Origin of the sequence: Thalassospira sp. MIT1004, from assembly GCF_001858545.1 — a bacterium.
GTDB classification, from domain to species: Bacteria; Pseudomonadota; Alphaproteobacteria; order Rhodospirillales; family Thalassospiraceae; genus Thalassospira; species Thalassospira xiamenensis.
Map to the genome: position 1 here is coordinate 115344 of NZ_MCAO01000042.1, position 56037 is coordinate 171380.

At 55.5% G+C, this 56037-nt stretch carries 57 protein-coding genes and 1 riboswitch (2 of these 58 running past the window's edge); of the genes, 35 read left to right on the plus strand and 22 right to left on the minus strand.

Annotated elements, in window-relative coordinates; genetic code table 11:
• The 4 genes from BC440_RS14555 to BC440_RS14570 form a co-directional block, all read left to right on the plus strand.
• Positions 1-17, plus strand: partial view of a metalloregulator ArsR/SmtB family transcription factor gene (locus BC440_RS14555; RefSeq protein WP_071240358.1) — the final stretch only. 445 nt of this gene lie to the left of the window's left edge; the window shows 17 of its 462 coding nt (coding positions 446-462); its start codon lies off the left edge, out of view; the stop codon is at positions 15-17.
• A 106-nt stretch (positions 18-123) separates the two neighbouring features.
• Positions 124-338: riboswitch (cobalamin riboswitch) on the plus strand.
• Between the two features lie 31 nt (positions 339-369).
• Positions 370-543, plus strand: coding sequence for a CbtB domain-containing protein (locus BC440_RS14560; protein ID WP_071240359.1), 174 nt, complete (start codon positions 370-372; stop codon positions 541-543).
• Positions 544-546: 3 nt separating this feature from the next.
• Positions 547-1230, plus strand: coding sequence for a CbtA family protein (locus BC440_RS14565; RefSeq protein WP_071240360.1), 684 nt, complete (start codon positions 547-549; stop codon positions 1228-1230).
• A gap of 67 nt (positions 1231-1297) precedes the next feature.
• A complete protein-coding gene (locus BC440_RS14570; RefSeq protein ID WP_071240361.1) occupies positions 1298-1822 on the plus strand; it encodes a hypothetical protein in 525 nt (174 codons plus the stop codon).
• Here the strand turns inward: BC440_RS14570 and BC440_RS14575 are convergent, their stop codons facing one another.
• Positions 1823-2194 carry a DUF1636 domain-containing protein gene (locus tag BC440_RS14575; protein WP_247643577.1) on the minus strand — a complete coding sequence of 124 codons (372 nt, stop codon included), beginning with the start codon at positions 2192-2194 and terminating at the stop codon, positions 1823-1825.
• Between the two features lie 199 nt (positions 2195-2393).
• Here BC440_RS14575 and BC440_RS14580 point away from each other — a divergent pair, with 199 nt between their 5' ends.
• The 7 genes from BC440_RS14580 to BC440_RS14610 all read left to right on the plus strand — a co-directional run bounded on the left by BC440_RS14580 (position 2394) and on the right by BC440_RS14610 (position 9398).
• The gene (locus tag BC440_RS14580; RefSeq protein ID WP_071240362.1) at positions 2394-4817 is read left to right on the plus strand and encodes a heavy metal translocating P-type ATPase; all 2424 of its coding nucleotides are present in this window, start codon (positions 2394-2396) and stop codon (positions 4815-4817) included.
• Positions 4818-5216: 399 nt separating this feature from the next.
• Entirely contained in the window at positions 5217-6053 is an 837-nt protein-coding gene (locus BC440_RS14585; protein WP_071240363.1) for a transporter substrate-binding domain-containing protein, read from the plus strand.
• Positions 6054-6079: 26 nt separating this feature from the next.
• A complete protein-coding gene (locus BC440_RS14590) occupies positions 6080-6742 on the plus strand; it encodes an amino acid ABC transporter permease (RefSeq protein ID WP_007090812.1) in 663 nt (220 codons plus the stop codon).
• Positions 6743-6753: 11 nt separating this feature from the next.
• Positions 6754-7413 carry an amino acid ABC transporter permease gene (locus BC440_RS14595; protein ID WP_071240364.1) on the plus strand — a complete coding sequence of 220 codons (660 nt, stop codon included), beginning with the start codon at positions 6754-6756 and terminating at the stop codon, positions 7411-7413.
• Between the two features lie 10 nt (positions 7414-7423).
• Positions 7424-8188: an amino acid ABC transporter ATP-binding protein gene (locus tag BC440_RS14600; RefSeq protein ID WP_071240365.1), complete on the plus strand. Its 765-nt coding sequence runs from the start codon at positions 7424-7426 to the stop codon at positions 8186-8188.
• Between the two features lie 21 nt (positions 8189-8209).
• On the plus strand, positions 8210-8596 hold the full coding sequence (locus tag BC440_RS14605; protein ID WP_082824806.1) for a RidA family protein: 387 nt from the start codon (positions 8210-8212) through the stop codon (positions 8594-8596).
• 43 nt (positions 8597-8639) lie between these two features.
• Positions 8640-9398 carry an IclR family transcriptional regulator gene (locus BC440_RS14610; RefSeq protein ID WP_007090816.1) on the plus strand — a complete coding sequence of 253 codons (759 nt, stop codon included), beginning with the start codon at positions 8640-8642 and terminating at the stop codon, positions 9396-9398.
• Between the two features lie 407 nt (positions 9399-9805).
• Here the strand turns inward: BC440_RS14610 and BC440_RS14615 are convergent, their stop codons facing one another.
• The 4 genes from BC440_RS14615 to BC440_RS14630 form a co-directional block, all read right to left on the minus strand.
• Positions 9806-10945, minus strand: a complete 1140-nt coding sequence (locus BC440_RS14615) for a DUF1513 domain-containing protein (RefSeq protein WP_071240366.1) — start codon at positions 10943-10945, stop codon at positions 9806-9808.
• Positions 10946-10964: 19 nt separating this feature from the next.
• The gene (locus BC440_RS14620; RefSeq protein ID WP_071240367.1) at positions 10965-12095 is read right to left on the minus strand and encodes an imelysin family protein; all 1131 of its coding nucleotides are present in this window, start codon (positions 12093-12095) and stop codon (positions 10965-10967) included.
• Positions 12096-12133: 38 nt separating this feature from the next.
• Entirely contained in the window at positions 12134-13591 is a 1458-nt protein-coding gene (locus tag BC440_RS14625) for a di-heme oxidoredictase family protein (protein ID WP_071240368.1), read from the minus strand.
• A 96-nt stretch (positions 13592-13687) separates the two neighbouring features.
• Positions 13688-14956 carry an imelysin family protein gene (locus tag BC440_RS14630; protein ID WP_071240369.1) on the minus strand — a complete coding sequence of 423 codons (1269 nt, stop codon included), beginning with the start codon at positions 14954-14956 and terminating at the stop codon, positions 13688-13690.
• A 230-nt stretch (positions 14957-15186) separates the two neighbouring features.
• Between BC440_RS14630 and BC440_RS14635 the strand changes: the two genes are divergently transcribed.
• On the plus strand, positions 15187-15900 hold the full coding sequence (locus tag BC440_RS14635) for a cytochrome b/b6 domain-containing protein (protein ID WP_071240370.1): 714 nt from the start codon (positions 15187-15189) through the stop codon (positions 15898-15900).
• A gap of 115 nt (positions 15901-16015) precedes the next feature.
• On the opposite strand, the gene BC440_RS14640 is transcribed toward BC440_RS14635, so the two are convergent.
• Entirely contained in the window at positions 16016-16480 is a 465-nt protein-coding gene (locus BC440_RS14640) for a cytochrome c (protein WP_071240371.1), read from the minus strand.
• A 218-nt stretch (positions 16481-16698) separates the two neighbouring features.
• On the opposite strand from BC440_RS14640, the gene BC440_RS14645 reads away from it, so the two are divergent.
• From BC440_RS14645 to BC440_RS14655, 4 genes are all read left to right on the plus strand, one after another.
• Positions 16699-18213, plus strand: a complete 1515-nt coding sequence (locus BC440_RS14645; RefSeq protein ID WP_247643578.1) for an NAD-dependent succinate-semialdehyde dehydrogenase — start codon at positions 16699-16701, stop codon at positions 18211-18213.
• Positions 18214-18737: 524 nt separating this feature from the next.
• Positions 18738-18896 (plus strand): hypothetical protein, encoded by a 159-nt coding sequence (locus BC440_RS23190; RefSeq protein WP_156484639.1) that lies wholly within the window; start codon positions 18738-18740, stop codon positions 18894-18896.
• A 166-nt stretch (positions 18897-19062) separates the two neighbouring features.
• Positions 19063-19848, plus strand: coding sequence for an alpha/beta fold hydrolase (locus BC440_RS14650; protein WP_071240372.1), 786 nt, complete (start codon positions 19063-19065; stop codon positions 19846-19848).
• A gap of 13 nt (positions 19849-19861) precedes the next feature.
• Positions 19862-20476, plus strand: a complete 615-nt coding sequence (locus tag BC440_RS14655) for an NUDIX domain-containing protein (RefSeq protein WP_071240373.1) — start codon at positions 19862-19864, stop codon at positions 20474-20476.
• Between the two features lie 13 nt (positions 20477-20489).
• Here BC440_RS14655 and BC440_RS14660 read toward each other — a convergent pair whose 3' ends face one another.
• Complete coding sequence (locus BC440_RS14660; protein WP_071240374.1) at positions 20490-21230, minus strand: SDR family NAD(P)-dependent oxidoreductase; 741 nt, start codon at positions 21228-21230, stop codon at positions 20490-20492.
• 143 nt (positions 21231-21373) lie between these two features.
• On the opposite strand from BC440_RS14660, the gene BC440_RS14665 reads away from it, so the two are divergent.
• On the plus strand, positions 21374-21754 hold the full coding sequence (locus BC440_RS14665; protein WP_071240375.1) for a hypothetical protein: 381 nt from the start codon (positions 21374-21376) through the stop codon (positions 21752-21754).
• Between the two features lie 129 nt (positions 21755-21883).
• Here the strand turns inward: BC440_RS14665 and phaZ are convergent, their stop codons facing one another.
• The 3 genes from phaZ to BC440_RS14675 all read right to left on the minus strand — a co-directional run bounded on the left by phaZ (position 21884) and on the right by BC440_RS14675 (position 25257).
• Positions 21884-23173 (minus strand): polyhydroxyalkanoate depolymerase, encoded by a 1290-nt coding sequence (gene phaZ / locus BC440_RS14670; protein ID WP_037992408.1) that lies wholly within the window; start codon positions 23171-23173, stop codon positions 21884-21886.
• 665 nt (positions 23174-23838) lie between these two features.
• Positions 23839-23970 (minus strand): hypothetical protein, encoded by a 132-nt coding sequence (locus tag BC440_RS23645; RefSeq protein ID WP_255356831.1) that lies wholly within the window; start codon positions 23968-23970, stop codon positions 23839-23841.
• A 303-nt stretch (positions 23971-24273) separates the two neighbouring features.
• Positions 24274-25257, minus strand: a complete 984-nt coding sequence (locus BC440_RS14675; protein WP_063093475.1) for an AraC family transcriptional regulator — start codon at positions 25255-25257, stop codon at positions 24274-24276.
• A gap of 274 nt (positions 25258-25531) precedes the next feature.
• Between BC440_RS14675 and BC440_RS14680 the strand changes: the two genes are divergently transcribed.
• The 10 genes from BC440_RS14680 (at position 25532) to BC440_RS14725 (ending at position 37428) form a co-directional block, all read left to right on the plus strand.
• Positions 25532-26806 carry an ABC transporter substrate-binding protein gene (locus BC440_RS14680; protein WP_210766360.1) on the plus strand — a complete coding sequence of 425 codons (1275 nt, stop codon included), beginning with the start codon at positions 25532-25534 and terminating at the stop codon, positions 26804-26806.
• Between the two features lie 137 nt (positions 26807-26943).
• Positions 26944-27867 carry a sugar ABC transporter permease gene (locus tag BC440_RS14685; protein WP_007090837.1) on the plus strand — a complete coding sequence of 308 codons (924 nt, stop codon included), beginning with the start codon at positions 26944-26946 and terminating at the stop codon, positions 27865-27867.
• A gap of 1 nt (position 27868) precedes the next feature.
• Positions 27869-28708 carry a carbohydrate ABC transporter permease gene (locus BC440_RS14690; RefSeq protein ID WP_062952569.1) on the plus strand — a complete coding sequence of 280 codons (840 nt, stop codon included), beginning with the start codon at positions 27869-27871 and terminating at the stop codon, positions 28706-28708.
• Positions 28709-28745: 37 nt separating this feature from the next.
• Entirely contained in the window at positions 28746-30374 is a 1629-nt protein-coding gene (locus BC440_RS14695; RefSeq protein ID WP_071240376.1) for an alpha-glucosidase, read from the plus strand.
• A gap of 26 nt (positions 30375-30400) precedes the next feature.
• Positions 30401-31531, plus strand: a complete 1131-nt coding sequence (gene ugpC, locus BC440_RS14700) for a sn-glycerol-3-phosphate ABC transporter ATP-binding protein UgpC (RefSeq protein ID WP_071240377.1) — start codon at positions 30401-30403, stop codon at positions 31529-31531.
• Positions 31532-31677: 146 nt separating this feature from the next.
• The gene (gene zwf, locus BC440_RS14705) at positions 31678-33183 is read left to right on the plus strand and encodes a glucose-6-phosphate dehydrogenase (protein ID WP_007090841.1); all 1506 of its coding nucleotides are present in this window, start codon (positions 31678-31680) and stop codon (positions 33181-33183) included.
• Between the two features lie 4 nt (positions 33184-33187).
• On the plus strand, positions 33188-33982 hold the full coding sequence (gene pgl / locus BC440_RS14710; protein ID WP_083379381.1) for a 6-phosphogluconolactonase: 795 nt from the start codon (positions 33188-33190) through the stop codon (positions 33980-33982).
• 5 nt (positions 33983-33987) lie between these two features.
• Positions 33988-35826: a phosphogluconate dehydratase gene (gene edd, locus BC440_RS14715; RefSeq protein WP_071240378.1), complete on the plus strand. Its 1839-nt coding sequence runs from the start codon at positions 33988-33990 to the stop codon at positions 35824-35826.
• Complete coding sequence (glk, locus tag BC440_RS14720; protein ID WP_071240379.1) at positions 35826-36764, plus strand: glucokinase; 939 nt, start codon at positions 35826-35828, stop codon at positions 36762-36764. The genes edd and glk overlap by 1 nt, the downstream gene beginning before the upstream one ends.
• Before the next feature lie 22 nt (positions 36765-36786).
• Positions 36787-37428 (plus strand): bifunctional 4-hydroxy-2-oxoglutarate aldolase/2-dehydro-3-deoxy-phosphogluconate aldolase, encoded by a 642-nt coding sequence (locus BC440_RS14725; RefSeq protein WP_007090845.1) that lies wholly within the window; start codon positions 36787-36789, stop codon positions 37426-37428.
• Positions 37429-38816: 1388 nt separating this feature from the next.
• Here the strand turns inward: BC440_RS14725 and BC440_RS14735 are convergent.
• On the minus strand, positions 38817-39050 hold the full coding sequence (locus BC440_RS14735; RefSeq protein ID WP_071240381.1) for a hypothetical protein: 234 nt from the start codon (positions 39048-39050) through the stop codon (positions 38817-38819).
• 151 nt (positions 39051-39201) lie between these two features.
• On the opposite strand from BC440_RS14735, the gene BC440_RS14740 reads away from it, so the two are divergent.
• Positions 39202-40071, plus strand: a complete 870-nt coding sequence (locus tag BC440_RS14740; protein WP_037992416.1) for a LysR family transcriptional regulator — start codon at positions 39202-39204, stop codon at positions 40069-40071.
• Positions 40072-40214: 143 nt separating this feature from the next.
• Here the strand turns inward: BC440_RS14740 and BC440_RS14745 are convergent, their stop codons facing one another.
• Positions 40215-40463 (minus strand): hypothetical protein, encoded by a 249-nt coding sequence (locus BC440_RS14745; protein ID WP_139192129.1) that lies wholly within the window; start codon positions 40461-40463, stop codon positions 40215-40217.
• A gap of 124 nt (positions 40464-40587) precedes the next feature.
• Here BC440_RS14745 and BC440_RS14750 point away from each other — a divergent pair, with 124 nt between their 5' ends.
• The 4 genes from BC440_RS14750 (at position 40588) to BC440_RS14765 (ending at position 43427) form a co-directional block, all read left to right on the plus strand.
• Positions 40588-41463 carry a LysR family transcriptional regulator gene (locus BC440_RS14750; RefSeq protein WP_071240383.1) on the plus strand — a complete coding sequence of 292 codons (876 nt, stop codon included), beginning with the start codon at positions 40588-40590 and terminating at the stop codon, positions 41461-41463.
• 113 nt (positions 41464-41576) lie between these two features.
• Positions 41577-42131 carry a sigma-70 family RNA polymerase sigma factor gene (locus tag BC440_RS14755; RefSeq protein WP_071240384.1) on the plus strand — a complete coding sequence of 185 codons (555 nt, stop codon included), beginning with the start codon at positions 41577-41579 and terminating at the stop codon, positions 42129-42131.
• Positions 42128-42859 carry an anti-sigma factor gene (locus BC440_RS14760; protein ID WP_071240385.1) on the plus strand — a complete coding sequence of 244 codons (732 nt, stop codon included), beginning with the start codon at positions 42128-42130 and terminating at the stop codon, positions 42857-42859. The genes BC440_RS14755 and BC440_RS14760 overlap by 4 nt, the downstream gene beginning before the upstream one ends.
• 133 nt (positions 42860-42992) lie before the next feature.
• Positions 42993-43427: a hypothetical protein gene (locus BC440_RS14765; protein ID WP_139192130.1), complete on the plus strand. Its 435-nt coding sequence runs from the start codon at positions 42993-42995 to the stop codon at positions 43425-43427.
• A gap of 56 nt (positions 43428-43483) precedes the next feature.
• Here BC440_RS14765 and BC440_RS14770 read toward each other — a convergent pair whose 3' ends face one another.
• The 8 genes from BC440_RS14770 to BC440_RS14805 all read right to left on the minus strand — a co-directional run bounded on the left by BC440_RS14770 (position 43484) and on the right by BC440_RS14805 (position 51322).
• Complete coding sequence (locus BC440_RS14770) at positions 43484-44560, minus strand: high frequency lysogenization protein HflD (protein WP_247643579.1); 1077 nt, start codon at positions 44558-44560, stop codon at positions 43484-43486.
• Positions 44484-45146 carry a DUF1007 family protein gene (locus BC440_RS14775; RefSeq protein WP_071240538.1) on the minus strand — a complete coding sequence of 221 codons (663 nt, stop codon included), beginning with the start codon at positions 45144-45146 and terminating at the stop codon, positions 44484-44486. Before BC440_RS14775 ends, BC440_RS14770 begins: the two co-directional genes overlap by 77 nt.
• A gap of 16 nt (positions 45147-45162) precedes the next feature.
• Positions 45163-46242, minus strand: a complete 1080-nt coding sequence (locus BC440_RS14780) for a zinc ABC transporter substrate-binding protein (RefSeq protein WP_071240386.1) — start codon at positions 46240-46242, stop codon at positions 45163-45165.
• 340 nt (positions 46243-46582) lie between these two features.
• Positions 46583-47464 (minus strand): hypothetical protein, encoded by an 882-nt coding sequence (locus BC440_RS14785; protein WP_247643580.1) that lies wholly within the window; start codon positions 47462-47464, stop codon positions 46583-46585.
• Positions 47465-47608: 144 nt separating this feature from the next.
• On the minus strand, positions 47609-47803 hold the full coding sequence (locus BC440_RS14790; protein WP_071240387.1) for a hypothetical protein: 195 nt from the start codon (positions 47801-47803) through the stop codon (positions 47609-47611).
• A gap of 464 nt (positions 47804-48267) precedes the next feature.
• The gene (locus BC440_RS14795) at positions 48268-49797 is read right to left on the minus strand and encodes a tripartite tricarboxylate transporter permease (protein WP_071240388.1); all 1530 of its coding nucleotides are present in this window, start codon (positions 49795-49797) and stop codon (positions 48268-48270) included.
• A gap of 1 nt (position 49798) precedes the next feature.
• Positions 49799-50269, minus strand: a complete 471-nt coding sequence (locus tag BC440_RS14800) for a tripartite tricarboxylate transporter TctB family protein (protein WP_071240389.1) — start codon at positions 50267-50269, stop codon at positions 49799-49801.
• A gap of 63 nt (positions 50270-50332) precedes the next feature.
• Entirely contained in the window at positions 50333-51322 is a 990-nt protein-coding gene (locus BC440_RS14805) for a tripartite tricarboxylate transporter substrate binding protein (RefSeq protein ID WP_083379382.1), read from the minus strand.
• 209 nt (positions 51323-51531) lie between these two features.
• On the opposite strand from BC440_RS14805, the gene BC440_RS14810 reads away from it, so the two are divergent.
• The 3 genes from BC440_RS14810 to prpB are packed head-to-tail and all read left to right on the plus strand — an operon-like array spanning position 51532 to position 54324.
• The gene (locus BC440_RS14810; RefSeq protein ID WP_071240390.1) at positions 51532-52206 is read left to right on the plus strand and encodes a GntR family transcriptional regulator; all 675 of its coding nucleotides are present in this window, start codon (positions 51532-51534) and stop codon (positions 52204-52206) included.
• Positions 52203-53375 (plus strand): PrpF domain-containing protein, encoded by a 1173-nt coding sequence (locus tag BC440_RS14815; protein ID WP_071240391.1) that lies wholly within the window; start codon positions 52203-52205, stop codon positions 53373-53375. The genes BC440_RS14810 and BC440_RS14815 overlap by 4 nt, the downstream gene beginning before the upstream one ends.
• 28 nt (positions 53376-53403) lie before the next feature.
• A complete protein-coding gene (gene prpB, locus BC440_RS14820; protein WP_071240542.1) occupies positions 53404-54324 on the plus strand; it encodes a methylisocitrate lyase in 921 nt (306 codons plus the stop codon).
• A 97-nt stretch (positions 54325-54421) separates the two neighbouring features.
• Here the strand turns inward: prpB and BC440_RS14825 are convergent, their stop codons facing one another.
• Positions 54422-55999: a SpoVR family protein gene (locus tag BC440_RS14825; RefSeq protein WP_071240392.1), complete on the minus strand. Its 1578-nt coding sequence runs from the start codon at positions 55997-55999 to the stop codon at positions 54422-54424.
• Positions 55996-56037: the 3' end of a YeaH/YhbH family protein gene (locus BC440_RS14830; protein WP_063096180.1), read on the minus strand. 1308 nt of this gene lie beyond the right edge of the window; the window shows 42 of its 1350 coding nt (coding positions 1309-1350); the start codon falls outside the window, past its right edge — the gene reads right to left on this strand; it ends in the stop codon at positions 55996-55998. Before BC440_RS14830 ends, BC440_RS14825 begins: the two co-directional genes overlap by 4 nt.

The following is a 56037-nucleotide window of genomic DNA, read 5'->3' on the forward strand; positions in this document are numbered from 1 at the left end:
ACGTCACGCACGATTAGGCCTTCTGCCCCGGGGTTTGGGGGCGGATCGACAATCGGGCGAATATGTTCGACGAATGATCACCCGGCCTGCGTGGTTTTCACATTGCACTTGCGCCAAATTACCGTCATAAACGAATGGCTTGGTTTTTCCCGCTCTGCTCGGGGTTGGGAAACGAAGAGGGAATTTGGAAAGCCGTCTGTTTTACGGCCAAAGCCAAAGCCGCCCCCGCGACTGTATGCGACGAGTGCCCGCCATCATACCACTTGCGAAAGCAGGGAAGGTCGGCGACGCATGATGACCCGCAAGCCAGGAGACCTGCCAGGCATGGACCCGAACCGACTGTCGGGTGTGACAGCAAAGGAGATTTCTATGACCACGCAGACCGCGGCATTTGCCGCTTCGAAAAAATCCGTTCTTCTGCCGATCCTTGCCTGCGCCGTTTTTGGCCTTGCCGTTGTATTTGTCACCGGCCACGTTCAGGCGGACCTGCTTCATGACGCGGCACACGATGTGCGCCACGCGACCGGCTTCCCCTGCCACTAAGTCATGTTCACACGCATAGTAACCAGCGCGTTGTTCGCTGGTGCTGCAGCGGGGCTTATTGCGGCCCTGCTACAGCTGTATTTTGTGCAGCCCGTTTTGCTGCATGCGGAGCTGTATGAAACCGGTGCCCTTGTGCATTTCGGCGGTGACGCGGTTAGCGCGCATCAGGATGTCGGTGGCATTGATCCGCTACGTGACGGGCTAAGCGTCCTGTTCACGATGCTGGTCTATACCGGGTATGCACTTATACTGGTGGCGGCCATGGCCTTTGCCGAAAACCGTGGTCATGTGGTGGCGGCGCGCAATGGCATCATCTGGGGCATTGCCGGTTTTGTCATCGTGCATTTTGCACCGGGTTTCACCTTGGCGCCAGAGGTGCCCGGTGTTGCCGCGGCCGATGTCTATGAACGGCAAATCTGGTGGTTTGCGACGGTGGCAACCGCGGCACTTGCGGTTTGGCTGATCGCCTTTGGTCGGAACTGGCTCGCGTGGGCGGCGGCGGTTGTTCTGCTTTTGGCGCCGCATGTTATCGGTGCACCTGAACCCGATCAGTTCACCGGTCCTGTGCCGACCGAACTTGGCGCGCTGTTTGCTGCGCGTGCCTTTGGTATCGGGGCGGTGGCCTGGGTATTGACCGGCTTGTTTGCCGGGCATTTCTGGCGGCGTGAAGCCGACCGGGAAGCGTAAACGCAATCGATCAGGCGCGGTATATTCCGCGCCTGTTTTCTTTCATTGATTTGTCTGGATAAACGAAATGTCACGTTCACTTGCCCTTTTTGGGATCGGGCTTGTTTTTGGCGGCGGGATTGGCTTTCTGGTCGCGGCGGGAAATGGCATCACCCTTGACGGTCATGATCATTCTGATCCGCAGGCGCACGGCGGAAGTACGCATGATGACACACATGGCGCGATGAATTTGACCGGTGCCCATGCCAGCCATGATGCCACCATTTCCCTGCCCGATGCCGTTGATGTGCCAAGATTTGATGTTGCCATTGCGCCCGATCCGGTCAGTGGCTGGAACCTGCATCTTTTGGTGCAGAATTTCCGTTTTGCCCCCGAACATGCCAGCAGTCCCCATATCCCGGGCGAGGGGCATGCCCATGTCTATGTTAACGGCACCAAGATTGCCCGCCTGTATGGCCCGTGGCTTCATATCGCAGATCTTCCGGCGGGCGATAACGAGGTCACGGTCACGCTGACGGCCAATGATCACAGCCAGCTTGCTGTTGGCGATAAACCGTTGCGTAAGACCATGAGAGTTTCGGTTAAACCTTAATCAAAGTGCTGGAATACGGGCCTTAAGGCAAAATCGAAGACGTCCGCAGCCGCGTGCGTCTTCGATCCATCCATCCGGGGCGTTCAGATATTCCCGGCAGGTGGCAATGATATCGTCAATGTCGTGACGCGCCGATAATCCGGCAAAAAGATAACTTGCCCGTCCGGCTCCCTGAAGCGCAACCGATGTCGGGTCGCTGCATGATCCCATGCAGTCAACCTGCGTGATTTCAAACGTTTCGGGCAATTCCGCCTGATCAAGTGCCGTGCCTAACTGCCGCGCAAAACCATCCGCATCGACAAAATCCACCTTTGAGGCCGGATCAGCATCGGGTGCTGGCTGGCAGGTTTTGCAAATGACAATACGGGGCATAGGGCGGTTGGCCTTGGTTCTTAAATCGGGTGGTCACTATGGCCGCAGTGCTGGCGTAATTCATCAACTTTTTCGGGGCGTCGGGCATTGTGTGTGATAACATTCAAATCATGATTTGAATGTTCTTGACTCCACAACATATGAATTGTTATTTGAATATAACGCATGAATATAAATTTGAATGTTGGCGAGGTCCAGAATGTCCGTCATCGCAAAATGGGATCAGTTCCCGGCCATTGGAAATTGTGAAAGCTGCAAGTCATCGCTGATTGCGGCTCTGAACGACGCCGTGCCGGGGCAAAGCTTTATTGCTGCCGCCGATGGCCTGCACGCGCAATCCGAACTGAGTGGCAGGGAACAGGGCACGGTTGACGATGTGCTGGCTCGTCATCGCGACGGCATTTCGCATCGTCATTGGGCTGTATCGGGCATGGATTGCGGGTCCTGTGTGGCGAAAATTGAAACCGCGCTTTCCAAACGTGATGGCGTGCAATGTGTTGATGTATCGATGATGCGCGAAATGGTGACGCTGGGTCTTCGCGACGACAGTGCCGAAACGCGTTCCGATATCAGCACGATGCTGACCAAACTGGGTTATCCGGCAAAGGAAAAGGTAATTCCGGGGGCGGCGAAATCATCCGAAGCCGCTTGCTGCGCTGGTGGTTCCTGTGGCTCTGCCAATCCGGCTGCGACGGATAATGCCGCGTCGCAAGATACCGATGCCAGTGACAAATCCCTGCTGCGCAAACTGGCCCCCTGGCCGGAAGCCGGGGACGAAATTGCATGGGCGGCGGCCTGGCTTATGCTGGGCGGGCTGGTTGGCTGGCTGGTTCCGGTCACCGATGCTTATGCAATGTCCATTGCCTCGATCATCGCAGCATTTCCGGTTATGAAAACGGCGTTCCGTCTGGCGGCAAGCGGCGCATTCTTTTCCATCGAACTGTTGATGAGTGTCGCGGTTCTTGGCGCGGTTGCGATCGGCGAAAGTCTTGAAGCCGGTATGGTCGTCCTGCTGTTTGCCATCGGCGAAAGCCTTGAAGGCATTGCCGCTGGTCGGGCACGCAGCGGTGTTAAATCGCTGATGAAACTGGCCCCGGAAACCGCAAGGCGGGTTTCGGCATCGGGTAATGTGTTTGAAACGGTCGCCCCGTCCGCGCTTGCACTGAATGATATTGTCGAAGTCCGTCCAGGCGAACGTATTCCGGCCGACGGTGTCCTGACCGACGGGGCCGCCGAAATTGACAACAGCCACCTGACCGGTGAATCCGTGCCCGTCCCGTCTGAACCGGGGGACGAGGTTTTTGCCGGTGCCATTGTCACCGATCGGCCCGTACGCCTGCGCGTAACCCGTGCGGCAGGGCAAACCATGCTGGATCGTGTGATCGATCTGGTTGAACAAAGCGAAAAGCACAAGGCACCGGTCGAGCGTTTCGTTACCAAATTTGCCCGTATCTATACGCCAATCATCATGGCGCTTGCCGCCCTGACGGTTGTCATTCCGCCGGTCCTGTTCGGGCAGGGCTGGGAAGAATGGATCTATCGCGGGCTGGCCCTGCTTCTGATCGGTTGCCCCTGTGCGCTGGTAATCTCCACCCCGGCGGCGGTCACGTCGGCCTTGGCTCGTGCGGCCAGAATTGGTCTGCTGGTTAAAGGCGGTGCCGCGCTTGAGGCCATCGGGGCGGTTCGTACCATGGCGTTTGACAAAACCGGCACATTGACCGAAGGCAAGCCAAAGCTGACGGCAATGATGTCGGTGGGCGATATGGACGAGGACCGGCTGCTTGCGATTGCTGCCGCGCTTGAAACCGTGACCTCCCACCCGCTGGCAAAGGCGGTGGTTCATGCCGCGACGGAACAGAAACTTGATCTGCCGGAAATCACCGATGCGCGTACGATCGCCGGCGCCGGGGTCGAAGCCCGAATTGATGGCACGCTTTATCGCGTCGGGGCGGCCAAACGCCTTGATATCGAACCGGCTGCCAAAGTTGCCGATTGGCTTGCCGCACAGGAAGACGCCGGCAGCACGGCCGTTGTCATCCTGCGTGATGGCGATGTCATTGGCGCACTTGCGCTGCGGGATACCGCGCGTGCGGATGCCCGGGATGCGCTTGCCAAACTGAACGCCTTGGGCATCAGCCCGGTGATGCTGACGGGTGATGCCGAACGCGTTGCCAAACGCATGGCGGGTGAACTTGGTATGGACTACCGGGCGCAGCTTCTGCCCGAAGACAAGCTGAACGTGCTGGCCGAATTGCGCAATGATCCGGTGCGGAAGGGATCGATTGCCATGGTTGGTGATGGCATCAACGACGCCCCGGCGCTGAAATCGGCCGATGTCGGCATCGCAATTGGCGGGGGCACCGACATCGCCCTTGAGGCCGCCGATGCGGTGGCGGTCAAGGACCGGCTGTCGGATGTCGTTAATCTGGTAAAGCTGTCCCGCACCACGCGCCGCGTGATCCGCGAAAACATCGGGTTGGCACTGGGGCTTAAGGCTGTCTTTCTGGTCACCAGCATCACCGGTCTGACGGGACTTTGGCTGGCGGTGATGGCCGATACCGGTGCAACCGTTCTGGTGACGCTTAACAGCCTTCGTCTGCTGATCGCGCTGCGCAACCGCTGATCCCTCAGCCGCGCAAGCTACTCCAGAAAATTATCGAAAGTCGGCCGCTATTGCATCTCGTGATAGCGGCCGAATTCTTTTTTGCTACCTCGCGCGCTGCGACTCCCGATCTTCTCCATGTTCTTGTTCGCCGTTTCGCGCAGAAATACTCGGAAAACGCCCTGCTCTGACAGGATGCACAGGTCATCACTTCCATAAAAGTCCTCACATCAGATCGTCCGGGTGCCGAGGTCACTACATTTCGAAAGCCAAGGAAAACTGCGGGTTTCGCAAAAGCGAATTGACATGGCTAGATTTTGGTTTCAAGTTAAATCCGTAACAACGATATTAATTCCGGTATAACGGAATTAACCGGGACTCATCAAAAACGGTTGGCTCTTTTCATCAGCGGAGACAAACATGACCTTCTTAAAAACAATCGCAGTCGCGGCGCTTATGACCGCAACTGCCGGATCGGCCATTGCACAGGAAGCCAGCAAGCTTCAGCAGGTCCTTGATCGTGGTCACCTGATCTTGGGGACCGGCTCGACCAACCCGCCATGGCACTTCATTGACTCGGATAACAAGCTCAAGGGCTTTGACGTTGATATGGGCCGCCTTGTCGCCAAGGCCCTGTTTGGCGATCCCGATAAAATCGAATATGTCCAGCAATCCGGCGATGCCCGTATCCCGAACCTTGTGACCGACAAGGTCGATCTGGCCTGCCAGTTCATGACGGTGACCGCCGAACGCGCCCAGCAGATCGAATTCACGATCCCCTATTACCGTGAAGGCGTTGGTCTGTTGCAGATGGAAGGCGGCGACTACGCCGATTACGAGGCGCTCAAAGCTGCTGGATCGGACGTTACCGTTGCCGTTCTTCAGAACGTCTACGCCGAAGAAATGGTTCACGCTGCCCTGCCAGAGGCAGAAGTCGATCAGTATGACAGTGTGGATCTGATGTATCAGGCGCTGAATTCCGGGCGTGCCGATGCCGCCGCAACTGATCAGTCGGCACTGCGCTGGTTCATGGTCAAAAACCCGGGCCGTTACCATGACGCCGGATATGGCTGGAACCCGCAAAGCTATTCCTGTGGCGTGAAGCCGGGCGATCAGCGTTGGCTGAACTTTGTAAACACGGTTCTGCACGAAGGTATGACCGGTGTTGAATTCCCGTTCTACGCCGACAGCTTCAAAACCTGGTTCGGCACGGAACTGTCGGTGCCGCAGATCGGCTTCCCCGTCGAATACAAATAACCTAGCAGCATCCGGGAAGAACCGTTTTGAACTACGATTTCAATTTCAGCGTCATCTGGCGCAATTGGGAGCTGCTGGCGCAGGGCCTTGGCCTTGGCTTGTTCCTTGCCCTTGTTTCGATTGCGATTGGTTGCGGGATCGGACTTCTGGCGGCTTTCGGGATGCTGTCCCGTCACCGGGTTTTACGCTGGATCGCAGTGGCTTATGTCTCTGCGATCCGCAATACCCCGATCCTTGTCCTGATCCTGTTCTGTTATTTCGCATTACCCCAGCTTGGCATTGCACTCGACAAGATACCGTCCTTCATTTTTACCCTGTCGATCTATGCCGGTGCCTATCTGGCGGAAGTTTTCCGTTCGGGCCTCGTCGCCTTGCCCAAGGGCCTGCGTGAAGCCGGGCTTGCCATCGGACTGACGGAACTGAAAATCAAAATCCACATCATCATTCCGGTGATGTTGCGCAATGTGTTGCCGTCGCTTTCGAACAATTTCATTTCGCTGTTCAAGGACACGTCGCTTGCGGCCGCCATCGCGGTTCCCGAACTGACGTTTTATGCACGCAAGATCAATGTCGAAAGCTTCCGTGTGATTGAAACATGGATGGTTGCGTCACTGATTTACGTGGTGGCCTGCTATGTCATCGCGTGGTTCCTGCGCCAGCTTGAACAACGTCTTGCGGTTCCGCGCTGAAAGGCTTTCACATGAATTTTTCTCTTTTCCTGAACGAATTGTGGAATGCCCGGATGAACCTGCTGGCCGGGCTTGGCGATACGGTTCTGATTTCCGTCGCGTCCGTGCTGCTTGGAACGTTCCTTGGCGTTTTCGTTGGTCTGGCGATGACATATGGCAATAAGCCGACCCGGTTTGGGGTGCGGCTTTATATCGACTTCCTGCGTGGCACGCCGGTTTTCGTTCTGATCCTTGCCTGTTTTTATATTCTTTCGGTTGTGGGGCTGGATCTTAGCGCGTTTCAGGCTGGTGTGCTTGCGCTGACGATGTTCTGTTCGTCCCATGTCGGGGAAATTGTCCGTGGTGCGTTAAAGGCAATCCCGGCCGGTCAAACCGAAGCCGCCAAGTCAATCGGGCTGACTTTCGGGCAAACCTTTGCCTATGTCCTGCTGCCCCAGGCCCTGCGCCAGATACTGCCGACCTGGGTCAATACCGCGACCGAAATCGTCAAGGCATCGACGCTGCTGTCGATCATTGGTGTGGTTGAATTGCTGCTGGCAACCCAGCAGGTCATTTCACGGACCTATCTTAGCCTCGAATTCTATCTCTTCGTTGGTTTCGTCTATTTCATTCTGAACTTCCTGATCGAACAGGCCGGCCGTGCTGTCGAACGCCGCATCTCGATCCCATAATGAGGCAGCCATGTCCCCCATTCTGACAATTACCGATCTTCACAAAAGTTTTGGTGATCTCGAAGTCCTCAAGGGCATCGATATGACCATGCAAAAGGGTGATGTCGTCTCGCTGATCGGATCATCGGGTTCGGGCAAGACAACCCTGTTGCGCTGTGTGAACCTGCTTGAAGATTTCGAACGTGGTTCCATCGAACTCGACGGCGAAGCCATCGGCTACAGACACGACGGTGGTGAACGCCGCCGTCTTTCCGAACGTCATATTGCGCGTCAACGCGCCATGACCGGCATGGCGTTTCAGCAATTCAACCTGTTTCCGCATATGACCGCCATTCGCAATGTCATGCTGGGTTTGACCAAGACCAAGAAAATGGCAAAGGACGAAGCCTATGCCATTGCCGAAAAATGGCTTGAACGGGTTGGCATGATTGAACGACGTGATCATTTCCCCGGTCAGTTGTCTGGCGGACAGCAGCAGCGTGTCGCGATTGCGCGCGCGATTGCGATGAACCCGCGCATCATGCTGTTTGACGAAGTGACATCCGCCCTTGATCCGGAACTGGTCAAGGAAGTTCTAGCCGTTGTCCGCGATCTTGCCGATGACGGAATGACCATGCTGCTTGTCACCCATGAAATGCGCTTTGCCCGCGATGTTTCAAGCAAGGTCGTGTTCATGCATCACGGCCGTATCCACGAAGAAGGTCCCCCCGAACAGATTTTCGGCGCACCGGAAACAGACCGGTTGCGGGGCTTTCTTGCAAATTCTGAAATGTGATTGAAGACCAGGAGATATTGAATGACCATCAAAAGACACGGTGTCGGTGAAGCAAAAGGAAACGGTCAGAAGGCACTGCCTTTTGCAAAGGCTACGGAAGCCGATGGATGGCTTTACGTGTCCGGACAAACGCCGATGCGTGATGGCGAAGTCGTTGGAAACGGGATTGTCGAACAGTCCCGTATTGCTATCGAAAACATGCTGAAAATCGTCGAGGATGCCGGATATAGCGCAAGCGATATCATGCGCATTGGCGTCTGGCTTGATGATGCCCGCGATTTCTGGAGCTTCAACGGAGTCTTTCAGGAATATTTCGGCGATCATCCGCCTGCGCGTGCTTGCGTTCAGTCTTCAATGGTGGTGGATTGCAAGGTCGAGGTCGACTGCATTGCCTTTCGCAAGGCATAAGAACCTCTATCCAAAGAACTGATCACCAGCGAAGAGGGGACTTATGAAAGAAGGGCAAATACGGAAACGGGCGCGCGGCATTGATCGGGCGTTTGATATTCTTGATCATTTGCGCTCTGTCAAAGTCTCGCAACGGCCTGCCGAGATCGCCCAGGCGCTCGGCGCGCCGACCTCTACGATCTATGATCTGATCAGCGTTCTGCTGGAACATGGCATGCTCGAGGTCACCGATGCCAACGGATCGGTGTTCCTTGGGCGTCGTGTCTATTTCCTTGGGCTGGCCTATCGCGAATATTTCGATCTGACCCGCGAAGCTGGTGTCGTGTTAGATGAAATCACCGCCACCACCAAGGAAACATCGCAGTTCTGCATGCTGGACGGCAACAAATACACTGTCGCCCTGCAACGCGAAGGCAGCCGTCCGTTCCGCATCAGCGCCAATGTCGGGGAACGCACTCCGATCCCGTGGACGGCATCGGGGCGGCTGTTGCTGGGCCATTTTTCCGATGATGAAATCCGCGATCTGATTCCGGCAAACGATTTTGTTCTGCCCGATGGCAGCCATACCGATTTTGATGCCTATATCGCCGAAATCCGGCAGGCGGCAAAAGACGGGTTCTTTTCCTTTGATAGCATCGTTGACACCTTCACCCATTGCTTCGCCGCCCCGATCCGCGATCAGAACGGCGTCTGTGTTGCAACGGTATGTATTGTCGCGCCAAAGGATGATGCCCGCAAAAACTATGCGCAGTATCGCGACGCACTGAAATCCGCTGGCGATAAACTATCTCACAGCGTCTGATTACTTATCCGTCCGCACACAATATCTTTGCGTGGAAGAATGCCGGTTTCTTTGTGCTGAAAAGAGAAAGCGGCGGTTATCGTTTCCCGCATCGATAACCACCGCTGTTCCACCTTGAGAGGCCTGCGGGGAGAGAGACCCGCAGGTGAGAGACAAGCCTTTTGGGGACAAGTGCGAATGGGTTGCATTCGCGGGCTGTGTCGAGACCCGTTATAGGTCAGGAAAAAATACTGCGCAAGTGAAAATCGTTCGCATTTGCATAAAATTTTTGGTTGAGAGTTTGATGGTGTTTCTATCCCGACTAAAATGGTTGGTTAATGCCGCGGTTTTCTGCGGATTTCAGGCCGAAAATGTCAAAAAGGCCGCACGATCAGTGCGGCCTTTCAGGTCGGGTTAAATGACGATATCTAGATGGAAATACGCCGCAGATGATTGTCCCAATGAAGCGATTTAAGCGAATCGTCGGGTAATTCGACGCGTTTTCGGCGAATCGCATCCATGCGCCATCCGGTACCAAGGCCGCTGGTGCCAACGAACTGACCCGCAACATCTGTCGCGGCAAGCCCGCAGCCATCCGGGGCGGCGATATGAGTCAGGAAGCCCGATGTTTTGACATCCCAGAATGTGATCAATCCGCCGCGTGGGCAGGAAATGCCAAATACCTGTCCCGATGCGTCAAAGCGCACCGATCCGCAATATTGCCGCATGCGTAGCTGGACATTGTCCGGGGCCTCGATCGGGCGGATTTCGCTACCCGGCTGCCACAACCCGACCAGCGGCACCTGATCGGTCAGTTCCCCCTGATACTGGAAGCCCGCCGCAATTGTCCCATTGGATGCGACATCAAGATGGCGGATGGATAATTGATGCCAGTCGGCTTTAAGTGCCGCCTGATGGATCAGCTTGCCGGTATGCCGATCAATGATCGACAGGTTCGGTTCCATACTGTCGATATTAAGGGCCGTGCGTCCGTCAAAGTCCGGATGGGTGTGCAAGCCACCATTGGCGATCACAAGGCTTTCACCGTCCGGCATCAGGTGCAATTCGTGCGGGCCGGTGCCAAAACTGTCAAATTCGGCAATGCGGCGATACCCGTCTTCTGCATCCCAGACGGAAACAACCCCGCGGGCATGATCAAAATCATTCTCGGTGATATAAAGGAACCGGCCATCATTGGAATAAACCGCGTGGCCATAAAACCGGCGGTCTTCCGGGCAATGCAGTTTGGCGCGGACCTCGCCGCTATGGCGATCAAGGATCAGGCCATAAAGACCCGGCCTGCGTTCAACTGCGGCCACATCGACATGGCCGGGACGCAGACCAAGGTCGTGACCCCGGCCGGGCAGGGCCTGTTCGAACAGGATTTTGCCATTGGCGTTGAACGCGCTGACGTAAAAGTCATCATGATCCCCGGCACTTGCGGAAATATAATGTGCCCGGTCTTCCACCGCGGGGGCGCTCGCCGCACGCCCAATGCCAACCGGCAACAGGGTAAAGGCCCCGCCAACACCCATGAGTTTCAAAAACTCGCGTCGTTGATGTTTCACTTTTTGAACTCCTGTTCGCCTAGTCGCCATCAAGCGCGTTAAAACCGCCGCCCAATTGCGTCGTACCGCCAACGTCGCCCTCAACCAGCGTATTCACAAAACTGACCTGATCGGCGAAATCTGATAGTTTCTGATAGCCATCGGGCTGATCAAGCAACTCGACAATCGAGGCAGGCAACTGATCAAGTCCGTCTGACATGGTCTGCCAGTTCAGCCGGAAGGATCGATCCAGAAGGCTGCTATCAATCAGGGCCGAAAGGCCTTTGCCTTCTTCGCCGGTATCGCCCCACTTGCCGTCATAAATCGCAAACAGCCCGGTCAGGTTATGTTCGATATTGCGCAGGGATCGTTCGGAAGTCGGGCTTTCGGCGCGGTTGGCTTTGCCATCCTTCGGTCCGTCGCCAAGCGGTCGGCCAAGTTTCTGACTGACAATGATCAGAAGTCCTTCGTGAAGCGCACGATAAAGGTCGGTCGCGGCAAATTTGGCATCCGGGTAATCCATGCTGTCAGGACCGGCTTCGATCATGCCTTGGGCAAATGCCGGCCATTCATCAACCAGTTCACCGGCCATGCGTGCCAGATTGGCGCCGACGGCCCCGCCATACCCACACAGGAATACGCCATCCTCGTCATCGTCCAGAAGCTTGGGTGACAGCTTATCGTCAAACAGGACCTGCTCAAGCGCAGGAAAACCCTGCAAGGCGGCACTGGTATCAGCGATTTTTTCCCGGTCGGTATAGATCGCGGGCTTGTCAAACATCAGTTTGCGGAACTGCCTTGTCGCCGTACCATGTTTGTCAGGCCAGTATTCGATATGCTGATCACGGCCATTGGCAATCAGCGGTCCCATGCGCCACGGCTGCACTTCCTGCCAGATATCCATGGCTGCGTGGAAATCTTCGCGCACCTCGTCCAAGCCATCCTGATCGGGCTCGGCACAGAAATCATTCATTTCATCGGACAGGTTTGTTGTGGCGTCATGCAGCGCATCAAGCTTGGGCGGCATGACCTCACCCAGAAGATGTTCAAGCACCGGGCGGTAATTTTCATCGGGGATATCGGCGCGCGCGCCGGGCGGTGCCAGTCCCACCATCAGCAAGGCAGATACCCCCAAAAGGGCGGCTTTGCGAGTGCGAAACAGGAAAGGCATGATATCCCCCGAACAGTAAGGCTTTTATAAAATAACGCTTATAAAGAATTCAAAAACGCGATCAACTTGCTGCGATCCGATGATGGCAAGAATGTGACGGCGTCACGCGCGGGTTTTGCCTCTCCCCCGTGCCACAATATTGCTTCCAGAATGTTGCGCGCCCGCCCGTCATGCAGGTATCCGGCACGTGGATCAATTTCCTTCGCGCGGCCCAATCCCCAAAGGGGCGGGGTGCGCCATTCCGTTCCGCTGGCCTCGGCTTCAGGCCGGTTGTCGGCAAGCCCGGCACCCATATCGTGCAATAACAGGTCGCTATACGGCCAGATCACTTGCCCGGATTGTTCCGCCAGATCAGTCCGTTCGGGCAATTGATAGCTTGGCGTGTGGCAGGCTCCGCAACCGATTGAATTGAAAATCTCACGCCCTGCGATCACCTCCGGATCGGATACGTTTTGTCGCATCGGCGGGGCTATGTTACGGGTGTAATAAAGCACAAGGTCGGTGATCTGCCCGTGCGCTTCCAGATTGTCAAATTCCGGATCATTACCATCCGGCGCACCACGGCACAGTGTCTGGGCTTCGGTGCAGTCACCGTATCCGTTGGGATATTGTGGGGTTGAAAGGCCGATATCGAACTGGAATGCATTCTGGTTCTGCTGATCAAGGCTTGGCATTCCGGCCTTCCAGCCAAACCGCCCGATGGCAAGCTCATCCTTTGCAATATCCCAAACCCGGTTGACCCGGCCCGATATGCCATCGTCGTCATGATCTTCCGGATCAGCGCTCGCAAGCAGTACTTCATCGGGAATGGCTTCCAGAAGCCCAAGCCCGATCATTGGCGGGGCAATGCGCGGTGAAATCATCACATCGTCGTGCAATGGCCCATAAGCCAGATCGCGCATGCCATAGGTCGGATGGCGCAATTCGACTTTGGTGCCATCGGCTAGTTCGACGGTTTGCATGTCATAACTGACGGTGACCTTGCCTTCGGCTTGAACGGTCGGGATCGAAAAATCCTGAAACTGGCCGCCATAAACCGGATCGGGCAGGGTGGATGCATGGCCTGACGCCAGTAATTCCCGATCCGCATCATTTTGTGGCGGGATCGACAGGCGCAACAACATCGACGTCGCCCCGGCAGACGGATCATCTTCATCAACCGGATGGCCGCGGCCATTTCTGATATGGCACCCGTTGCAGGCCCGTGAATTAAACAGCGGCCCCAAACCGTCTGCTGCCTTGGTGCGCGTTGGGGCGGTTACCCAAAGCCTTTGAAAAAGGGCCTCGCCAAGCTTGAAATCAAGCCGCTTTTCAAAGGTCATATTGGCCGAATGATGGGTGAATGCCATTCGTCCGGTTTTCTTTTGCCAGGTGGTCGCCCCGCCCGGCAGGGCATCGGCGGGTATGGTTTCATCGGCAAATGCCGGTGTCATGGCCCCGAAGACAAGGGCGGTCGCGATCATGAAACGGGAAAGGCGCATGGCGGGAAACTGCATGGAATTTTTCTAATCGTAAAAGCGAAACGGCGGGAGAAAAATTCCCCCGCCGTCGGACTCATTTGGGGCATGACCCCGAATGCGGATCGTATCTGATCAATTGATCGAGGTCGGATTGTCAAGGCTGTCCGAACCTTCGAACTCGATCCCGTCAACGCCAATCGCGGCAACGATCTGTTCGATCGATTTGGTCTGATCAACAAGCGCATCGACAAAGGTCTGAACAACGGCATTGCCGTCTTCATTGTCCATTGCGATCAGCTGGTCGAAATGCTCGCCTGCCTGTGCGCGGCTGACCATGGCCTTACCGGCCAGAACCGATGCTGCCAGTTTGGCACGCAGTTCGGTATCAAGGCCTTCATCCTTGGCGGCAACCATATCCGAAAGCGATGCGCCTTCGACGACCGACCCGTCAACACGGGTATAACGGCCAAGATAAACGTTCTGGATGCCCAACGCGTCATAGTAGTGCGAGTTGTGGGTGTTGTCCGAGAAGCAGTCATGCTCTTCTTCCGGATCATGCAGCAGCAGGCCAAGCTTGGTGCGCTCACCCGCGAGTTCGCCATAAGACAGCGAGCCCATGCCGGTCACAATCGCGGTCAGGCCCGGAACGCCGTCACCTTCAAGAACGGTTGCACGTGCTTCGCCACCATCCGTCCACTGTGCGGTCATCCATTCAAGGTCCGAAACCATAAGGTCGGTTGCGGCCTGAAGATACGCACCGCGACGGTCGCAATTGCCATTGGTGCAGGCATCGCCCTTGGCATAGTCGGTCCATGCGCGTGCACCGGCACCGGCTTCGGTTCCGTTCAGATCCTGACCCCACAGAAGGAATTCAATGGCGTGGTAGCCGGTTGCAACGTTGCTTTCAACGTCGTCAATCTCATGCAGGCTTTCGATCAGTGCGGCATCGATGGTTGATGCATCGATGGTTTCACCGGAAATGCTCAGGCTCGGATTGGCAACGACATTGGCGGTATAAGCCGGGTTTTCTTCGTTTTCTTCGCCGTAAAGGTCGGTTTCGACATAGTCGATCAGACCTTCGTCAAGCGGCCATGCGTTAACCTTGCCTTCCCAGTCATCAACAATCGCATTGCCGAAACGGTAAACTTCGGTCTGCTGATACGGCACGCGTGAGGCCAGCCATGCGGATTTCGCAGCATCAAAAGTCGCCTGCGACGGATTGGACACCAGCGCATCAACAGCGGTCTGGAGCTGTTTTGCGGTGATGAGCGAATCTTCGTAACCGGCATGTGCAATATCGGCATAGGTGGTCAGGACGTCTTTTGCGCTTGGCGCGGCATATGCCTGTGCGCCAAGGGTGGTTGCCAGTGCAGCCATCCCGAGAATTTTAACGAATTTCATAGGAGTTCCCATCTGTCCCTGAAGGTGAGCCAAGGGCATAGCCCGTTATGCTTCCGGGTAATTGTTACTGCTTGTGATAATGATTTGCAAACTTGAAATATCTCAACAAGCAGATTTTCCACATTTTTTGCTGTGATAAACGGAATTTGACCTGCACTTTTGTCCGGATCGGGGCATCATCCTTTACAGGTATGATATGACCGCTAAAAGCAGAAAGAGGGGACCTGCCAATGAGCGCCGAAACCGAATCGCAAAACTCAGAACCACAAAAGACCGTCCGGCTTTGGGATTTTCCCGTTCGCCTGTTTCACTGGGCACTGGTGATCGCGATTGTGACATCCTGGTGGTCCAATCAGGAAGTCATGATCGATATCCACGCTCTTTCCGGATACAGCGTATTGGCGCTGGTGCTGTTTCGCATCATCTGGGGCTTTGTCGGCAGTTCCAATGCCCGGTTTTCAGGTTTCCTTGCCGGTCCTGCCAGGGTGATCGGCTATATGCGCAAACTGCCCAACGGGTCGGTGCATGATCTTACCTATCCGGGGCATAATCCGGCCGGGGGCTGGATGGTTGTGGTGCTGATCCTGCTCGTGGCGATACAGGCAATAAGCGGCCTTTTCACCAGCGAGGATACCTTCCTGTTCTTTGACGGTCCGCTGGTTGCCTATGTCAGTTCCGATGTCGCCAGCACGATGAATTTCATTCACCACACCAATATCAATCTGATTTACGCCGCGGTGGCACTGCATGTTCTGGCAGCGATCTTCTATCTGATGATCAAGCGCGAAAACCTGATCGGTGCAATGATCACGGGTGTACGCAAAGTCCCCGAAAGCATGGCCACCGGCTTCATGCAAATCCGCTTTGCCTCCCCGGTCCTCGGGATTGCGATTCTCGTGGTTTGTGGTCTGGCGGTGTGGGGGATGGTCACGCTGGCGCGCTGATAAAGAAATCCCCGAAAGGTTTTTCCTGTCGTGCCGCCGGGGGAGGGCAGCAGGGGGGGGTGACAGGGCCTTTCGGGGATGTCCGAGCTTGCTCGTGCCCGGCATCTTCGATCTGTTACTTCGAACGGTATTCGTCGTGGCAGCCTTTGCAGGATTTGCCAAGTTCGCCAAGGGCGGCACCCATTGCGCCCTTGTCACCGGCTGCGGCCGCAAGGTTCATCGCCGCGGTTTTCATTTCCGGGAAACGGCCCGAAAAATCGTCCCAGTTTGTCCAGACATCCGGTTTGGCGGTTGTTTTTACCGATGCGTCGGCTGTATTGGGTTCGAACGCGGCCGGGGCGGCAGTGGCGGAAAACGCAATGCCATTGGCAAGGTTGCGGATCACACCATCGGGCAGTTCGCACTGGCCCTTCATGTAGCAGCCAAGTGTCCCCATCGCACCACCGATGCCATCCATCAGCATCTGACGGGTTTGAACGGCTTCATTATCCATTGCCTCGTCGGCCTGTGCAGTTCCAAATGCCCCCAGACCAAGGGCGAGGGATGCGGTCATCAAACCTGCGGTCACAATATGCTTCATGGCTCTCTCGTTGGTTGTCTCTTCGAAACTCTCTGACGGATCCGGGGCACTGGCGTGCTGCCCCGGCTGTTTTAATTCTTATATTAAGGTCATAAGCGTTGTTGCCTATGACTTGCCGCTGCGCTTAGTCTCCCAATTGCGCCCCGAAATTCGGAATCACAACCGCGTGATCACCGAATAAATTATTGTAAATGACGTGCACAAGGAAACGCCCCCAAATGTCCGCTGTGTCCAACGCCGCCCCCGATGCCAGCCAAACCGCCATTCGTGAGGGCAGATCGCGCGCCCGCAAGCTGATCGCCGACTGGAACCTTGATAAGGCATTCATCAATGGCGAATGGGCGCGTGCTGATTCGCGCGAAGCCATTGATGTGTATGATCCGGCAACTGGCAAGGTTATCGGCGATGTGCCCTTCACGCGCACTTCCGAGGCAAGGCGCGCGATTGATGCCGCCGATGCGGCGTTTCCGGCATGGTCGCGCATGCTGGCAAAGGAACGATCCGGTTACCTTAAACGTTGGCGCGACCTTCTGGAACAGTATCAGGATGATCTGGCCGCCCTGGTCACGCTTGAACAGGGTAAACCCTATGATCAGGCCTTGCGCGAAGTCGTCGGCGCCATTGCCTATGCCGAATGGTATGCCGAGGAAGCTAAACGCGCTTATGGGCAAACCATGCCCGCGACCCAGCGTGACCGGCGCGTGGTTGTGCAAAAGCATCCCGTGGGTGTTGTGGCGGCGATCACGCCATGGAACTTCCCGTTGACGATGGTGGTGCGCAAATGTGCCCCGGCACTGGCGGCGGGGTGCACAATTGTTGTCAAACCAGCCGAAGATACCCCGATTTCGGCACTGGCCGCCGCCAAGCTTGCCGAAATGGCCGGTTTCCCAGCCGGAGTGTTTAACGTTGTGACCGGCCAACCCATGCCGATTGGTGAGGCTCTGACCGGGGATCCGCGCGTACGGATGCTGTCCTTCACCGGCTCTACCGAGGTCGGCAAACGGCTGATGGTGCAATGTGCGCCGACGGTCAAGAAACTGTCGCTTGAACTGGGCGGCAATGCGCCTTTCATCGTGATGGATGATGCCGACATCGATGCCGCTGTGGCTGGGGCCATGATTTCCAAATTCCGCAACAGCGGCCAGACCTGCGTTTGTGCCAACCGCATTTTCGTGCAGGACGGGGTTTATGAAAGCTTTGTCGAAAAATTCATCGCGGCAAGTCATGCGCAGACCATCGGCAACGGCTTCATTCCCGGTACGGATATTGGCCCGCTGATCAATCGTCAGGCGGTGGCAAAAGTTGAACGATTGATCGATGATGCGAAAAAACGTGGCGCGACCCTGCATTACGGTGCTGACCGCCCCGAAGATGGCCATTTCATCCGGCCGCTTGTCATAACGGATGTGCCCCTTGACGCCGATTGCTTCAACGAAGAACTGTTTGCCCCGGTGGCACCGGTCTATCGTTTCAGGACCGAGGCCGAGGTGATCGAACTTTCCAACCGGGTACGTGCCGGTCTGTCATCCTATCTTTTCAGTCGCGATATCGGCCGTATCCAGCGGATTGCCGATGGGCTTGAAACCGGGGTGGTTGGCATCAATGATGGCACCACGTCCCACGAAGGTGCACCATTTGGCGGCGTGAAGGAAAGCGGACAGGGCCGCGAAGGCGGTCATTGGGGGCTGGAAGAATATCTTGAACCCAAATATCTGAATTATGCACTGGGTTGAACCCGCGAATATTCGCTGACTTTCGTAAGATAATTTGAAGATCGCATAACGGCAATTATGCGCACCGCTATTGCCGTTCTCCGATTTCTTAATCAGCCATGCAAAATTGAACGGTGCGCGATTCCAGGAATCGAGTCTGCAATTTAAAACCGATTTGTCGGCAAATTGCCATTTAAGACCCCGCTTTAAGCATCGAAATCGCCCTGTTTGATCTGCCTCAATCCCTTTATATGCAAAGGATAGAGGTCTAATTGATCCGGCCTGTTCGGATTGTGTTTGAACTGTGTAAAACGGGTCGGGGAAAATTTCGTTCAAGTTGAATGGTTTATTTGTCATGAGACAATCATGCGTCTTTCGCATGAAATGATTATGACGAACTTGTGTCTGGATATGCGTCAAATGCATGGGTGAGGTGAAAAAACTCGTCTCGTCGGATCGAATAAACAGGCGTACACCGGCTTCAGAACAAATCAACGCGAAACCGGAGCGCACATAGCTCCGCCTGTTATGGAAAGGATAAAGCCATGCGTCGTTATGGTGATTACGATCTGACCACGCTGCAGCGCGAAGCCGAAAAACTCCGTGCTCAGGCGATCCGCAAAGCCGTTGTTACTTTGGCCCGCAAAATTGCTTCCCTGTTTGGCGGTAACCGCCTTCCGGGTGGCCGTCCGGCTGGTGCCTAAGCTTAACGCTTGGCGATGAATACCGGGTCGAATGACCCAAAAACACCCCCGCATTCCTCCCATGCGGGGGTGTTTTGATTCCCATCCCCACCACAGGGCTTCACGCCATCGTCCGGTCCCGCTATTAAAGGGAATAACCAGATAACCCGATTGCGGAGCGTGCCTGATGAAACTTGCCCATTATGCCTTTGGCGAAGAAAACCGTGACAATGGTACGCTTGTGATCCTGCATGGGCTGTTCGGGCAGGCGCGTAACTGGACCGCCATCGCCCGGCGTCTGGCGGAAAAATATCATGTGATTACCGCCGATCTGCGCAATCATGGCCGGTCTGAGTGGGATGCGAACATGACCTACGCGGCGATGGCATCGGACATCGCCGAGCTGATCCGGGATGTTGCCAATGGTCCGGTTCACCTGATCGGACATTCGATGGGGGGTAAGGCATCAATGGTGCTGACCCTGTCACAGGATGCCGATCTGGTGGCCGATCTGGTTGTGGTTGATATTGCGCCTGTGACCTATGACCATGACTATACCGACTATATCAGTGCCATGAAGTCGGTGGATTTCGATGCAGTATCGCGGCGCGCCGAAGTCGAAGACGCACTTGTCAGTGGCGTTTCGGAAAAGGGCGTGCGTCAGTTCCTGGCACAGAATGTCGCGACCGACAAGGAAACCGGCAAAATGTCATGGCAGGTCAATATCGATGCCATGGCAAACCACCTTTCCGATATCACCGGCTGGCCCGAAACGGCCAATGGCAGTTTTGATCGCGATGTGCTGTTCATATCCGGGGCCAATTCGCATTATGTCGACCCCAAGGATCGTGATCACATCAAGTCGCTGTTTCCCAAGGCGGCCTTTACCAGCATCAAGGGCGCAGGCCATTGGGTTCATGCCGAAAAACCCGATGCGGTATTGCTGACCCTGTCTGCATTTCTGAACCGCTAACGGATATTTTGACATGACAGAGCTTCCCAAAGGTTGGAACTTGCCGGAAAACGACGATATCCGCGTTCAGAACATCGAATGCCTGTCGGATAACTGGTATCATCTGTACCGCGTCAGCTTTGATCTGCGCCGAAGCAACGGCGAATGGCAGCATCAGCAACGCGAAGCCTATGACCGGGGCAACGGGGCGGGCATCCTGCTTTATAATCGCGGGGCTGGCACCGTGATCCTGACACGGCAATTTCGTCTACCATCCTTCGTGAACGGCCATGAAAACGGCATGCTGATCGAAGTTCCGGCGGGTTTGCTTGACGACCGTGATCCGGCATCCGCCGTGATTGCAGAGGTCCAAGAAGAAACCGGCTACAAGATCGGCAAACCGCAAAAGGTATTTGATCTGTTCATGAGCCCCGGTTCGGTCACCGAACGCCTGCACCTGTTCGTGGCCGAAGTCACAAGCAACCACCGCGCGGGCGAGGGCGGCGGCTTGCATGAAGAGGGCGAGGATATCCACGTGCTTGAAGTGCCCTTCAAGGACGCACTGGCCATGATCGCGGATGGTCGTATCAGGGATGCCAAAACCGTCATTCTGTTACAGCACGCCTTGTTGAAGGGGCTGTTTGATTGATGTTTTTGCAGCTTTACCAAGGTAATTCGCTACCATCATAGGCAAAGAAACCGCCGCTTTGTGATGGTTGCAGCCCGTCAATCACCATCAACATATTGGCCGTTGCTAAATCGGGGCTTTGTATATTTAGCCCCGATTTGGCAAACGGGCCCGAAAGGCCGGTATCAACCGTGCCAGGATGCAAGGCGATGCAGATGGCATTGCGTTTGCTGCGTGCAAGTTCGATGGCGGTGCATTTGACCAACTGGTTCAATGCGGCCTTTGCGGCACGATAACCGTACCAGCCGCCCATCCGATTATCGCCGATGCTACCGACCTTTGCCGACAAGGTGGCAAATACCGATTTGCCGTCGCGCGGCAATAACGGCGTGAAATGCTTCATCAGCAAAGCCGGGCCAATGGCGTTGATCAGAAACGATTTCGCCATGTAATCGGCATCGATCTGGCGCAATGATTTTTCCGGCTGAAATACCTCGTCATGCAGATAACCGGTGGCATCGATGATCAGGCGAACGGATTGGTTCTTGGCAGATGCCTTATCACGAACAAAGGCGGCGGCAGTTTCGATGCTGCCGGGATCGGCAAAATCAATGGCTGGCTGGGTGCCGCGCGATAGTTCGATCACACCATCGAACCGGCCACAATCGCGAAGATGTTTCACAAAGGCCCGGCCGATGCCGCCGGTTGCCCCGATTACAATTGCGATGCTGGCAGCATCAAAACTTTGCAGTTTGGGGGCGGGTGGTATCGACATGATCTGATCCCCGATCTGGTTTTCTATCCTGTCTGTTTTACGTAGGGAAAACCGTGTTGGTTTATGGATTGTCACAGTAACGGATTACACCCGTCTCAGATGCGTCAGTTATCCTTTATCTTTCGCAAATCAGGGACAATCCAATGCCATATGTTTTTAGCCAGGCCGCCGATACCGAAGCCATCGCCGAACGGGAATGGGGCAAAGCGGCTCAGATCATGTTTACCGGCTTTTCATCGTGCATCGGGATCATGGCAATCAAGAACAATGAGGTCATCGGTGTGCATCTGCCAGTGCGCGATGGGAATAACGCGGTGACCAATGACGATATCGATACGGCAATCGGATTGCTGGATGGTGGGGCGTATCCTGTCGTGATCGGATCGATCAGTGCATGGGAAGCATCGGCGTCTGCGGTCTATCAGCATCTGGTCGATACACTGCATCCGGTTGAACAATATGCCTATGGCGACGGGACCTATGGTGGCGAAATCGTCAATGGCCGGATTCGGCCGCGCTTTTGACGTCAAGCTGACTGATGATCGGGGCAGGAACACATCCCCATATCCCCCGTCTCAGGCATCAAAGCCAAAAGCCGCCCCGGATAAGGGCGGCTTTTGAGTGTTCTATTCATCCGAGGATCGGGGCGCTGCCTATTCGGCGGCTTCGATCCGGGTCATGTCGGGCGCGCTTTGGCGGCCTTTGCCCTGCTGGTCGTGGCGGCGGATGAAATCCTTGATCCGCGGGCTGATCTGTTCGCGCCAGCGACGGCCGTTAAACACGCCGTAATGACCAACGCCCTTCTGGATGTGATGCATGCGCATATTATCGGGCAGATTGCTGCAAAGCTTGTGCGCGGCACGAGTTTGTCCCATGCCGGTGATATCGTCGCGTTCACCTTCGACCGTCAGAAGGGCGGTCTTGGTGATGGCGGACGGTTCAACCGGAACTCCCTGCCAGCGCATCGTCCCTTCGGGCAGCTGATGTTCGTGGAACACGGCTTTCAGCGTCTGAAGATAGAACTCGGCACTCATGTCCATCACGGCCAGATATTCATGATAGAAATTGCGCTTGGCATCGGCGCTTTCGCCGTCGCCTTCGACAAGATGGGTGAACATCTCGTGGTGGGCGGAAACGTGCTTGTCCCAATTCATGCTCATGAACCCGGCCAACTGCATGAAGCCAGGATAAACACGGCGCATCACACCGGCATGGGGCAGCGGTACATGCGAAATGACATGGCGTTCAAACCAGTCCAGACTGTGCTGTTTGGCGAAATTGTTGACCTCGGTCGGGTTTTCACGCGTATCGACCGGGCCGCCCATCAGGGTCATCGATGCCGGCTGGCACGGCTCGTTACCTGCTGCCATTAGCGATACGGCGGCAACCACCGGAACGGATGGCTGGCACACTGCCATCAGATGCGTATTAGGGCCCAGCTTGCGCAGGAACTGCATGACATAGTCGATATAGCTATCAAGGTCGAAATGACCCAGATGCACCGGCACCGTGCGCGCATCGATCCAGTCGGTGATGTAAACATCGTGATCGGGCAGTAATGCCTCGACCGTGCCGCGCAGAAGCGTCGAGAAGTGACCTGACAGCGGGGCCACGATCAGAAGCCGCGGATCGTCGGGCTGATTTTTAAGGTGATCGGTTTCGCGTTTGAAATGCAAAAGATTGCAGAACGGTTCGCTGTGAACGATTTCCTCGGTCACGGCAACGGTTTCACCATTGATGATCGTGGTATCAAGGCCAAATTCAGGCTTGCCATAACGATGCGTGATATGGGTGAACACATCAAACGCGGCGGCCGCCGCGCGGCCCTGATGGGTATAGGCAAGCGGGTTGACCGGATTGCGCAGCCACTTCTTGCTGGCATCTGCCGCCATCCGCAATGGACTGATGGTGGCGTGCTGCAGTTCATAGAGATGGTACAGCATTAATCTCTCACTCCCCGGCGATGCAAAGGTTCGGTGGTGGGGTGCATCGACCGTGTTGGTCCCCGGCTGCATTTTTCCGAAAGGATTTCCGGTGGGCAGGCCTTCTGATTTTCGTAAGTTCCGAACCCGCGTCCGGCCGTTTTTTGCGGGTGACCATCCGGGGTTCAGCTGATTGCGGGCTAAGACACCGCAAAATCACGATAAACAGAAATCCTGCAATTCATCAGAATCCTACGATACTTCAGGTTTCAATCAATAGCCTAAAAGTATGATGAATTTCCAAACTTTCGTTTTTCACCTTGATTCAAACCAACATTCGGGGTGCTGTCGAGTGAAATTTTGCAATGCAGCGTAAGTTGTTGCGTTGCAATAATAGTTTTTCCCTGAAAGATGAGGTAAATCCGTCCTGATCTATGCAATGGTATAGTATCTGCGGGACTCGAGGTCCGAAAGAACCAATCAAAGAAAAACGCTGCTGTCGGGGAAACAGCAGCGTCAAGTAGCGCGGAATAACGAAAGTAATATGCAGGTTACAATTTACGTGACCCGGACCGATGGAAGAGGGACGACCGACAGACGGGACAGGGTATGGGTGCGGGGTTGCCTGCCGGTCGTCACCCTGGATGGGAAGTCCATCCGGGTCTCGTAAAAGGTATGAGCTTTGATCAGATCAGACCGCGAAGGGTTTGCGCCATTCCCAGTCCAATCACGAACAGGAAAAATCCGGTGCTTCCGACCACGGCGACCGTGCTGCAAAGCTCGTTTAGGCGGTTCGGATTTTCAAGCAACTTCATCATGGCTATGTCCTCCTCAATCTGTCTGAAGAAACCATACTGATCCCGTTTTGTTCTCACAAGAACAAAATTAGAACAAAGGTCGATTAAATTGTTAAGTTGATGTTTTTAAATGAAATTTATTTGTTCTCGATGTTCTCTTTTTTCTGCTGAAAATGAGAACATCGATGGTGAACACTGTGTGTCAGGTCGAATAAAACCCGCAGAAAACAACGGCTTTACGCGAGTCTTCAAGGAGGTAGGCCATAGGAGTACGGAAAACGGAACATCGTCGCATTCCAGATGTTCCGTATTGCTTCGCAGGACCTATTCTGCGGCGGATGCCGGAATGGCTGTGCGGCGGTCCGGGACACCGTCGACCTCGCTTGGCAGCGGGCGGGCCGGTACGGCGCCGATGCGGGCATCGGGCATCGGTGGGTGATCGGGGAACTGGCCGTGAATGCGAATGTTTTCGCGATAGTCGCTGGCTGATTTTCCGCGATACTGGCGAAAACGCCGGTTGAAGTTAGACAGATTGCTAAAGCCGTTATTTTCGGCGATCTGATAGATCGGAAGATCGGTGCGCGATAGCTGCACGCAGGCCCGCGAAATCCGGTATTCGTTCAGATATTCGACAACACTGCGCCCGGTATAGCGTTTGAACAGCCGGTAAAAACTGCTTTCACTGACCCCTGCCACATCGGCAAGCGATGAAACCCGAAGCGGTTCGGCGTAATGGGCATGAATGAAGGCCAGTGCGCGATCCACCCGGATAGATTCGCTATTCTTCCCGGCTTCGCCGCCAAAATTGGCCGATGCCAGCGGTTTGTCGATCCCGGCAAGCAGGGCTTCAAGCAGTTCGATCATCAGGATAAAGCGCCGCCGCGGTTTGGCATCATCAAGGTACGGGCAGATTTCCCGAACCTGTTCCACGGTTTCATCGCGAAAGGAAAGACCGCGGCGCGCACGGGCAAACAATTCGTGGAAATCTGCAAATTCAACAAAATCCCGCGTGAGGTTTTCCACCCATTCCTGCGACAGCCAAAGCACATAAACCTCGATCGGGCGGGACGGATCAATGCGTTTGCATTCCCAAAGATGGGGCAGGTTGGGGCCGACCATGGCGAAATCCAGCCCGTCAAACGTCTGCCGATGATCGCCAATCAACCGCGATCCTTTGGCGTTGAGCGTCAGGGTCATTTCATATTCGGGGTGCTGGTGCCAGTTGCAGCGAAAATCATCCCAGACATAGTGAAAATAGCCCCAGCTATATCCCTGTGGATTCGTGATCCGTTCCTGAATGATCCGCATATCGTCCTACTATTCGTGTCCTGATCGCCGCGAATTTGCAGAATAGTATCATCCTTTGAAGGATATGACACTTTGAAAAGGTGCGATCAGGCGTATCCTTTTTCAATCGGGCGGCTCTGCACCGGGAAGCAATCACCAAAACAGATTGCAGCCGGTGATTGCATCTGGGGTTCCGGTACGGGCGCCCGACCCGGACAAAAAGACCAATCAAAACGAACAAAAGCAGCTGCCAAAAGCTGTATGGGAAAACCGATAACATCCTAGGGAGGTCTCAATGACCTTGATGAAAAAACTGCTCGCAACGGCGGGCGTTCTTGGCGCAGCTTTCGTGATGGCCGGACCGGCCAATGCCGCAAAAATTTCTATTTCCTGTGGTGCCGTCGGCCAGGAACTTGCGCTTTGCCAGGAAGGTGTCGATGCATGGGCAAAGCAAACCGGCAACGAAGTTGCGGTAATTTCCACCCCGAATTCGACTACCGAACGACTGGCGCTGTATCAGCAGATTCTTGCTGCCGGATCACCCGATATCGACGTGTTCCAGATTGATGTGATCTGGCCGGGGATTCTTGGCAACCACTTCATCGATCTTAACGAATACATGGCGGATGAAGCCAAGCAGCACTTTGAGGCCATTGTTACCAACAATACCTTTGAAGACCGGCTGGTCGCAATGCCGTGGTACACGGATGCGGGCGTGCTGTATTACCGCAAGGATCTGCTGGAAAAGTATGGCGAAAGCGTTCCTGAAACCTGGGAACAACTGACTGCGACGGCTCAGAAAATTCAGGAAGGCGAACGCAAGGCCGGTAATGACAAGATGTGGGGCCATGTGTTTCAGGGCCGCGCCTATGAAGGGCTGACCTGTAACGCGCTGGAATGGGTGGTTTCGTTCAATGGTGGTTCGGTGGTCGAACCGAATGGCGATATTTCGATCAATAACGATCAGGCAAAAAAGGCGATTGAAACCGCATCAAACTGGGTCGGCACCATTTCCCCCGAAGGCGTTCTAGGCTATGCCGAGGAAGAAGCGCGCGGTGTGTTCCAGTCAGGCAATTCGGTTTTCATGCGCAACTGGCCCTATGCCTGGGCATTGGCCAATTCGGCAGACAGCCCGGTCAAGGGCAAGGTCGGTGTTGCCGCCCTGCCCAAGGGCAGCACGGATGGCCGTTCGGCGGCGGCCCTTGGCGGGTGGCAGTTGTCAGTTTCGAAATATTCGGAAAATCCGGAACTGGCGGCCGATCTTGTAAAGTTCCTGACCTCCTACGAAGAACAGAAACGCCGTGCGATCAAAGGGTCCTATAACCCGACGATTGCCGATCTTTACAAGGACGAAGAAGTCCTTTCAGCCAACCCGTTCTTTGGCGATCTTTACGAAACATTCACCAGTGCGGCACCACGTCCCTCCACGGTGACCGGTTCGAAATACAATCAGGTATCAAGCGAGTTCTGGCAGGCGGTGCATGCATCCTTGTCGGGATCGCAGAACGCCGATCAGGCGATTACCGGACTTGAACGCAACCTGAAACGTGTGAAACGTTCCGGCTGGTAAACAGGGTTTGCAACACCGGGAGGCTCTTGTTTTCCCGGTGTTGCTCCAATCCTGTTTTCGTACCAGCTTTGCTTTGGCCGGTTTGATGGATGGCGGTCATGATCGATCATCCCCCTTCAAGATCAAGAGCGGTTCCCATGGCGCAAGCTTCGTCCCTGACGCGTGCAAGACGGCGTTCGGCATGGCTGTTTTTAACGCCGATGCTGGTCATTCTTGCCGCAGTGGCCGGTTGGCCGTTGCTGCGGACTTTCATCTTCGGTTTTACCGATGCAAATCTTTCCGACCTTGGCAATTATGGCTTTATCGGCTTTGAAAATTTCTATGCGGTTTATGACGGCGAGACGTTCGGCCTTCTGGCCGATCCGGAATGGTGGCAGGCAGTCTGGAACACGATTTACTTCACCGTGATTTCGGTTTCGCTTGAAACGGTGCTGGGTATCATTGTGGCCCTTGTCCTTAATCAGGAATTCAAGGGGCGCGGTCTGGTTCGGGCGGCGGTTCTGATCCCGTGGGCGATCCCGACGATTGTATCGGCCAAGATGTGGAACTGGATGCTGCATGACCAGTTCGGCATCATCAATGATCTTCTGATGTCACTGGGGCTGATTGCATCGCCGGTTGCCTGGACAGCCAATCCCGATACGGCAATGGTCGCGGTAATCATGGTCGATGTCTGGAAAACCACGCCGTTCATGGCGCTTCTGACACTGGCGGCCCTCCAGATGCTGCCAAGTGACTGTTACGAGGCCGCCCGTGTCGATGGTATTCATCCGATCCGGGTGTTTTTCAAGGTGACATTGCCGCTGATCAAACCGGCATTGATGGTCGCCGTGATCTTCCGTGCCCTTGATGCATTGCGTGTGTTTGACGTGATTTATGTTCTTACGCCGAACAATCCGAACACCATGACCATGTCGGTCTATGCCCGGCAGCTTCTGGTCGATTTTCAGGAAGTCGGATATGGCTCGGCGGCATCAACGCTGCTGTTTCTGGTGATCGCCTTTTCGATCATGGCCTACATGATGATCGGCCGGGTCCGGCTTGACGAGGGGGGACATTAACATGAACCGCAATGTCAAATCCCTGATGATGAAGGCAGGGTTCTATCTTCTGGTGGCGGCGATCGTGATCTTTGCCGTCTTCCCGTTTTACTATGCGATCCTGACCGCGTTCGAAACCGGATCGGCGTTGTTTGACGTCAATTACCTGCCGGAAAGTTTCAGTTTTTCGAACTATCTGTCGGTGTTTGAAGGGCAGCCGTTTGGCCGCAATATCTTCAATTCGATCTTTGTCAGTGTGATGGTCGTGGCCCTGTCGCTTCTGATGGGGGTAACGGCATCCTATGCGCTTGCACGGGTTAAATTCGCCGGGCGTGGCCTGTTGCTGGTGACGATCCTGTCGGTGTCGATGTTCCCGCAGGTCGCGGTGCTGTCGGGCATGTTCGAACTGATCCGCGCCGTCGGGCTTTATAATTCGATGTTCGGGCTGGCGATTTCATACATGATGCTGACCCTGCCATTCACGGTCTGGATATTGACCGCCTTCATGCGCGAATTACCGCGCGAGCTTGAAGAAGCTGCCGTGATGGATGGGGCCAGCCCCTGGACCGTGATCACGCGCGTGTTCCTGCCGGTTATGTGGCCGGCGATGGTCACCACCGGGCTTTTGGCCTTCATCATGGCATGGAACGAATTCCTGTTTGCCCTGACCTTCACCCTGACGAACGAACAGCGCACCGTGCCGGTTGCCATCGCCCTGATTTCCGGGGCCAGCCAGTTTGAAATGCCATGGGGCAATATCATGGCGGCATCGGTGATCGTGACGGTTCCGTTGATTGTTCTGGTTCTGATTTTCCAGCGTCGCATCGTGTCCGGCCTGACCGCCGGGGCTGTCAAAGGCTGATGCGGCTTCTCGTCCCACATGACCTAAGGTGACTTAAATGGCTTTGGCCGGAAATCCTGACTGGTGGCGCGGTGGCGTCCTGTATCAAATCTATCCGCGCAGCTTCTTTGATTCCAATGGCGATGGCATTGGTGATCTGCCCGGCATTACCCAGAAACTCGATTACATTGCCGATTTGGGCGTCGATGGCATCTGGCTGTCGCCGTTCTTTACCTCGCCCATGAAGGATTTCGGCTATGACGTGGCGGATTACCGCGATGTCGATCCGATGTTCGGGACATTGGCCGATTTCGACCATCTGGTTGAAAAGGCCCATTCGCTTGGCCTGCGCGTCACCATAGATCAGGTTCTGTCGCACAGTTCCGATCAGCATGCCTGGTTCAAGGAAAGCCGGTCATCACGCGATAATCCAAAGGCCGATTGGTATGTCTGGGCTGATCCCAAGCCCGACGGCACGCCACCTAATAACTGGCTGTCGATCTTCGGGGGTTCGGCATGGAAGTTCGATACCACCCGGCAGCAATATTACATGCACAACTTTCTGGTTAGCCAGCCGGACCTGAATTTCCATAACCCGGATGTGCAGGCCCAGTTGCTTGACGATGTGGAATTCTGGCTGCGTCGCGGGGTGGATGGTTTTCGGCTTGATACCGCCAATTTCTATGTCCATGACGCGGAATTGCGCGATAACCCGCCATGGGTTCCGGGTACCCACCGGCCCGAAGGTGCCCCAAAGGAAAATCCCTATACCCGCCAGATGCATGTCTATGACAAAACGCGACCGGAAAATATCGTGTTCCTTAAAAAGCTGCGCGCGGTTCTCGATAAATATCCGGGGGCAACGACGGTCGGTGAAATCGGGTCGGACAATTCGCTGGCGACCATGGCGGAATATACCGCCGGGGGCGATAAACTTCACATGGCCTATACGATCAATCTGCTGGAAAGCCCGCTTGAAACGCCGTTGATCCGCGGGATGTTGCGCAATGTGTTTGACGTCCTTGGTGATGGCTGGCCGTGCTGGGCGGTGTCGAACCATGACTTCGTCCGGGTCGCGACCCGTTGGGGCAGGGACAAGGGCGGCGATAATGATGCCCGCCTTCGCATGATCCCGGCCCTTTACACCACATTGCGTGGCACGCCCTGCATCTATCAGGGGGAGGAACTTGGCCTTGAAGAGGCCGTCGTCCCCTATGAATTGCTGCAGGATCCTTACGGGATTGAAATGTGGCCGGAATTCAAGGGGCGCGATGGTTGCCGGACCCCGATGCCGTGGATGAATGCCAATATTCCGCATGGCGGTTTCACGACAAGTGACGCGCCGTGGCTTCCGGTCCCGCAGGATCACAGCGTGCTTGCGGTTGCCGAACAGATGGATGACCCCAATTCACTGCGCAGTTTCTATCGTGATCTTCTGGCGTGGCGCAAAATCCATCCGGAAATCATCGATGGCGATATCGAGATGCTCGATATCGATGACAATGTCATCGCCTATGCCCGGATGGCGGGCGTGGTCCGGACCATCTGCGTGTTCAATACGACACCCGATGCCCGAACCGTGACCTTGCCCGGGCGTTCGGATGCGAATTTCGCCCTTAACAGCGGATCGGTTACCGGCAATCAGCTTTCGCTGCCGGGGTGGGGCTTTTATTTCGGAACGATATAAATCGACAAGTCGAGGGAGGAACCCGCATGTCTGAAGTGGTTCTTAAGCAGGTTAAAAAACGTTTCGGTCCGATCGAAACCATTCATGGTGTCGATCTGAATATCCGCGATGGCGAATTTTGTGTGTTTGTCGGCCCTTCGGGGTGTGGCAAGTCGACCTTGCTGCGCCTGATTGCCGGGCTCGAAGATATAAGCGACGGCGAACTTTCCATTGGTGGCGAGGTCGTTAATGACAGGGCGCCAAAGGATCGTGGTGTTGCCATGGTCTTTCAGTCCTACGCGCTTTATCCGCATATGACGGTCTATGAAAACATGGCGTTCGGCCTTGATCTTGCGAAAAGAAGCAAGGACGAACAACGCGAACGTGTGATGGCCGCGGCCAGGGTGCTGCAACTTGAAGAATTGCTGGACCGCAAGCCAAAGGAACTTTCGGGCGGGCAGCGCCAGCGTGTTGCGATTGGCCGGGCGATTGTGCGCAAGCCGAAAGTCTTTCTGTTTGACGAGCCGTTATCGAACCTTGATGCCGGTTTGCGCGTGCAGATGCGCATTGAATTGACAAAACTTCATGAAAAATTGAAGTCCACGATGATTTACGTGACGCATGATCAGGTCGAAGCCATGACAATGGCCGACAAGATCGTGGTTTTGCGGGCCGGTTCGGTCGAGCAGGTCGGGACCCCGCTTGAACTCTATCATCATCCGCAAAATCAATTTGTTGCGGGCTTCATCGGGTCGCCTAAAATGAACTTTGTTCCGGCGGTTGTGGTGGGGGTTTCGCAACAAACTGTTACGGTTAAACTGGATTCCGGTAAAGAGGTGACGCTGCCTGTTGATGGCAGTGGTCTTGACGCCGGAGATCGTGTAACAGTGGGCATCAGACCGGAACATTGCAGCCTTGCCGATCAGGACACGGCATTGCTGTCAGGAACGGTCGAAGTGGTTGAACATCTGGGCGAGGCGGGTCTCGTCTATGTGCAGGCCGGTGGTGATGAACTGTTCGTTGCCCGTGTCACGGGTGACACGGCAATTGTAACAGGATCATCCATTGGCATTCATGCCCGGGTGGAAGATTGCTATCTGTTCGATCAGAACGGACAAGCCAGACGGCGCCTTGATGTGGATAACGAACCGCTCAGAGCCCAGCTGGCAACAGGATAGGCGGTGACGGGGCGAAAACCCGGCGCCTGCCAACACGGTAAATACCGTGGCCCGGTCGTTTGCCAGAGCCCTTCGGGCTCGGGATCCCACCTTTACGACGGGGAGGAAACGAGTGAGAGCAGTTCGCTTGGAAGGCTTAGGGCAAGATGACACAAACGACGACGCAGCGCCAACGGCTGAAGCATCGTATCGCTGATATCGTGATTTTCGGTGGGACCGGAGATTTGGCGTTACGCAAACTTTTCCCCGCACTTTACGAAATGGAACGTACCGGGCGTTTTGACGATACCACCCGTATTTTCGGTGCATCACGCAGCGAACATTCCGACGAAGAATTCCGCGCCAAGCTTGAAGAAGCCGGAAAGAAATACATTCCCAAAGGCGAATTTGACGCCAAGGTCTGGAAAAAATTTGCCGCACGCATCGCCTATGTTCAGGTATCCGCGGGGGATGAGGCCGGGTTTAAAATCCTGCATGAAAAGCTTTCCGATCAGCCGGATCGCGACCGCGTCTATTATTTCTCGACCAGCCCGTCGCTGTTTGCCGATATGGCCTTTAACCTCAAGAAAGCCGGTCTGGTAACGCCCAATTCGCGTGTTGTGCTTGAAAAGCCGCTGGGCCACGATCTTGAAAGCTGCCGTGAAATCAACGGCCAGATCGGTGAAGTCTTCGAAGAACACCAGATTTTCCGTATCGACCATTATCTTGGCAAGGAAACGGTGCAGAACCTTTTGATCCTGCGCTTTGCCAATGCCATGTTCGAACCGCTGTGGAACAGCGCGCATATCGATCATGTGCAGATCACGGTTGGCGAGGAAGTCGGCGTCGAAGGGCGCTGGTCCTATTATGACGATGCCGGTGCGATGCGCGACATGGTTCAGAACCATATGTTGCAGCTACTCTGCCTTGTCGCGATGGAAGCCCCGCATGTTCTCGATCAGGACGCGGTGCGCGATGAAAAGGTCAAGGTGCTCAAGGCACTGAAACCGATCAACGATTCCAATATCGACAGTGCCACCGTGCGCGGCCAGTACCGCAACGGTGCCGTCGGTGGCAAGGAAGTCCCGGGCTACCTTGAAGAAGAAGGTGCCAATATCGACAGCACCACCGAGACATTCGTTGCCATCCGGGCCGAACTGAATAACTGGCGCTGGGCCGGGGTGCCGTTCTATCTGCGGACAGGGAAACGCTTGCCGAAACGTCATTCGGAAATTGTCATCCAGTTCCGCGATGTGCCGCACCAGATTTTCCCGCTGGCAAAATCCATGACCAATTATCAGGCCAACCGCCTTGTTCTGCGTTTGCAGCCTGATGACGGCATTCATCTGGTTCTGAATACCAAGAATCCGGGGCCGGGGCTTGTGCGCCTGCGCCCGACCGCGCTTAACCTGTCCTTTGCCGAGGCGTTCGGTGGTCGAAGCCCGGATGCTTATGAACGTCTTTTGCTGGATGCGATTGATGGCAATAACACGCTGTTTGTTCGCCGTGACGAGCAGGACATTGCCTGGCAGTGGGTCGATGCCATTCAGGAAGCATGGCAAAGCAATCACATCACGCCCAAGGGTTATACCTCGGGCACGTGGGGGCCTTCGGCGGCCATTGCGCTGATCGAGCGTGACGGCCGGACCTGGAACGAAGAAGCCGGGTTCTGATGACATGCGGGTCGCCTTGCCTTTTGGTGGGGCGGCCTTGCGTGACGATGAACCGGTTCCCAATTTTCTGGACGAAGACATGACAAACGAACGCATTTTCCAAAGCGGCGATGACATGCTTGCGGCCATGGTCAAGGAAACCGTGGAACGCCTTGAATTCGCCATTGCCATCCGCGGCCATGCCAGCATGGCGGTGGCCGGTGGACGTTTTCCCAAACCGCTTTTTGAAAAACTGTCGACCGTCAAACTCGACTGGTCAAAAGTCACCGTCACGCTTGGTGATGATCGCTGGGTGGGGCTGGATGACGATCAGTCGAACGAAAAGCTGGTTCGCGATCATTTCCTGATCAACGAGGCCCAGCATGCGCGTTTTGTGTCGCTGAAAACCGGCGATGCCAATCCCGAAGACGCAATTTCAACGGTTTCAAGCCGCCTTCGCACCGATCTGAACTGGCCGCTTGATATCGTGTATCTGGGCATGGGCGATGATGGCCATACGGCATCCCTGTTCCCGTCATCCGCGCCCGATGCCCTGCAAAAGGGACTTTATCCCGCCCATGGCGAACTGGTTGCCGCCGCGCGCCCGACCGTATCCCCGGTCCCGCGCATCAGCATGACTTTGCCCGCCATCCATAATGCCCGGTATATTGGCATCCATATTACCGGACAATCCAAATGGTCGACCTTTGAAACCGCGAAAAACGGCACCGAGATCGAAGAAATGCCGGTTCGCGCAATCTTGCAGCAGACTGACATCCCCGTCGATCTGTGGTGGAGCGCCGAGAACCCGAAAGGCTGAACCCCATGAAACGTGAATTAGAACAGATTACCAAACGCATCATCGAACGTTCCAAACCCACCCGCGAGGCCTATCTGGAACGCATCGAAGCCGCCGCGTCCGACCGCCCGCATCGCTCATCCCTGTCGTGCGGCAACCTTGCCCATGCGTCTGCGGGCTGCAGTGCGGCGGACAAGGAACGCATCAATGGTGACGAAGGTGCCAATCTGGGCATCGTGACATCCTATAACGATATGCTGTCCGCCCATCAGCCGCTGGGCGTTTATCCCGACCGCATCAAAAAGGCCGTGTTCGAAGCCGGGGCAACCGCACAGGTTGCCGGTGGCGTGCCCGCCATGTGCGATGGCGTGACGCAAGGCCGTCCGGGGATGGAGCTGTCGCTGTTTTCACGCGACGTGATCGCGATGTCGACTGCGGTGTCGCTGTCCCATGATGTGTTTGATGCCGCCCTTTATCTTGGTGTCTGCGATAAAATCGTACCGGGTCTTGTCATGGGCGCGCTTGCCTATGGCCATATTCCGGCGGTGTTTGTGCCAGCCGGTCCGATGCCGTCCGGTTTGCCCAACAATGAAAAGGCCCGCATCCGTCAGCTTTACGCGCAGGGCAAGGTCGGCCGCAAGGAGCTTCTTGAAGCCGAAACCGCGTCCTATCACAGCCCGGGGACCTGTACCTTCTATGGTACGGCGAACTCCAACCAGATGCTGATGGAAATTATGGGTCTGCATTTGCCCGGCGCGGCGTTTGTTAATCCGAACACCGATCTGCGTGATGCCCTGACCGAAGAAGCCGCCCGTCGTGCGCTTCAGATCACCAAGCTTGGCAATGATTACCGTCCGGTTGGCAAAATTCTCGATGAAAAGGCATTTGTGAACGGCATTATCGGTTTGCTTGCGACCGGTGGGTCGACCAACCACACCCTGCATCTTCCGGCGATGGCCCGTGCGGCGGGTATCGAGCTTCGTTGGGAAGATTTCGATGAATTGTCGAAACTTGTGCCCTTGCTGTGCCGCGTTTATCCGAATGGGCAAGCCGATGTGAACCACTTCCATGCTGCGGGCGGCATGGGCTTTGTGATCAGCGACCTTCTGAAAAACGGTCTTCTGCATCCCGATCTTCAGACCATCCATACCGGTGGCATGGCGGCCTATGGCACCGAGCCGTATCTGGATAATGGCAAATTGTCGTGGCGTGATGCCCCGGCCACCAGCCATGACGAGGAAATCCTGCGCCCGACCGAAAAGGCGTTTAGCACCGATGGCGGTCTTCGCATGCTGTCGGGGAACCTTGGCCGTTCGGTGATCAAGGTCTCGGCGGTGAAGCCGGAAAACCGCGTGATCGAAGCCCCGGCGGCGGTCTTTACCTCGCAGGAAGAAATGATGCAGGCGTTCAAGGATGGCAAACTGCATCGTGACGTTGTCTGTGTTGTGCGTTTCCAGGGGGCCAAGGCGAATGGCATGCCGGAACTGCACAAACTGACCCCGCCGCTTGGCGTGTTGCAGGACCTTGGTTACAAGGTCGCCCTTGTCACCGATGGTCGCATGTCGGGCGCGTCGGGCAAGGTCCCGGCGGCAATCCACGTCACCCCCGAAGCCATGATGAATGGTCCGATTGCCAAGGTCAAAGACGGCGATATCGTGCGTCTGGATGCCGAAACCGGCGAGCTGATCCTGAACGTGACCGAGGCCGAGCTGGCCAAGCGCGACTTTGCGACCTTTGATAACAAGGCCGAACATCAGACCGGTTTCGGTCGTGAATTGTTTGGTGTGTTCCGCGAACATGTCGGACTGGCCGAAATGGGTGCCAGTGCGGTGCTTCCGGGGGATATCGAGGCAGAGGTAGCATAATGCGGCTGGTTGGTGATATCGGCGGTACCAACGCCCGCTTTGCCTGGATTGACGAAAATGGAAATCCGCAATCACCGATGACATTGCCGGTCCGCGATTATGCGACCATCGGCGATGCCATGCGGGATTTCATGGTGAAAACCGATTGCGCGGATCTGAATGAATTTGCGGTTGCCGTGGCGTGCCCGGCATCCGCAGATATCATCAAATTCACCAATAACCCGTGGGTGTTTTCCAAGGATGCGCTGAAGGCTGAATTTGGTCTGGATCGTCTGGTGGTGGTCAATGACTTTACCGGCCTTGCGATGTCCGTGCCCTATCTTGGCGACGAAGACCTGATCACGCTGTTTGATGGTCCGGGGCGCCCGGGATTGCCATTGGCGGTGATCGGAGCGGGCACCGGGCTTGGCGTTTCGGGGCTTCTGCGCCATGACGATCACTGGATTCCGATCCAGGGCGAAGGCGGCCATGTGTCACTGCCCGCCGTCGATGATCTTGATTATGAAATCGTCAAATTCCTGACGGCTGAACTGGGCCGTGTGTCGGCCGAACGTATCCTGTCGGGGATGGGGCTTGAAAACCTTTATCGTGCGCTTGCCGCCATTGACGGGATCGACGTGATACCGCTCAGTGCCGCTGAAATCGTTGAAAATGCCATGCAGAAAAACGATCCGCTTTGCCTTAAGGTGCTGGATCGGTTCTGTCTGTTCATGGGCGGGGTGGCCGGTGATCTGGTCCTGACGCTTGGCGCGTTTGATGGTGTGTTTATCGGCGGCGGAATTGGTCCGCGGATTGCCGGTTTTATGAAACAAAGCGGCCTTAAGGATCGTATGATCGCCAAGGGCCGTTTCCATGATTTGATGAATGATGTGCCGGTGCGCCTGATGACGGCGAAATACCCGGCCCTGATCGGTTGTGCCAAAATTTTGACGGCCTGACCGATAAACTGGAGGATACCCAATGAGCCTTTCGTCACGCGAAATTCTGTCCAAGGCCCCGGTCGTACCGGTTCTGGTGATCGAAGACGCCAATGATGCCGTTCCGCTTGCAAAGGCGCTGGTGGCCGGTGGTTTGCCGGTGCTTGAAATCACACTGCGCAGTGCCGCAGCCGAAGAAAGCATCAAACGCATCATCGCCGAAGTGCCAGATGCGATTACCGGTGCAGGCACCGTGATCAATGCCAAGCAAATGGAACGCATGGCAAAAATCGGCTGTGCCTTTGCCGTGTCGCCTGGCCATACCAAAAGCCTTCTGAAGGCGGCCAAGGATACCGGCGTGCCGTTGCTTCCGGGGGCCGGAACCCCGTCCGAGATCATGTATCTGCTTGAACATGGCTACGACATGCTGAAATTCTTCCCCGCCGAACAGCAGGGCGGTGTTTCAATGCTCAAAGCCCTTTCCGGGCCGCTGCCGCAGGTCAAATTCTGCCCGACGGGTGGTGTGTCGCTGGCAAACCTTGGTGATTATCTGGCCCTGCCAAACATCATCACCGTGGGTGGTTCATGGGTTGCCCCCAAGGACGCGGTCAAGGCCGGTGACTGGGCCACCATCACCCGCCTGGCACAGGAAGCCACTGACAAGGTTGCCGAATTGCGCGGCTGATTGGCCGGGATAAACACCCACAAAAGGAGCCCGGTTCGGGCTCCTTTTGCGATGAAGGCTTTGGTAGGGAAATAGGATGATCATGCTCAAGGCATTGATAAATATGGTCTTCTCGCTGTACTGAGCTTTTTCTGGGAACTTTTTCCGGTTTTCTGGAGTAAAGTTCTTGATTTGTTCTTTGTGTTGTGGCATAAAGATAAAGTCAACAGGACAAATGGGTCCGGAGACAAAACCCGCAAAGCGAATCACGCTTTGCGGGTTTTTTGCGTTTTGGGCGGCAAAATGGGAATGAGACGATGACAGGGCAGCGATCTGAAAGGCCGCAATGGCGGGGGTGGCATCGCCAAAGGAGCATCTCTGGCGCATGGAAAAGCCATTACGGTGGTGGTGTGTTCGTGCCGTAAGGTCGCGGGAAATTTACGAAAAACGGGTGTTTATCATGACGGGAGAAATGTGCCCTTAGGGCAAGGGCGTTTGTTCGGGGCCGCGGGGGCTGGGTCAAGTTGGTTCGGTCCGGTCGGTGAAGTGTGACAATGCCGAGAATCAGCGGGCCCGAATTGCGCCCGGATTGGATCGGTACGGGGGCCGGGATTGGCAGGCAGGATCGGTTGTCAGCGGGCTGGTAGACCGTTTGGCGATGCGAAAGGGCGGTGATCGATGGCGGGAGTTGTGTGCCTGCCATGCGGCAACGTGTGGCCCTTGGGGTGAGGTGCGTTTCGGGTCAACCGAGGGCGGCGGGTGTTTGTTCGGGGCAGCGGGGGCCGGGGCGTGGTCCGTCCGGGCGGTGGCGTTTGGCGATGCCGGGGGCAGCAGGTTTGGCTTGGTGGGATTGGGTCGTTTGCCAAGAGCGGCTGGCGGGATGGGTTGCCTGCGGGCTGGTGGACCGTTCGAACATGCCGAAAGGTCGGTCATCTCTGGCGGGATTTGTGCTTGCCATGCGGCAACGTGGTTGCCGTTTGGGGTGAGGTGCGTTTCGGGTCAACTGAGGGCGGCGGGTGTTTGTTCGGGGCTGCAGGGTTCAGGGCGCGGTTCGTCTGGTCGGTGGCGTTTGGGGGTGTCGGGGGCAGCGGGTTTGGCTTGGCGGGATTGGATCGTTTGCCCGGAGCGGCGGGCAGGATTGCTTGCCAGCTGGTCGATGGTGCGTTCGGAGATGCCGGGGATAGTCTGGTTTGTTGATTGGCTTGGCGGTTGATCAAAATCGTCGTTCCGGGGCGGCGGGGCGCAGACCCGGAATCCATGCCCGGTCGAAAGAGACTGGATTCCCGTCTCGTCATTCGGGGAAATGACGATCTGGTTGGGAGGGCCTTGCCGGTTGGGAGGGCTGTGTCAGCGGTTCGGGAGCCCGGTGTGGGCTCCCTTTTGTTTGCTGGTGGTGCGAGGGACGGTCGTCAGACAATGCGCGTGACGCGCCACTGGTTGCCGTCAAATGTGCGTTGCAGGCCGACATCGCGAAGCTGATCGTCACTCAGATGCGCCATCACCTCGCGTTCGTTTTTGCGTTTGCGGGCGTCGAGCGAATAGCTTGCGATCTTTTTGATCAGGCGGCCAAACGGGACGCGATTGGCGATGGGGTCGGTGCGGATGTCGAAGTCCTGTGCTTTGGTCGGGGTCTGATAGGCCATGATGTCCTCCTGATTTTCCAAAAGGTTGTGTTCTGTTGATGAGCTGATCCTCTCATATGCAAAATAAAACGGGAATTTGGTTGTTTTGCAGATTTAATGTGCAAAAATAACCGGAACAGCCGAGGCCCGATCATATGGACTGGTCAAGCACATGAATTGGAACGACCTGCGTTATTTCCTGATCCTTGCCGAAGAAGGCAGTCTTTCGGGGGCTGCGCGGCGGTTGCGCAAGGAGCACACCACCGTGGCGCGGCGGATCGAGGCGCTTGAAGAGGCGGTGGGGACCAAGCTGTTTGATCGTCTGCCGCGCGGCTGGCAACTGACGGCTGCGGGGCAGAACCTTGTGCCGGTGGCCGAACGGGTTGAGGCAGAGGCGCTTGGCTTTGAACGGCAGGCCAGGGGCGATGAAGCCGCCCACGGTGTGGTGCGGATATCCGTGCCCCCGGTCGCGGGGCGGGTTTTGTTTGCGCCGCGTCTGGCGCAATTGCTGACCGCGCATAAGGGGCTGGAATTTGAAATTATCGGTGCGTCCAACGTGGTCAATCTGGCCCGGCGGGAAGCCGATCTTGCGGTGCGCATGATTACCCCGCGCGAACCGGGCCTGATTACGCGCAAGCTGGTCGAACTGGGGGTCGGTCTTTATGCTGCACGCGGATATCGTGACCGCGTCCCCGAACAGGATTGGGAATTCTGCGGGTACGAGGACACGTCCTATGGGGCAGCCAAAAAGGAATGGGTGCGTAATATTATGGGGCGGGAATTGCCCTGCCGGTTTCGGGCCGATGATACGGAATCGGTGCGGCAATTCATCGCGGCCGGGCACGGGGTCGGGGTGTTGCCGCGCTACCTTGCCGATGGCGACGACCGGCTTGAACTGATCCGGGCCGATACGGCGGGCGAAAGCCGCGAAACCGCATGGCTGGTTGTGCATCCCGATATGCGCCGGTCCCCCGGTGTGCGGCTTGTCATGGATGCCCTGATCAAGGCCGCCGACAGCATTTCGGCAGAATTTCAGGTGTGAAAAACAAAAAGAGACCCCGTGCTGTGTATCTGCGCGGGATCTCTTTTGCTGCCTGAGGGAGGCATATCAAAGCGTGTCGATTGCCGGGTAAAACAGGGATCACAATCCCCTGATATTGTACGGCCGCTTTGAATTCGATGTAATCACCACATTTTTTCGCGCAGGCTGCCATCCTGGGTGCGCTCCAGACCCATATCGCGCAGTTGGTATTCATTAAGTCGCATCAGAGCCGCATCGGTTTGATGGCTTTTATAGGCTCTGATCACGAAAGCGGCGGCGGCGCGAAGTAGGCGGCCAAGCGTCAAGGTCTTGAAATTCGCCGATTTCTTTGCACGATTGCCCATGGTTTCGCATGCCGTGCGTGCTTCCAGGCTGACTTGTCCGCTCATCATCTGGCCTCCTGTGCCACGAATGTTTGATGTCGATGCACAGACTTTCTCATGCGCATAAAAATCACGTAATCCGATTAATCTGCGCTATAGTTGTGCAAATTTGCGCAAGTTGGGGCGAGGCATCATGAACTGGAATGATCTGCGATATTTTGTTGTTCTCGCTGCTGAGGGAACGCTTTCCGGTGCGGCAAGACGCCTTAAAAAGGATCACACCACCGTAGCACGCCGGATCGAAGCCCTTGAGCAGGATCTGAATTCCAAACTGTTTGATCGACTGGCAACCGGATGGACTCTGACCGAGGCGGGGGAAAATCTTGTGCCCGTGGCGACCAAGATCGAAGAAGACGTTCTGGCGTTTGAACGGCAGGCACATGGCGACGAGACCGCCTATGGCGTGGTGCGTATCTCGGTGCCGCCGGCTGCGGGGCGGCTGCTTTTTGCGCCGCGTCTGGCCGAGGTGCTCAAAGATCAGAAACATCTGCAATATGAAATTCTTGCATCAAGCATTGTCGCCAATCTTGCCCGGCGCGAAGCAGACGTTGCCGTGCGCATGGTGCAGCCCGACCAGAACGGTTTGGTGGTGCGCAAATTGACCCATCTGCGGATGGGTATCTATGCCTGCCGGGGATATTGCGAACAAACCCCGCCTGATGAATGGGAATTTTGCAGCGAAGAACGCAATTCCCGTGGCGAACGGCAACAGGCATGGGTGTGGAAAAAACTGGGGCGGCAATTGCCTGTCCGCGTCCGTGCTGACGATACCGAAACAGTGCGATCCTTTATCGTCGCCGGATATGGATTGGGTATTCTGCCGCGCTATATCGGGGACGAGGACAAGCGCCTTGAACTTGTCCTGCGCGATGATGACTGCGAGATCAGCAGACCGGTCTGGATGGTGGTCCATCCCGATATCCGTCGATCACCGGCGGTGCGCATCGTGATGGATGCGCTGGTGCGCGCGACCGAGAACATCAATCCGGAATTTAAACACGGGTTTTAGTGATCAGTATGCCAGAACCTTTCGTAAAAATTTATGGCTTGGGAACAATCATCCCGAAAAAATGATACATCGGTTCGCCGCAGGGTGGCGGCGGACGTCAATTGGCGGATGGCATGGGGACATCAACCCGGGATCTGGAACAGCTTCTGGCGCGTGCGGCCGATGGCGACATGGACGCCTTCGGGCAGCTTTATCATGCGACATCGGCGAAACTTTTCGGCATTGTCCTGCGTATCTTGAAGAACCGCGCCCAAAGCGAGGATATCCTGCAGGAAATCTATGTGAAGGTCTGGGAACGTGCCGGGGATTTTGAACCGGGGCGTGCGTCAATCATCACCTGGATGGCAACGATTGCGCGGAATCGGGCGATTGATGCGCTGCGTCGTGACAAGCGTCATGAGGTGGTGGTGGATGATTTCGATATCGATCAACTGGCCGATCATGATGATCTGTCGGTTGCCGATGATGCCGAACGCAATGATGACCTGCGCCAGCTTGAAATCTGCCTTGGCGGGCTCGATGATGATCGCCGCACAATGGTCAGGCTGGCCTATCTGGACGGATTCTCGCGCGCCGAGCTGGCAGAACGGTTTGCCCAGCCGGTCGGCACGATCAAGACATGGCTGCATCGCAGCCTGAAACAGTTGAAGGAATGCCTCGGATCATGACCGACCGGGAAGATATCGACATGCTGGCGGCGGAATATGTGTTGGGAACGCTTGATCCCGATATGCGCCGCACTGTCGATGAACGCCGGACAAATGAGGCGGAACTGAATGCGGCGATTGCCGATTGGGAAAAACGCCTGTCGCCGTTAAATGCACATTACCGCGCAGAAATGCCGTCGCGCGACCTGTTTCCCGGTATCCGGGCGCGGATAGAGGGGGCCCGGATCGAAAGGGAGCGTGTGCAGGCGGACAATATTGTTGAGATCGATCTGCTGAAACGCAAGCTCGCCCGGTGGCGGATCGGGACATTTGCCACCGGTGCACTGGCGGCAAGTTTGATGGTGGCGGTGCTGGTATCGGATTTTGCCGCCCCGGTTTCTGATCGGCAATTTGTCGCCGTGTTTCACCGTGACGATACCCAGCCCGCCTTTGTCATGAGCATTGATCTGGATACCCGTGCGGTGATCATCCGCCCGGTTTCGGCAACACTGCCCGAAGGCAAGACCTATCAGCTATGGATCGCATCCGATGAGTTGGGCCCGGCACCCAAATCGCTGGGGCTGCTTGAAAACGCATCTGTGCCGACAACCCGGTCACTGGGGGAATTTGATCCGGCGCTGCTGCGCAATGCGACCTTTGGCATCAGTCTGGAGCCCGAGGGCGGTTCGCCAACCGGGCGTCCGACCGGTCCTGCCATTCATGGCCGTCTGATCCCGGTCGAACACTGATTTCAAAAAAAAAGTTTCCCGGTCTGAAACCCGGCCGGTCTGGCCTGCGTAGCTTCGATGTGCGCATCAAAGCGCGACACGAGCGGACGGCAGACAAAAGCCTGTCCCGGTTCAACAGACAAGGAGACTTCAAATGCTGGTGACCAAAAAGATGTTCGGTATTCTCGGCGGGGCGCTGATGGCCGGTGCCCTGACCGCTGCCATTCCGACGGCCGCCAACGCCATGGGGCCGATGGTCGAGGCGATGGATCAGGATGTTTCGGGCGGAACGGTCAGTGCGTCGAAAATCATGGCCGGTGAAAATGGCTGGCTGGTGGTACATCGCACCGATTCCGAAATGAAGCCGGGCCCTGTTGTCGGTTATGCGCCGCTTAAAAAGGGCGAGAATATGGATGTTACCGCCATTTTGCAGGAACCGGTCAAATCCGGTGAGATGCTGATGCTGATGATCCATTCCGAACAGGGTGGCATGAAAACCGGCTATTTCGAATATACGCTGGGTGCCAAGGAAGACGGCCCGATCAAGCCGGATGGCAAACTGGTGATGAAGGTCGTGACCGCCCAATAAGCCGGTTGGCAGTTTAAATCAAACGGCCCGCGAGGTTGCTTGCGGGCCGTTGTCTTTTACAGCCAGCCAAGCTGCCGGGCGGCCGAAAGCAGTAGCAACAGGCCAAACAGGGTAATCAACGCGGCCCCCGCCAAGCCAACCCCGCGGCGAAGCCAGCCCGATGTGCTTTCCGAAACACTGAAAAGATGCTGCGTGCCGGTCCGAATGCCGATGGCCGCCAGCCCGATCAGGCTGATGGTCAGCGCCACACCGGCCGCCATGGCAAAGGCCGAGGCAATCCCGATCAGGAACAATCCATTTGCCAGCGTAAACAGCAACACCAGTATCGACCCGGTGCAGGGACGCAGGCCGACCACAATCCCGCCCGCAATCATCTGCCAGCGGGACTTGGTGATGGCGTGATCATGGTTATGCTCATGCTCATGATTGAGATGCTGATGGTCTGCATGTTCGTGATCGTGGTCATGATGATGTGCGTGGTCATGTGCATGGTGGTCATGGTCATGGTCATGGTCATGCCCATGCCCGCCGTGATCGCAACAATCATCACGTCCCTGCAAGATACGGATACACATCAATCCGCCCAACCCGGCAATCAGGGCATAGGAAACGGCTTCCAGAACCAGTCCGTTCTGCGTAATCGCCGCCGGGCCAAGATTAAGGATCAGGGTCAGCGACCCGACAAGAACGATGGCCGTTACTGCCTGAACGCCGGCAATCAGGCTGCCCATCGCAACACCCTGTTTCCATCCGGCATCACGCGACAGGAAATAGGTGGTTGTGACCATCTTGCCATGGCCGGGGCCCGCCGCATGAAACACGCCATAGGCGAATGAAAGTGCGATAATGGTCAGGCCCGGCCACCACGCATCGCCGGTTTTGGCACTGCGCAATGTTGCTGTCATCTGCCGGTTAAGCTGTGTCTGGATCACCACCACCTGACCGACAATATCCGATAGCCATCCCGGCAGGCTGATCAGGCTCTCGCCGTCATTTTGTGTCGTCTGATCGGGAGTATTCGGGGCCTGTTCGCTGCTTGTGCCGCGGCCCAGAAGGTTACTGGCTTGTGCTGCGGCCTGATTGCTCGGCAGAAACGAAATCGCCAGCAGAAAGGCCATGATCAGAACCGGCATCCGCAACCTCGTTCTGGCAGGCAAGGTCGGCGCGTATTGGCGAAACCAGATCAAAATAGATGCGGTTCTTTTCATCTTCGCTCATTTCATAGTGGCATTTGAGATGGCGGTTGCCCTTGAACAGGATCGGATCAACCTGGGTAAAGGCAACATCAATATAGAATTCCGCATCATATACCGACAGGGCAACGGCATCTTTTATCGGGTCAAGCGGCTCTTTAAGCGTCAGGGTGAAATCGTAACTCACCCGACGGTCATCGGTAATATCGGCCTTGAAGTCCGTTGCCCCGGCAAAGGTCACAAGCTCCTCGTTCCGGCGCAGATGCGTCAACCATGAAACTTCGGAAAGCAACGCAAACGCATTGTCGTGAACGTCGGTGTTTTCTTCATCAAAGAACCGCAAATCATGATTTTTGTCGAACTGGTCAATCAGCGTCAGACTGAACAGATCGTCAAACACCCAATGCAGCCGGATCGCGGTGATTTTGTCGTCTTCAAAAATCATCTGCGCATCGGCATCGATCCAGACATGCGGATGTGCCGATGCCGGCATGCCTGATCCGACCCAAAGGACGGATGCAAGCATACCGGCAACAAACGTCTTAGGACTGCGAAAGGCAGTCCGCCAACGCGCCAGCATTCTGGCGCAGGATGTTCTGATAGGCATCTGGTCCTGCCGGAATATCCGCGCCCAGCGGATCAAGCGTTCCGATATGCGCGCCGGTATCGGCAACCACGGCTTCGACAATCGCCGGGCGGAATTGCGGTTCGGCAAAGACACAGACAGCATTGCTGTCCCGGATTTTGTCTTCGATTTCATGCAGGCGCTTTGCTCCGGGCTTCTGTTCCGGTGAAACAGTAATCGAACCAACCGCATTCAGGCCAAATCCCGCTTCCAGATACTGATAGGCATCATGGAAAACGACAAACGGCTTGCTGCGGACCGGTTCCAGTTGACTGTCCAGATCATTCCCAAGTGCATCAAGGCTTGCAAGGAACTTTTTCAGATTGTCCTGATAGGTGCCTGCATGGGCCGGGTCGATTTCACCAAGTTCGGTGGCAATTGCTGTTGCGATGGCAGCCCCGTTGGCCGGATCAAGCCAGATGTGGGGGTCGGCACCTTCTTCGTCATGATGGTGACCTTCTTCACCCTCATGGGCGTGATCATGATCATGATCGTGATCGTGTTCTTCGGCATGGGCGTGTTCATCATGACCGTGTTCGTCATGACCGTCATGACCATGTTCATCATGATGTTCGTCTTCATGGTCTGCGTGATCGTGACCTTCGTGATCATGGTCATGCGATTCCCATGCGCCACCTTCGCGCATTGCCCGGACGGCCAGACCATCAATATCAGCCAGTTCAAGCTGATGGGCACTGCCCGACAGGGTTGCCAGCGGCTTTTTCAGGAAGCCCTCAAGGCCGTGGGAGACATAGATCACCAGATCGGCTTCCTGAAGCGAGCGGGCTTCGCTGGGGCGTAGCGAATAGGCATGCGGCGAGGATGCGCCATCAATCAGCAGAGCCGGTTTGCCAACGCCTGCCATGATCGCACTGGCAATACCGTGGATCGGTTTGATCGAAACAACGACCGACGGATTTTCTGCCGCCTGTGCCGTAAACGGCAGGGCAAGCAACGGCAGGGCAAGCAGGGTGCTGCGAAGGCTTGAGAGGGGCATGATATCAATCCGGTTGGTAACAGGGATGGGGTAATCGGTGAGGATGTGTTTGTTATGTTATATCATAACGTTTCGTCAAGCGATAATTACATCCCTGATCCGGCGGGGGTGTTTTTGATCCTAATAGATGTTTTCTATTGATCAAAATAAGTGAGTTTCGTGTTCGTAACGAAAAATCCGCATCCGTAGTTGAAGACGCATTTTTGCCGATTTCATTGCAGAACAAATGTTGGGGAATGGTAATGATGCGGCTGCCATATCCGATTTGAACCGGCAAGAAGCAATCCGCATCGAAGGCGGTTCCATCTTTTCGGGCCGGTTAAAATATCTTGCCGGGATGTTACATCCGGCAGGGAGGACATTTCAGATCCGGGTTGCCGGTCTCGCGATCAGTATGCAAATCAGAAACGTTTAGCCAGAAACGGTCATCGATGTTTTTTGTCGTCTCACTCATGATGGTATTTTCGATGTTGAAAACGTGCCGCCGTTCTGTTCTCAGGGCATCAAGGGCGTGTGCAATCGCCGGGGCATTGTGAAAATGTTCCATGAAGGCACCGGTTCGATACGCTTCAAGAAGGCCATCGGTAATGGTTTGCCATAGGGCGCTGTTTTTCCTGTTCACATAGATGAAAAAGTCGAACGGATAAACCAGCATGACGGTGTCATTGAGAACCACATCCGGATATTGCGCCTGAATTGCGGGCAATTCCCGATAGGCTTCGTGAACGGCACGGGTTAAAGCATCAAACCGACTGTTTTCCAGCATTTCCCAAAGGTTGTTGCGCGGGCCGCGTTCAACACAGAAACCGTTATCTTCCATAATGTCTGCATCGGGCCAGTCGGACCCCACCCCGATGCAGAACTGGCGCAATTCGTCCAGGGTTTCGACATTCCGAAGCGCCTCGGCCCGGTCCTTTTTGACCATGAAAACACGGTGCCCCAGAATGCCGCGCGTGATGGGAATATTGACCTGGCGAAATCTGCTTTCACGCTCTGCACTGTAACCGGCAAACATCACATCAATATCACCGGCCAACAGCATTTCGCTGATGCGTGACTGTGTCGCGCCTTTTAATTCCTCGATATCCATAACGTAATCAGTGCCCGACAAGTCCAGCGCCATTTCGATGACGCCGAATTCATAGGCAAAAAATTTCTTCAGACCTTCTGGGAAGGCCATTTTGATGGTTCTGGCATCGGCCTGTGCGGTTTCCTGGAGCAAAAGGCAAACACAAACGACCCAAAATGCAAAACGCAGGATTTTCAAAACATTCGCCCATATAAAGGTCACGTGAGGCTCAGCCTACGATGTATATTGGGCGCGCTTTGCGATGTTAAAGAGACGTCCTTTGAATATTATATATCGTTAATGTTGCGGGCGTCTTGTCGAGGATGGCTTCATGCCCTTTAGCCATGGCAGGAAGCCATCGAGAAATCGTGTGGTCGCGGGCATGAAATGGCTGCCGTGATGATACATCGGGTCCAGCGTGGTGACGATCATCCGGCCCGGCGTGGTGACCGTGTCGTCATAAAGAACCGATCCCAGATCACCGACATCCATTCCGCCGGTTCGCCAATCCCGTCAAGGGCAAGGCATGTGTCATACGTGCGAGCAGGCGCGAAGCCATTTTGTGATAAGTCCTTGCAGCTTGTTACAAGCGGGATCAAATAGTTGGTCGAATGTTGAATTTAATAACCATTCTCATTTGATTGTCGCAGCTGATTTTGGTTCTTAATTTCATATATTTGAATATTTTGGAATTCGGCAAATATTAACGCGTGCGTTGCTTTGTTCTTGAATACGCCATGGTCGTTTATATGGAAGGGTTTCCGTGATGTCGGACAATGGATTGACCGACATTTTGCGCGATTCTGTCGCCGTCGACGGCTGGGTGTTTGCTCTACGGCGCGAAGGGGGCAGGATGGTGCAATGGGGGTTCCGGATGCGACGAAGCCGCCCGGCACATTGCAACGGGCGGCTTCGTGTCTCGGCGGCATCTTTGGGGTAGCCTGCCGAGGTAGTGGTTATTGATCGCCAGACATGCTGGCAAGGCGCTGTTTCCGGCGCTTCGCCCGGGCACGCATGATCGGTGGAAGGGCGACTGCTCCGATCATCAGGATAGCAAGGCCGATGGCAATCGGGCGTTCTGCAAGATAGGACAACGGATTCCCGCCCGAGATTTGCAGGGTACGGACGATCTCGCCTTCGGTCATGCGTCCCAGCAACAAGCCAATAACGGTGGCAGCGACGGGATAGTTGTGGCGACGCATCAACCAGCCAATACCGGCAAAAGCCATGACAGTGACTGGTCCGGCAATCGTGCCGGTGATACCAAATCCGCCCCATGCGCACAGGGCAAGGACAGAAGGTACCAGATAGCTCAGTGGAACGCGGACAATCATGCCAAGCACGCGTAACGATAGAAGGCCGATAATCGCAAGAAGAAGCACCTGGCCCATATTGCCAACAATGATCGAATAAACGACATCGCGCTGATCACGGATAAAGGCAGGGCCACCGACAAGATTGTGGAAGGAAAACGCAGCTAGCAACACGGCCGTTGCAGCGCCACCGGGGATGCCCAGTGCAAGCAGGGCCGTCATCGAACCGCCCTCGGAACTTGAATTGGCGGATTCAGCGGCAACAAGTCCGTCCGGCTCACCCTTGCCAAAGCGTTCCGGATGTTTGGAGCTGCGTCTGACTTCGCTATAGGCAACCAGATTGGCAACCGATGACCCGACACCGGGAACCGCACCGATCAGTGCACCGATGATGCTGCCACGGATCAGAGCGCCGGGACGTTTGAAGGCCATGACAAAGCCGGTGATCAGCTTGCGGAACGAAATATGCCGGTTCTCGCTTGATTCAACGAGATAATCACTGCCGCGCAGGCGCAGCAATTCCGATGCAGCAAAAATACCGATCATGGCCGGGACAACCGAAATCCCGTCTATCAGATACGGATTGCCAATTGTTGTGCGCATGGTGCCGGTGGTCGACATGCCGATCTGGCTCAGGATCAGGCCGAAAAGGCCGGCAATCAATCCGTTGGAAACCGCACCACCATGAAGGGTCGCAATCAGGGTCAGGCCCCAGATCACCACCATCACCATTTCAAGGGGACCAAGTTTCAACACGACAAAGGCAAGCGGCTGGATCAGCAACAGCAAAAGGGTATAGCCAAAAAAGGCACCAAAAACCGATGCTCCAAGGCCAATGCCAAGTGCTTCGTTATGTTTGCCCTGATGTGCCATGGGATGCCCGTCAAAGGCGGTCGCCACTGATGATGAGGATCCGGGAATGTTCATGAGGATGGCAGTAACGCCGCCGCCATAGGCCCCGCCGGTAAAGATCGACGTCAGGAACAGCATCGCCTGAAGGAAATCCATCGACCAGGTGACCGGCAGGAATACCGCCATGGCCATGGAAATCTGCAAGCCAGGTACAGCGCCGAAAACCAGACCGATGATCAGGCCAGGAATGACATAAAGCCAGGGGCCAAAATCGCTGAAAAGCAACGAAAAGGCCTGCGAGAATGCAAAACTGTCGATCATGTTACAAAACCAGTAGCGGCATGGGGAACGGGAAGAGCGACCCGAAGCCTTCGACAAGGAACAGCGTGAACAGGGCAGCGTAAAGAGGTGGCAGCCACCAGCGGCGTTCACCACCAATCACAATGCCAACCCAGACAAACAGGAATGTCGCGATGTCAAAACCGACGGTGGTCAGGCCAAAACAAAGCGCTGCAAAAAGGCCGAGCAGCAAAAGGTCAACAAGGGTGGTGTGCAGTTTGGCACTTTGTTCGGCTGGGTCTTGTTGCAGCACTTCGGTATCGGTGCGCAGGGCTTTGATGATGACCCCGGCGATAAGGGCAATCAGGGTGATGCCGACTGGAACAACGACAATTAGGTTATAAAGTTTTGTCGAAGCGGAAATGGCACTCCAGTTCAGATACACCGCAGTAACGGCGACCATTAACAGGAATGCCAAATGAGACAGGGACAGGTTTGACAGGCGACCGGGCATGTCGGGGCTCCTGGGCGGACGGGAAAAGGGAGTGCGCAGGATGCTGCGCACTCCGGGGCGTGATTACTTCGAGATGTCCTTGAAGCGTTCCAGGACTTCAAAGTTTGACTTGATGATCTTGGTGGTTTCTTCTGGACCAAGCCATTCTGCGCCGATGCCCTGTTTTTCAAGGTCTGCAACGAATGCCGGGTCTTTCAGAACGGCTTCATAGGCGTTCGTGAAGCGTTCAAAACGTTCCGGATACTTTTCCTTGAAGGTGGCGTGGGCGGCGATGCCACGCATGGAGCCGACCAGCGGGGCGACTTCTTTGCCATGTTTGGCAAGAATTTCGTTCAGGGTCGGTGCATCCCAGGTGGCAACACGCTTGTTGGCAGCAATCGCAAGCGGGCGAATATATTCGGCAATAGAAACACTGCCATCCGCACCCAGAACGGTCATGTCGACCTGACCGCCGGCTGCTGCGGTACGGGCCGCACTACCCGATTCGTAGGTGACAATATTCACATCATCAGCGCTAAGGTCATAAGCTTCGAGAAGCTGAAGAGTGTTGATGTAGCCCGTTGAACCCGGAACGACAGAAATGCGCATTTTGCCCGGGTTTTCTTTGATCGCGGCCATGAATTCATCAAGCGATGTATAGGGCAGTTCGGCATTCAGCGCGAACAGGTCAACGTCGGTCCACTGGCCGTTGACGAAGGCAAAGTTATCCAGGCTGTAATCCGCGTCAGCTTGCAGGATTGCGTTGCTGATATAGGGGTGGATCGAGGTTGCCAGGAAAAAGGTGCCATCATCAGGCATGTTCAGGAAATAGGTGTGCCCAACATGGCCGCCGCCGCCTTTCTGGTTGATGACGCGGATCGGTACATCAAGTTCTTCCTGAAGGCGCTGGGCAACGGCGCGGGCTGTGCGGTCAGCTGAGCCGCCCGGTCCGAGAGCAACAACAAAGGTGATTTGCTGATCTGGCCATTCTGCCTGTGCCGGGGTGGCAGTGGTCGCAAGCGCACCAACAGCAAGCAGCGCAGCTGACGCCATTGTCAAAATCTTGTGGCGCATTTCTTCCTCCTTGTTTGGGATGGAACGCGTTCGTTGCGCATTCCTTGTTGTTAACAATGTTTAAAATCGCGTCCAATTGGCACAATTCTGGCGTGGTAAGTCAAGATAAAAAAAATCTATATGATCTGGGGATTTTTGAGTATAAGGGGCGGCAAGAACGGCAAGACGCTTGTGTTCTGTAAATTTGAAAACGGAAAGTATTGTTAACAATGTCGTCGATTGAGCATGGTTCAGCCTGGTCCGCGCTTGAGGCGGAACTCCGCGAGGATATCCTGACGGGGCGAATCCGCCCGGGGGAGCGACTAGGTGAAGTTGCCCTTGCGGAACGCTTTGCTGTCAGTCGCGGGCCGGTACGTGATGCGCTGCGGAAGCTTGCAGCAGCGGGGCTGATTTCCTTCCTGCCCAATATTGGTGCGCGGGTCCGGGTGTTTTCCCGTGAAGATGCCCGGGCGCTTTACGAATTGCGTGCGGCACTGGAATCCGATGCTGCCCGGTGGGCGGCGCGTCGGGCAGGGCAGGAACGGGCAAGCGGCCTTGTGCAATTGCTTGGTCAGCATGCCGAGAGCATCGCGGCACATCCGGCCGGGGCCTATTTGCAGAACGGCAAGGATGCTGATTTCCACATCGTGATCGCCGAAATGGCGCAGAACCCGCTGTTGCGTAATTTGCTGGCCGACGAGCTTTATCCACAGCTTGCGCTGCTGCGTCTCCAGCATCGCAACGTTGATGGTCGCGGACGGGTGGCATTGCGCGAACATGAAAACATCGCCGATGCGATCATCAACGGGGATGACGAGCTTGCTGCACTTCTGATGCGTCGACATATCGAGGCCAGCTGGAACGCCCTGAGTGGTCAGCTTGAAGCCGGGGATACAGAGAAATGAAACAAATCCGAATTCCTGCCGTCTTCATGCGGGGCGGTACTTCCCGTGCCCTGATGCTTAAAACCGATGATCTTCCCAAGGATCGGGCAAAATGGCCGGTACTTTTCCGTGCGATGCTGGGCAGTCCCGATCCCAACGGGCGGCAGCTTGACGGTATGGGCGGTGGCATTTCGTCGCTGAGCAAGATCTGCGTAATCGGGCCGTCTGATCGTAACGATGCCGATATCGATTACACCTTTGCCCAGGTGTCTGTGACCGGCGAGACTGTCGATTTCAGCGGCAATTGCGGCAATATGAGTTCGGCCGTCGGGCCGTTTGCTATTGATTCCGGTTTGATTGCGATGCCCGATGACGGGGAATGCACGGTCCGGATTTTCAATACAAATACCAGCAAGATCATCCACAGTACCTTTATGGTCGAAGACGGCGAAGCCGCGGTCAGCGGCGATATGTCGATCCCCGGCGTTGCCGGTGGTGGTGCGCCGGTACGACTGGATTTTTTCCGGCCCGCGGGGACGCAGGGAAGGGGGCTTTTGCCATCAGGTGCAGCTCAAACGGATCTTGAACTTTCTGACGGCAGTGTTGTGTCGGCATCACTGATTGACGCTGGCGTGCCCGCAGTTTTTGTTCTGCCCGAGGCACTCGGCATTGGTGCCGCGATCATGGATCATGATCTTGAAAACGACCCCAAAACCATGGCGCTTCTTGAAGAAATCCGCTGTGCGGGATCTATAGCGATGGGAATTACATCCAGTCGTGAACAGGCCGGTGAAATCATTGCGATTCCCAAGGTGGCGATTGTTGCCCCGGCTCAGAGCTATCTTGACCTGTCGCAACAGCCTGTTGATGCGGGGCGCCATGCCCTGACCATTCGCATGATCTCGGCCGGGCAGCCCCACAAGGCTGTGCCAATTACCGGGGCGCTTGCGGTGGCCTGCGGTGCTGCCGTTCCGGGCAGCATCATTGCCGATCTTATTGCAGCAAGTGATTGCGATGTCGCGCGTTTGCCAATCGGAACACCCAGCGGTGTGGTGACCGTTGGCACCGCACTTGATGCGCAATCCGATGCATCAAGTGCAATTCCCGAAGTTGAACGCGCTTTTCTTTACCGCACACAGCGCCGCCTGATGGAAGGCGTTGTCTGTGTTCCCTCAGCTATTGAAGTTTGAAAAAGAATTTATTGAAGACGGAGTTATCATGACACGAGAAGAAAATAGCAGCGCAAGCGTCTGGCTCGAACAGCCCTTGCCGACGGGGCTTGGCGCGGAAATGGCAAAATACTGGGAAACCAACCAGTTCTTGTCTATTGCAGGTGCGCATGACCCGATGGCCGGGCTTCTGGCCCGCAAAGCGGGGTTCAATGCCCTGTATCTTTCTGGTGCGGCTTTGACCGCATCGATGGGCTTGCCTGATCTTGGTCTTGTGACCATGGAAGAACTTGTAACCCGAGCGCAGGCGATTGTTCGTGTTACCCGTTTGCCGTTGCTGGTTGACGGTGATACCGGCTTTGGCGAGGCGCTTAATACCATGCGTCTGGTGCGTCAGCTTGAAGATGTTGGGGTTGCCGCTGTTCAGCTTGAAGATCAGGTTCTGCCGAAAAAATGCGGTCATCTCAATGGCAAGCAACTGGTGACACCCGATCACATGGCCGAGAAAATCGCCGCCGCATCCCGTGCGCGCCGTGATTTGCGCATTGTTGCCCGTACCGATGCCGCCGCGAGCGAGGGTATTGATGCGGCAATCGCCCGCGCCAAGCTCTATGTCGAAGCCGGTGCAGATGCGATCTTCCCCGAGGCCCTGCATGACGAAGAACAGTTTCGTGCGTTTTCCGCGGCAATTGATGTGCCGTTGTTGGCCAATATGACCGAGTTCGGTCGCACCAAGCAAACCTCGGCAGCGGAATTTGATGCCATGGGATATGCAATGGCAATCTGGCCGGTTTCGGGGCTTCGTATCGCAGCACGTGCCATGGAAAAATTCTATGATGAGCTGGCTGCAACCGGCACTGCCGAGGGTACCATTGATCAGATGCAGACCCGTGCAGAGCTCTATGATGTGATCAACTATTTCGGCTATGAATCGCTTGATAGCAAAATCCAGCGGACTGTCCTGCCATAGGGCGATGACACACTGAGCTAACCGAGATTAAAAAAAGCAGCCCCCGTTGAATTCAGCCGGGGGCTGTTTGCATTGTTAACATCGTTCGCGGAGGAGTTCAGGTCCCCATCAAGTCCTCTGGCGTGAAGTTCATTTCATGCAGGATTTCACCGGTTTCATTGTCAACCGCCTGCAAGGTCACGCCATATCCCCATAACTGCCCGATATAGCCCAGTGTCATTTCCGCTTCGGATTTTTCAAGCCGGATGCCGTCATGTTCGGTGTGCTGGATGTAAAGCTGGCGGTTGCCGCGCAGGTCGACATCAACCACCTGCATGTCGGGTTCGCGTACCGAAATGTCATGCATGCGTGCCAAGGCGCGGCGCACCTTGCGGTATCCGTTATCGTCGTGGATGGCGGCGACTTCCAGATGCGGGCTGGAGCTTAGATCGTCGATCAGGAACATCCGCATGTCGCGCATCAGTTTGGGCGACAGGAATTGCAGGATGAAACTTTCATCGCGGTAATGCGCCCACGCTTCTTTTAGCGTTTCGACCGGCGCGTTATTGCCCGCAATATCGGGGAACCATTTGCGGTCTTCCTCGGTCGGGTCGACACAGATGCGGTGAATGTCCTGCATCATGGCAAAGCCAAGCGCATAGGGGTTGAACCCGGAATAACGCGGATCGTCATATTCCGCCTGAAACACCACGCGCGAATGGTAATCGATGAATTCCATCATCGCACCTTCGGAAATCAGGCCCTTGTCATAGAGGCTGTTCATGATCGCGTAATGGACATAACACGCACAGCCTTCATTCATCATTTTGGTCTGTTTCTGCGGATAGAAATATTGCCCGATATTGCGCACGATCCGCAAAATCTCGCGCTCCCAGGCTTGCAGGGTCGGGGCGTTTTTCTCCAGGAAATACAGCAGGTTTTCTTCGGGTAATCCGAACTGGGCCCGGCGTTCCTCGACCCGCATCTTGCGACGCATTTCATCAAGGTCTTCGTCGTCCTTTTCGGCCTGCGGCAAGGTCCGCCACAGATCGTTATAGGTCTCGTCCTCGTATTTGGCGCGTTCGCGTTCACGTTCCAGTTCTGCCGCCAGATTGGGCTTTTCCGGGTGGGAATACCGGTTTACCCCCTGTTCCATCAGGGCATGTGCTGCATCAAGAACCCGTTCGACCGCATCAAAGCCAAACCGGTCCTCGCATTTGGCGATATAGCGTTTGGCAAATTGCAGATAATCGAGAATGCCTTCCGCATCGGTCCATTGCTTGAACAGGTAATTGTTCTTGAAAAAATGGTTATGGCCAAAGGCCGCATGGGCGATCACCAATGCCTGCATGACGATGGTGTTTTCTTCCATGACATAGGAAATGCAGGGGTTGGAATTGATCACGATCTCGTATGCCAGGCCCTGATATCCCTTGCGATACATCACATCGTCACGCACGAACCGTTTGCCGAACGACCAGTGATGATACATCAACGGCATGCCGATGGATGAATAGGCGTCCAGCATCTGCTCGGACGTGATCACCTCGACCTGATTGGGATAGACATCCAGTTTCAAGTCGTTGATCGCGATATCCTCGATCGCGTCATAGGTGGCCTTAAGGGTGTTGAAATCCCAGTCGGCACCGGAAAACAGAAGTTCGGGGGCGGTGGCTGGTTCGGTCTTTTTGGTCATCCTTTGACCCCGCTTAGTTTTTCGGCGCGATTTTTGGC

What these genes read in the sequence shown, in the direction of transcription:
- BC440_RS14560 (WP_071240359.1), top strand. Translation starts at nt 370, where the DNA reads ATGACCACGCAGACCGCGGCATTTGCCGCTTCGAAAAAATCCGTTCTT.
- BC440_RS14565 (WP_071240360.1), top strand. Translation starts at nt 547, where the DNA reads ATGTTCACACGCATAGTAACCAGCGCGTTGTTCGCTGGTGCTGCAGCG.
- BC440_RS14570 (WP_071240361.1), top strand. Translation starts at nt 1,298, where the DNA reads ATGTCACGTTCACTTGCCCTTTTTGGGATCGGGCTTGTTTTTGGCGGC.
- BC440_RS14575 (WP_247643577.1), bottom strand. Translation starts at nt 2,194, where the DNA reads ATGCCCCGTATTGTCATTTGCAAAACCTGCCAGCCAGCACCCGATGCT.
- BC440_RS14580 (WP_071240362.1), top strand. Translation starts at nt 2,394, where the DNA reads ATGTCCGTCATCGCAAAATGGGATCAGTTCCCGGCCATTGGAAATTGT.
- BC440_RS14585 (WP_071240363.1), top strand. Translation starts at nt 5,217, where the DNA reads ATGACCTTCTTAAAAACAATCGCAGTCGCGGCGCTTATGACCGCAACT.
- BC440_RS14595 (WP_071240364.1), top strand. Translation starts at nt 6,754, where the DNA reads ATGAATTTTTCTCTTTTCCTGAACGAATTGTGGAATGCCCGGATGAAC.
- BC440_RS14600 (WP_071240365.1), top strand. Translation starts at nt 7,424, where the DNA reads ATGTCCCCCATTCTGACAATTACCGATCTTCACAAAAGTTTTGGTGAT.
- BC440_RS14605 (WP_082824806.1), top strand. Translation starts at nt 8,210, where the DNA reads ATGACCATCAAAAGACACGGTGTCGGTGAAGCAAAAGGAAACGGTCAG.
- BC440_RS14610 (WP_007090816.1), top strand. Translation starts at nt 8,640, where the DNA reads ATGAAAGAAGGGCAAATACGGAAACGGGCGCGCGGCATTGATCGGGCG.
- BC440_RS14620 (WP_071240367.1), bottom strand. Translation starts at nt 12,095, where the DNA reads ATGCCTTTCCTGTTTCGCACTCGCAAAGCCGCCCTTTTGGGGGTATCT.
- BC440_RS14625 (WP_071240368.1), bottom strand. Translation starts at nt 13,591, where the DNA reads ATGCAGTTTCCCGCCATGCGCCTTTCCCGTTTCATGATCGCGACCGCC.
- BC440_RS14630 (WP_071240369.1), bottom strand. Translation starts at nt 14,956, where the DNA reads ATGAAATTCGTTAAAATTCTCGGGATGGCTGCACTGGCAACCACCCTT.
- BC440_RS14635 (WP_071240370.1), top strand. Translation starts at nt 15,187, where the DNA reads ATGAGCGCCGAAACCGAATCGCAAAACTCAGAACCACAAAAGACCGTC.
- BC440_RS14640 (WP_071240371.1), bottom strand. Translation starts at nt 16,480, where the DNA reads ATGAAGCATATTGTGACCGCAGGTTTGATGACCGCATCCCTCGCCCTT.
- BC440_RS14645 (WP_247643578.1), top strand. Translation starts at nt 16,699, where the DNA reads ATGTCCGCTGTGTCCAACGCCGCCCCCGATGCCAGCCAAACCGCCATT.
- BC440_RS23190 (WP_156484639.1), top strand. Translation starts at nt 18,738, where the DNA reads ATGCGTCGTTATGGTGATTACGATCTGACCACGCTGCAGCGCGAAGCC.
- BC440_RS14650 (WP_071240372.1), top strand. Translation starts at nt 19,063, where the DNA reads ATGAAACTTGCCCATTATGCCTTTGGCGAAGAAAACCGTGACAATGGT.
- BC440_RS14655 (WP_071240373.1), top strand. Translation starts at nt 19,862, where the DNA reads ATGACAGAGCTTCCCAAAGGTTGGAACTTGCCGGAAAACGACGATATC.
- BC440_RS14660 (WP_071240374.1), bottom strand. Translation starts at nt 21,230, where the DNA reads ATGTCGATACCACCCGCCCCCAAACTGCAAAGTTTTGATGCTGCCAGC.
- BC440_RS14665 (WP_071240375.1), top strand. Translation starts at nt 21,374, where the DNA reads ATGCCATATGTTTTTAGCCAGGCCGCCGATACCGAAGCCATCGCCGAA.
- phaZ (WP_037992408.1), bottom strand. Translation starts at nt 23,173, where the DNA reads ATGCTGTACCATCTCTATGAACTGCAGCACGCCACCATCAGTCCATTG.
- BC440_RS23645 (WP_255356831.1), bottom strand. Translation starts at nt 23,970, where the DNA reads ATGATGAAGTTGCTTGAAAATCCGAACCGCCTAAACGAGCTTTGCAGC.
- BC440_RS14675 (WP_063093475.1), bottom strand. Translation starts at nt 25,257, where the DNA reads ATGCGGATCATTCAGGAACGGATCACGAATCCACAGGGATATAGCTGG.
- BC440_RS14680 (WP_210766360.1), top strand. Translation starts at nt 25,532, where the DNA reads ATGACCTTGATGAAAAAACTGCTCGCAACGGCGGGCGTTCTTGGCGCA.
- BC440_RS14685 (WP_007090837.1), top strand. Translation starts at nt 26,944, where the DNA reads ATGGCGCAAGCTTCGTCCCTGACGCGTGCAAGACGGCGTTCGGCATGG.
- BC440_RS14690 (WP_062952569.1), top strand. Translation starts at nt 27,869, where the DNA reads ATGAACCGCAATGTCAAATCCCTGATGATGAAGGCAGGGTTCTATCTT.
- BC440_RS14695 (WP_071240376.1), top strand. Translation starts at nt 28,746, where the DNA reads ATGGCTTTGGCCGGAAATCCTGACTGGTGGCGCGGTGGCGTCCTGTAT.
- ugpC (WP_071240377.1), top strand. Translation starts at nt 30,401, where the DNA reads ATGTCTGAAGTGGTTCTTAAGCAGGTTAAAAAACGTTTCGGTCCGATC.
- zwf (WP_007090841.1), top strand. Translation starts at nt 31,678, where the DNA reads ATGACACAAACGACGACGCAGCGCCAACGGCTGAAGCATCGTATCGCT.
- pgl (WP_083379381.1), top strand. Translation starts at nt 33,188, where the DNA reads ATGCGGGTCGCCTTGCCTTTTGGTGGGGCGGCCTTGCGTGACGATGAA.
- edd (WP_071240378.1), top strand. Translation starts at nt 33,988, where the DNA reads ATGAAACGTGAATTAGAACAGATTACCAAACGCATCATCGAACGTTCC.
- glk (WP_071240379.1), top strand. Translation starts at nt 35,826, where the DNA reads ATGCGGCTGGTTGGTGATATCGGCGGTACCAACGCCCGCTTTGCCTGG.
- BC440_RS14725 (WP_007090845.1), top strand. Translation starts at nt 36,787, where the DNA reads ATGAGCCTTTCGTCACGCGAAATTCTGTCCAAGGCCCCGGTCGTACCG.
- BC440_RS14735 (WP_071240381.1), bottom strand. Translation starts at nt 39,050, where the DNA reads ATGGCCTATCAGACCCCGACCAAAGCACAGGACTTCGACATCCGCACC.
- BC440_RS14740 (WP_037992416.1), top strand. Translation starts at nt 39,202, where the DNA reads ATGAATTGGAACGACCTGCGTTATTTCCTGATCCTTGCCGAAGAAGGC.
- BC440_RS14745 (WP_139192129.1), bottom strand. Translation starts at nt 40,463, where the DNA reads ATGATGAGCGGACAAGTCAGCCTGGAAGCACGCACGGCATGCGAAACC.
- BC440_RS14750 (WP_071240383.1), top strand. Translation starts at nt 40,588, where the DNA reads ATGAACTGGAATGATCTGCGATATTTTGTTGTTCTCGCTGCTGAGGGA.
- BC440_RS14755 (WP_071240384.1), top strand. Translation starts at nt 41,577, where the DNA reads ATGGGGACATCAACCCGGGATCTGGAACAGCTTCTGGCGCGTGCGGCC.
- BC440_RS14760 (WP_071240385.1), top strand. Translation starts at nt 42,128, where the DNA reads ATGACCGACCGGGAAGATATCGACATGCTGGCGGCGGAATATGTGTTG.
- BC440_RS14765 (WP_139192130.1), top strand. Translation starts at nt 42,993, where the DNA reads ATGCTGGTGACCAAAAAGATGTTCGGTATTCTCGGCGGGGCGCTGATG.
- BC440_RS14770 (WP_247643579.1), bottom strand. Translation starts at nt 44,560, where the DNA reads ATGCCGGTTCTGATCATGGCCTTTCTGCTGGCGATTTCGTTTCTGCCG.
- BC440_RS14775 (WP_071240538.1), bottom strand. Translation starts at nt 45,146, where the DNA reads ATGCTTGCATCCGTCCTTTGGGTCGGATCAGGCATGCCGGCATCGGCA.
- BC440_RS14780 (WP_071240386.1), bottom strand. Translation starts at nt 46,242, where the DNA reads ATGCCCCTCTCAAGCCTTCGCAGCACCCTGCTTGCCCTGCCGTTGCTT.
- BC440_RS14790 (WP_071240387.1), bottom strand. Translation starts at nt 47,803, where the DNA reads ATGGATGTCGGTGATCTGGGATCGGTTCTTTATGACGACACGGTCACC.
- BC440_RS14795 (WP_071240388.1), bottom strand. Translation starts at nt 49,797, where the DNA reads ATGATCGACAGTTTTGCATTCTCGCAGGCCTTTTCGTTGCTTTTCAGC.
- BC440_RS14800 (WP_071240389.1), bottom strand. Translation starts at nt 50,269, where the DNA reads ATGCCCGGTCGCCTGTCAAACCTGTCCCTGTCTCATTTGGCATTCCTG.
- BC440_RS14805 (WP_083379382.1), bottom strand. Translation starts at nt 51,322, where the DNA reads ATGCGCCACAAGATTTTGACAATGGCGTCAGCTGCGCTGCTTGCTGTT.
- BC440_RS14810 (WP_071240390.1), top strand. Translation starts at nt 51,532, where the DNA reads ATGTCGTCGATTGAGCATGGTTCAGCCTGGTCCGCGCTTGAGGCGGAA.
- BC440_RS14815 (WP_071240391.1), top strand. Translation starts at nt 52,203, where the DNA reads ATGAAACAAATCCGAATTCCTGCCGTCTTCATGCGGGGCGGTACTTCC.
- prpB (WP_071240542.1), top strand. Translation starts at nt 53,404, where the DNA reads ATGACACGAGAAGAAAATAGCAGCGCAAGCGTCTGGCTCGAACAGCCC.
- BC440_RS14825 (WP_071240392.1), bottom strand. Translation starts at nt 55,999, where the DNA reads ATGACCAAAAAGACCGAACCAGCCACCGCCCCCGAACTTCTGTTTTCC.